We start from the raw sequence: 40,851 nt of genomic DNA, 5'->3' as shown, positions 1-40,851 counted from the left end.
CCCTGCAGGGCAACTTCTCTATCTTACATCTTCCCGGCTTGTTGTCAACTCGGCGTTTCAGCCGCTCTGCGAACAGAGTCATGCTGAGCACGAGTGACACCAGGAGGAAGTCATCCAACCGAGACTTGAAACGGTAACATCGAAATGTTCTCGCTTTTGGCTGGGGATTGTCCCCGCTTGAGGCCGAGAAGCTCTTCCGCTTCCCGCACCTTTGGGGTGACGAGTGATTACTCTACGTGTGTCTCGGGATCGTGGCAAATTCCGTTTGCATCCCGGGCGTGTCGCCCGGAAACACGCGGTTTTCGCCGAGGCGGCCGCGGACGGCGCGGCGCGGGGTCACTGCGCGACACCGGTGCCGGCACACCAGGACAGGTCGAAGCCGGCCTGCGTCCCGACCACCTTGCCGGTGCGGGCGTCGACCACCTCGATCTCGGGACCATTGGGCATCGGGGCGTTGGCGTACCCATCGAATCCGGCCTTCGCGAAGTCGGGGACGACGACGACCGCGACGTACTCCGCGTTCGGGCTCGCGCAGAGTGACCAGATGACGGCACCCGGGTCAGGTCGGTAGAGCTCGGCGGTCGCGCCGTCCTTGATCGCCAGTACCCGTTGCTCCGTGGTTCCGGCGGCGCGGTCGTAGTCGGCGTAGATCCTGGCCGACAGGGACTCGGACAGTGCGACGAGCTGTCCGGGGATCTCGGTTGGTGCCACCGAGGGCAGGACGAACGGCTCACTCTTCCCCGTCGCGAGGTCGAGCACGACCACACCATCGATCTGCTCGATGACGACCTTGGTGGTCCCCGGGATGTAGCTCGAGATGAGGGCGGCGCGGCCGAGCAGCACCGGATCGGTCGTCGCAGCAGGATCGAGCAGCTCGAGCGAGTTGTCCACCGTGCGGACGAGCATCGAGGACGTCCGGGGCACGAACGACCACTCCGCCGCCTGGACCGCAGCCCCGTCGATCCCGCCGACCCGGGCGGCCTCCGTCGGCTTCCCCTCCTGCAGCTCGAACGAGTACAGCGTGAGGTTGTCGCCGCCATCGCGACCGAACGACTGTTCCGTGAACAGGAACCCCACCCGACTCTGCGCCGGAGCGGTCTGCAAGGAGGTGATCATCCCGCCCATCGGGAGGGCCACCTCCTGGGTACTCCCATCGGTCGTGTCCACCACCACGATGCGACCGAGCCCGCTCGTCTCCTGCTCCACGACGATCAGGGAGTCGCCGATCGTCGCGAACTCCTGGATCTTCGCCGCTTCGTACGCGGTCTCGGGTTCACCGCCGGCGATCGAGAGGCGCACGATCCGGTCGTCCGGCTTCGTCGCCGCCGAGCCGCCGTCCTTGACCGGGCTCCTCACGAGCGAGAACCCCTCGACGGGTGGCGTCGAGAACGACGTCGTGAGCGTGGCAGCCGGGCCGCCACCCGGCGCGGTGACCCCGTCGACCGTGATCCGGTAGTCCGTCGCATAGGCGAGCGGCTCGGGGAACACCAGCGTGATGCCGCCGGCCCCGGTACTGACGTCGAAGTCGGCTGCCGGCTCGATCCGCACCCGGTCCGACCCGAGATCGGCGATCGGTTGATTCACCGCCAGGACCACACGCTGGCCCCAGGACTCCACGAGTCCGGTCGGGTCGACCACCGTGCGGACGAGCTTCGGCCCCTGGGTCAGACCGACGACGGCCGCGCCGCCGCCGATGACGACGAGCGCGATCAGCACGATCGCGACCAGTCGGCCGAAACCGCTCCGGTCGCCGGCGGCCTGCGTCGATCGGCCTCGTGCAGCATCCCGGCGATCAGTAGTCATACGGGTCCGCCGGCTCCTCGACCTTGTCGACCTTCGCCGCCCCGACCACCAACGGCAGATGCGAGGCGTCGCTCGCGGTGAGCGCGCCCGAGACCTCGACCCAGTCGCCGGGCTTGAGCTGTTGCTCCCAACCGTCGAGCTGCACGGGCACACCGACCGGCTGGGCGTCCACGGCGCAGCAGTTCACGACGAACCGCGAGACGTAGAAGACGTCGGCCGCGTCCGGATCGGCGATCACGAAGCCGACCCCGGAGAAAGCGCGCCCTTCGAGGTCGGCGGGCCGCGTCGTCTGGCGCAACAGTGTCGCCCAATCCTTGATGCCGAAGGTGCTGAAGTCCGGGTTCGAGGTCAGCACCGTCTGGGCGTCCTGCCCCTGGACCTCCCCCGCGAGTGTGCCGGAGTTCACCGCGCGCTGGTCGGCCGTCGCGACCGAGAGCGTCGACGGCGGGAGCACCACCATCGCCCCGACGACCGCGAGACTGCCCACGACCGAGGCGAGCTGCAGCACCGTCCGCCCGCGACGCTTCGGCACCTCATCGACGTCCACATGGACGAGGACGCTGACGATGCCGAGCGCGACCGCGATGAGCGCCATGATGACGGTGAACACGAAGTAGCGCGGGTGGATGTAGAGCCCGAGGCGATCGGTCAGCGCGAGCCAGAGGATGCACACGGCGGCGGTGACGAGCAGGAGGACGCCCCACCACCGCTGCCGGAGTCGTTCGAGCAGGGGCACGCGACGATCGCCGACCGTCGACGTCTCGGCGTGCGTGTGTCCGTGGGTGGCGTTCTGATCAGGCAAGGGCGTTCACTCCGAATCCGAGGGCCGCCGAGAACAGCACGGCGACCGCGGTGATGATCACGAGGGTCCTGGTCGTGTAGGTGGTTCGCATGAGCGCGAGCATCTTGACGTCGACGACGGGGCCGAGGACGAGGAAGGCGACGATCGAGCCGGGCATGAACGTCGATCCGAAGGACAGCACGAAGAAGGCGTCGACGTTCGAGCAGATCGAGACGATCACGGCGAGCGTCATCATCGCGAGCACCGACCAGACCGGGTTCGCGCCGAGGGTGACGAGCACCTCGCGTGGGACGAGGACCTGCACGGCGCCGGCCACGGCCGAACCGATGAGCAGCGCCGGCATGATCGCGCGCGCTTCTGCGACGAACTGCTGCAGGCTGCGCTCCACCTTCGTGTGCTCGTGCCCGTGCTGCTCGGTCACCTCGCAGCTGGCTTGGAAGGTCGGCGTGAGCAGCGAGCTGGGGTCGGGGTGCTTGCTGAAGAGCCACCCGATGAGGTTCGCGAGCAGGAACCCGCCGACGAGCCGGGCGACGAGGATCCCGCCGTCCCAGCCGAAGGCCTGATGCGTCGTGACGATGACGATGGGGTTGAGGATCGGCGCCGCGAGCAGGAAGGTGATCGACTCCGGCACCGTGAACCCGCGCACGATGAGGCCGCGGGCGAGCGGGACGTTGCCGCATTCGCAGACCGGCAGGAACATGCCGAGCAGCGAGATGCAGGCTCGGCGGAGGATCGGCTGCGTCGGCAACCACCGCTCGAGCCAGCCGTCGGGAAGCCAGATCTGCACGAGGATCGACAGCACGATGCCGAGCACCACGAACGGCAGCGACTCCACCACCACGCTGAGCGTCAGGGTCACGAAGTCGCGCACCGCGGTGGGCGGGGTGAGCACCTCACCGAGCGGCATGAGCGCCCGGAGTACGAAGAGCCCGACCACCACGAGCAGTGCGCCGCCGATCAGGAGCGGCGTCCGCAGGTTCCGTGGATCACGCCCTTCGGTGCGACCCCAGTGCTCCGCGCCGTCGTCGTCGGGCGCGGTCCAGTCGTCGTCGACCCCGAGGGTGCCGGTCGTCCTGCTCACTCCGGCCTCACGCGCGCTGGGCCGCCGCCGAGCAGTTCTCGCAGAGCCCGAAGACGTCGACGACGTGCTTCGCCTCGGTGAACCCGTGCTGCGACGCGACCGACCGCGCCCACGCTTCGACCTCGTCGGCCTCGATCTCGATGGTGAGACCACAGTTGCGGCAGATGAGGTGGTGATGGTGGGTGCCAGGCGTGCAGGCACGGTAGAGGTTCTCGCCCTCCGGCGACTGCAGGGAGTCCGCTTCGCCCTCGACCGCGAGGTCGGAGAGGGCTCGATACACGGTCGCGAGCCCGATCGGCGAACCGGTGTCGCGGAGTTCGGCATGCAATCCCTGGGCGCTGACGAATCCGTCGTTGCCGCCGAGGGCCTCGCGGACAGCTTCTCGCTGCCAGGTGTTGCGCTTCGCCACGGGTGCTCCTGCCTGTCGCTTCAAGGGTACCCGGGAACCGCTCGGAGGACGCTCCGAAGCAGCTCCACGCGGACGCGGCGCACGGTCCACGGTCATCGCGCGACCTGGGCGTGCCGCGTCTCGCCGACAGGTGCCCGACGACCCCGTCGCCCGGACGCGGTGCGCGGCCCGACGATGCGGCAGACGAGGTAGATGAGGAAGGAGATCGTCGTGATGTAGGGGCTGATCGGGAGCGATCCACCGATGGCGAGCAGGATGCCGCCGACCGCCGAGACGAAGCCGAAGAGCATGCTCAGCACCGGGACGAGGACGGGCGACGACGACACCCGGAGCGCCGCGGCCGCGGGCGTCACGAGCAGTGCGAGGACGAGCAGCGCGCCGATGATCTGCACCGACACCGCGACCGTGAGCCCGAGCAGCACCATGAAGGCGAGCGAGACGAACCGACTCGGCACCCCGCGCGCCGCGGCGACGTCCGGGTCGAGGCTGTCGAAACTGAGGGGGCGCCAGAGGAGGAGGAGCGCGATCAGCACCACGATGCTGATGACGATGAGCAGGCCGAGCTGCGGGTCGTCGACCGACACGATCTGCCCGGTGAGGAGCCCGAACTTGTTGGCGCTCCGGCCCGGATAGAGCGCGAGGAAGAGGATGCCGAGGCCGAGGCCGAACGGCATGAGCACCCCGATGATCGAGTTGCGGTCGCGGGCCTTCGAACCGAGCAGGCCGATGAGGATCGCGGCGACGAGTGAGCCTGCGAGGGACCCGACGACGACGTTGGCGCCGAACAGCAGCGCGCCGGCAGCGCCGGCGAAGGAGAGCTCGCTGATCCCGTGCACCGCGAACGCCATGTCGCGCTGCATGACGAACACGCCGATGAGGCCGCCGACGATGCCCAGGACCGCGCCGGCGATGATCGAGTTCTGCACGAGTTCGAGCAGTGCGCCGTAGTCCTGGAAGTTGAACAGGCGTCCCCAGAGGTCGTCGGTGCTCATACGCCGACCCCCACCGCACCGGTGTGCGGATCGTCGTGGTGATGGTGGTGGGTCTCGCTGTCGGGGATGCCGACCACGACGACCCGGCCATGGCTGCGGAGTACGTCGACGGGCGTGCCGTAGAGCTCAGACAGCACCTCGCTGCGGAGCACCTCGTCGGGGGTGCCCTCCCGGAATCGGCCGCCCGCGAGGTACAGGATGCGGTCGACCATGGGGAGCACCGGGTTCACGTCGTGGGTGACGAAGACCACCGCGGTGTCGTGCTCGCGCCGACGACGGTCGATGAGCTCGCTGACCCCGCGCTGATGCTGGAGGTCGAGGCTGAGCAGTGGTTCGTCGCAGAGGAGGAGGATCGGGTCGTCCGCGAGCGCCTGGGCGACGCGCAGCCGCTGCTGCTCACCGCCGGACAGGGTGCCCACGGCGCCGTCGGCGTAGGCGGTTGCGCCGACGGAGGCGATCAGCTCGTCGACCCGACGCTTCGTCGCCGCGGTGCGGATGGGGAGTCCGAAGCGGTGGCCGTCGACGCCGAGGGCGACGAGATCGCGACCGCGCATCGGCGTGCCGGCGGGGATGAGCTTCTGCTGCGGGATGTAGCCGATGCGGCGGTCACCCCGGTGCACCGGGCCTCCGGCGACCCTGATGGTCCCGCGGTCGAGCTGCTGCTGCCCGAGGATGGTGCGCAGCAGACTCGTCTTGCCGGAGCCGTTCGGGCCGAGCACGGCGAGGAACTCCCCCGGGCGCACCGAGAGGTCGAGGCCGTCCCAGAGCGTGCGTCCGCCGAAACCGAGCTCGGCCCCGGCGAGCGCGAGGACGTCGACGGGGCCTGAGTCGTCGGTCGGACCGCTGGTCATCGATCCAGGGCGTCCGCCACGGCGTCGACGTTCTCGGTCATCCACGAGAGGTAGTCCTTGCCGTCCGGGAGGGTCTCGGTGAATGACAGCACCGGTACGCCTGCGTTCTCCGCGGCGGTCTTGACCTGTTCGGTCTCGCCGCCACTCGTCTGCTCATTGTAGGCAAGCAGCGCGACCGTTCCGCCGCCGAAGAGGTCGAGCGTCTCCTTGAGGACGGTCGGTGACACGTCGGTGCCCTCCTCGATCGCCTCGCTGAACGCCTCCGGGGTGCGGTTCACGAGTCCGGCGCCCTCGAGCAGGTAGAGCGGCACGGGCTCGGTGATGGCGACGCCCTCGCCGTCGTGTGCCGTCTTGATCGCGGCCTGGGCCGTCTCGATCGTGCCGAGGGACTCGGTGAAGGCCTTCGCGTTCGCGGTGTACGTGGTCGCGTTCGCGCTGTCGAGTTCGCCGAGCTCCTTGGCCAGCTCGTCGGCGAGCTTCGCCATCGTCGGGAGGCTGTACCAGACGTGCTCGTTGAAGCCCTCGATGTGGTCGTGACCGTCGTCCTCGGCGTGCGCCTCATCCGTGTGCTGCTCGTCGGCGTGGTCGTCGTCCGGGGCGAGGCCCGACAGGTCGACGACGTTGACGACCTCGACGGACTCGTTCTTGGCCGCGTCGAGGAGTGTGTCGATGAACGGGTCGTAGCCGCCGCCGTTCTCGATGACGAGGTCGGCGTTCTTGATGGAGAGCTGGTCCTGCGTGCTCGCCTCGTAGGAGTGCGGGTCCTGGGCCGCCGACGAGATGAGCGAGGTCACCTCGACGTCCTTGCCGCCGATCTTCGAAGCGATGTCGCCGTACACGTTCGTCGAGGCGACGATGTTGATCTTGCCGTCGTCGGCCGCGCTCGACGCACTGCTGCCGGAGCAGCCCGCGAGGACGAGGGCGGCTGCCGGGAGGACGGCCAAGGCTGGGAGCAGGGTGCGAGCGCGCATTGATGAACCTTCTCGATCGGGGTGAGAAGGCTAACGCTACGCCTATTGATACTGATTCTCAAAATCGCCCTTCGACGGGCTCAGGAACCGAAGAGCAGGCTCAGGGACCCGGTGCTCAGTCGAGCAGCAGCGCCGGCTCCTCGATGATCGACGCGACGTCCGCCAGGAAGCGGCTCGCGACGTCGCCGTCCACCACGCGGTGGTCGAAGGAGGCGCCGAGCGTCGTCACGAAGCGGCTGCGCACCTCGCCGTCGACGACCCACGGCTTCTGCTTGATCGTGCCGAGCGCGACGATGCCGACCTCGCCCGGGTTGAGGATCGGGGTGCCGGTGTCCATGCCGAAGACACCGATGTTCGTCACCGTGATCGTGCCGTTCTGCTGGTCGGCCGGCGGCGTCTTGCCGTCGCGGGCCGTGAGCGTGAGGGTCTCGAGGGCGCGTGCCAGCTCGAGCAGGCTCATCGCCTGCGCCTCCTTGACGTTCGGGACGATCAGTCCGCGCGGTGTCGCGGCGGCGACCCCGAGGTTCACGTAATGGCGGACGATGATCTCCTGGTCCGTCCACTCGCTGTTGACCGTGGGGTTGCGGCGGACCGCCCAGATCATCGCCTTGGCCATGATGAGCAGCGGCGAGACCTTGACGCCGGCGAAGTCCGTCGAGTTCTTCAGGCGCTTGACGAACTCCATCGTGCGCGTCGCGTCGACGTCGACGAAGAGGGAGACGTGCGGCGCGGTGAAGGCACTTCGGGTCATGGCCGTCGCGATGGCCTTGCGGACGCCCTTGACCGGGATGCGCTCCTCGCGCTCGTCGGCCCACTCCGGCGTCTCGATGTTGCGGAACACGCTCGCCTGGCTGGCCTCACGGATGACGTCGTCGCGGGTGATCTCACCCGCGAGCCCGGTGCCCTCGATCGCCGTGAGGTCGACCTCGAGGTCCTTCGCGAGCTTCCGGATCGGCGGCTTGGCGATGACCGGCAGCGCGGACGCGGCGGGGATGCTCGACGGCGGCTGGCGGCGCACGGGCGGCTGCGGGGTGACGGCCGGGCTCGCCGGCTCGACGACCGGCGTCGCGCCACGGCCACGGCGACGACTCGAGGTGCTGCCGGCGCTGCCGTATCCGACGAGCACTGCGCCAGGGCGCGGCTCTTCGGCGGGAGAGACGCTCGCCGCGGTGTCGGCAGCCAGCGTGGCCTCCTCCGACTCGACGACCGCCGGTGCGGGCGCGGCCGGCTCGGCGCTCGGCGCTCCACCACCGGTGCTCACGCTGATGATGGGCGTCCCGACGTCGACGGTCTGGCCCTCCTGGACGAGCAGGGCGCCGACGGTGCCGGCGAACGGCGACGGGAGTTCGACGAGCGACTTCGCGGTCTCGATCTCGACCAGCACCTGGTTGACCGAGACGGCGTCGCCCGGCGCGACCTTCCATGCGACGATCTCGGCCTCGGTCAGGCCTTCGCCGACGTCCGGCAGTTCGAACTGGAGATCACTCATCGTGGTTCCTCGTCTTCCTTCGGTGTTCAGTACGCCAGCGAGCGGTCGACGGCCTCGAGGATGCGGTCGGCATCCGGGAGGTAGACGCCTTCGAGCTTCGCCGGCGGGAACGGGGTGTCGAACCCGGACACCCGCAGGACGGGTGCTTCGAGCGAGTAGAAGGCGCGCTCGGTGACGGTCGCCGCGATCTCCGAGCCGACGCTCGTGAACCCGGGCGCCTCCTGCACATAGACGAGGCGGCCGGTCCGTCGGACGGATTCCACGAGCGGGTCGTAGTCGATGGGCGACAGCGAGCGCATGTCGACGACCTCGACGCTCGTGCCCTCCGTGGCGGCCAGTTCAGCCGCCTGCAGCATGACGCTCACGATCGCGCCGTGTCCGGCGAGAGTGACCTCCGTGCCGGTGCGGACGACGCGGCTGCCGTGCAGTGGTGCGGCCGAGCCGTCGAGGTCGACCTCGCCCTTCGGCCAATAGCGGCTCTTCGGCTCGAGGAAGACGACCGGGTCGTTCGAGGCGATGGCCTCCTGGATCATCCAGTAGGCGTCGTTCGGGGTCGACGGACTGACCACGCGCAGGCCGGCCGTGTGGGCGAAGTACGCCTCGGGGCTCTCCTGGTGGTGCTCGACCGCGCCGATGTGTCCGCCGTAGGGGATCCGGATGACGACGGGCATCTGCAGCTTGCCCTCGTGCCGGTTGGTGAGCTTCGCGAGCTGCGTCGTGATCTGGTTGAAGGCCGGGAACACGAAGCCGTCGAACTGGATCTCGCACACCGGTCGGTAGCCGCGCATGGCGAGGCCGATCGCGGTGCCGACGATGCCGGACTCCGCCAGCGGGGTGTCGAGGACGCGGTCGCCGCCGAACTCGGCGTGCAAGCCCTCGGTGACGCGGAAGACGCCGCCGAGCGGGCCGATGTCCTCGCCCATGAGCAGGACCTTGTCGTCGTCGGTCATCGCCTTGCGCAGGCCGGCGTTCAGCGCCTTGGCCATCGGCATGGTGGTCGTCGTCATGCGTTGCCTCCTTCGAGCGAGGCCTCGTAGCGTTCGAGCCAGGCCTGCTGCTCCACCATGAGCGGGTGCGGTTCGGAGTAGACGCCCTCGAACATGAGCTCGGGGCCCGGGGCCTCGAGTGCGAGCGTGCGCACGCGGGTGTCCTCGGCGAGCGCTGCAGCCTCCTCGTCGACCTCGGCGAAGAACGCGTCCGAGGCGCCGAGCCCCTGGAGGTACGTCTTGAACCGGACGATCGGGTCGCGGGCGATCCAGGACTGGAGTTCGTCGTCGGTGCGGTACTTGGTCGGGTCGTCGCTCGTGGTGTGCGCGCCGACGCGGTAGGTCATCGCTTCGATGAGGCTCGGGCCGCGGCCGGCGCGGGCGTCGTCGAGGTGCTTCGCCGCCGTCGCGTAGCTCGCGAGGACGTCGTTGCCGTCGATGCGGACGCTGTCGAGGCCGAAGCCGGCCGCGCGCTGGTACAGCGGCTCGCGGGCCTGGCGGGAGACGGGGACGGAGATGGCCCACTGGTTGTTCTGGAGGAAGAACACCTGTGGCGTCTGGTAGCTGGCGGCGTAGATGTAGGCCTCGTTCGCGTCGCCCTCGGAACTCGAGCCGTCACCGAAGTAGACGAGCACGGCCGTGTCGCGCTCGGGGTCGCCGGTGCCGACGGCCTTGTCGAAGTTCAGGCCCATCGCGTAGCCGGTCGCGTGCAGGGTCTGCGCGGCGAGCACGAGCGTGTAGAGGTGCACGTTGCCGTTGGACGGATCTGCCGGGTCCCAACCGCCGTGCGTGTTGCCGCGCATGAGCCGCACGATGTCGATGGGGTCGACGCCGCGGATCATCGCGACGACGTGTTCGCGGTAGGAGGGGAAGATGTGGTCCTGGGCTCGCGCTGCGCGGGCCGAACCGACCTGTGCCGCCTCCTGCCCGTGGCTCGGTGGCCACAGCGCCATCTGGCCCTGGCGCTGCAGGTTCGTCGCCTCGATGTCGAAGGCACGGACGTTCGCCATGTCGCGGTAGAACTGCTGCAGGTCGGTCTCGGTCAGGCGATCGAGGAACGGCTGATAGCGCTCCGCGTGTTCGTTCGGCGCGAAGGTGCCGGCCGCGTCGATGAACTGGACGCTGGGCACGGTGGGGTCGTCTCCGGAACGGCTCATCGTGAGCGCACTCCCTCTCGTGTCGGGTGGTCGGCCGGCAGTCCGGCGAGGATCTCCGCAGCGGCGGCGAGGAGCGGTTCGATCGACTCGGCTTCACCGATCGAGATGCGGACGCCGTCGCCGGGGAAGGCGCGGCCGACGATGCCGTGCGCGAGGAAGGTGTCGTTCGCCGAGGCCGTCTGCTCGCCGAGGCCGAACCAGACGAAGTTGCCCTGCGCCGCGGGGATGAACCAGCCCTGCTCGCGGAGTGCGGCGGCGAGGTCGTCGCGTCGTGCGGTGATGACCGCGACGCGGGCTCGGATGTCCTCGGCGTTCGCGAGTCCGGCGATGGCCGCCTGCTGCGCCGGCGCAGTGCTGGAGAGCGGGATGGCCGCGTTGCGGGCGCCGTCGAGGACGAGCTCATGGCCGATGGCCCAGCCGACGCGGAGGCCGGCGAGTCCGTAGGCCTTCGAGAAGGTGCGGAGCACGACGAGGTTCGGGTGCTCGTCGAGGAGCGGGATGCCGTTGACGGCGTCGTCGTCGGTGACGAACTCGCGGTATGCCTCGTCGAGGAGGACGAGCACGTCGGAGGGCACGGACCGGAGGAAGGCGAGGAAGGCGTCACGCTCGACGACCGGGCCGGTCGGGTTGTTGGGCGTGCAGACGATGACGACGCGGGTGCGGTCGGTGACGGCGGCGGCCATCGCCTCGAGGTCGTGGGAGCCGTCGGGCCGGTTGGGAACCCGCACGGACGTCGCGCCGGCGACGGTCACGAGACCCGGGTAGGCCTCGAAGGAGCGCCAGGCGAAGACGACCTCGTCCCCCGGACCGGCGGTCGCGGTGATGAACTGGCTGAGGAGTGCGACCGAGCCCGCCCCGATGTGGATGCGTTCCGGCGTGACGCCGTTGGCTTCGGCGAGCGCCGTGCGCAGCGCGAGTGCGGCGCCGTCGGGATAGCGGTGGGAGTCCGCAGCCGTGTCGGTGATGGCCGAGAGGACGGCGTCGAGCGGCGGGAACGGGACCTCGTTGCTCGAGAGCTTGAAGGCGTCGGGTGCGGCCGGCTTGCCCTGGCGGTAGGGCGGCAGCTCTGCGATCTCCGGACGGAGACGGACCGGGCTCCGGCCCGGCTGAGCGGCCGGCTGGGCGGTGGTTGGCAGGTTGTCACTCACTCGACGAGTCTAGGCCGCGAAGGATACCTGCGTCGGAATGCAGTGCGCCGGTCCGAATCGGCCCTTTGCCCGCTGTGGCAAGGGTGGGAGGATTGCCGTCATGGGACGTTTTCTGCTGAACCTGATCGTCAACGGCTTCGCCATCTGGGTCACGACCCTCATCGTCGCCGGTGTGAATGTGACACCGTACGCGCCCGGCGGCACGCTGGAGACGATCCTGACCTTCGCGCTCGTCGCGCTCATCTTCGCCGTCGTGAACACCATCCTCGGCTCGGTCATCAAGGTGCTCGCGTTCCCCCTGTACATCCTCACGCTCGGGCTCATCGGGCTCCTCATCAACGGGCTCCTCCTCCTCATCACCGCAGGCATCAGCGGCTGGTTCGGCTTCGGCCTGACCGTCGACGGCTTCTGGTGGGGCGTCCTCGGTGCGATCGTCATCTCGATCGTGAACTGGCTGCTCGGCATCGTCATCCGCCCCAAGGCGCGCGACTGACCCGTCGGCTCGACCGCTTGGTCATGGAAGGACCTTGTCGGCGCGGTATCGCCAGACCTCCCCGGTGCCCGTGAGCCCGGCGAGGGGGTCGATCGCTGGTGCGAGCCGCTCCTCCGAGGACTGGTCGATGAGGCGTGCCGTCTCCCGGTAGCGGTCGAGATTGTGAGCCGGAAGGGGATCGTCACCGGCCGGCGGTGGTCCTCCGTCATACAACGAACGCTGGACGACGGTGCCTCCGTTGAGCGAGTCGCGTCGTTCACCGGAGAGCGCGGGGATGACGTCCTCGGTGTGTTCGACATGGGTGCGCGGGAGGTCGTCCGCGAAGTCGATGGATTCGACCGGCGATCCGAAGGTCACGACCGAGGAGTCGTAGGTACCGCTGGCGGCGATGCGTGACGCGATGATGCCGCCCTGGGAGTACCCGACGTGGAGCACGGAGGCACCGTCCGGAATGCCCGCGAGTCGCATGGCTTGGAGGGTCGCTTCCGCGCTCTCCGCCTCCATACCTGCGACGGCGTTGACATTGCTGCGGTTGTCGAAGGGCTCGGTCGACGCCTCAGGGAAGCCGGTCTCGATGGTTCCACCCGACCAGACGATCCACTGGTCGGCGCCGGAGGCGTCCTCGTACCGCTCGATCCTGATCTGCGGCGAGCCCGCTCCCCCGTGCGGCATCCGCTCGACGAGGTCCTCGTATCGGGTCGGCGGTTTCGGGGGCGCCGGAGCGCCCTGGGCCTTCACCTCGACCGTACGGACCGGCGCCGCGGGAGTGAGGAGGCCGGCACGGTCGACTGTGCCCAGTGCGACCAGGGCTGCGAACGCCACCCCGGTGATGCCCTCCTCGCTCAGACGGTTCGCGTCGAGCATCGCCGGCAGACCGAACGCGCTGATCAGGAACTCGTCGGAACCCGATACGACTCCGCGCACGAGGGCGACGAACGCGGGTGACGACATCAGCTCACGCGCAGTCTTCGCCGAGGCCTCATCGAAGCCGTCCTGCAGGTCCGAGGACAGCAACCCCAACACTCCGCGGAACACCGTCCTGACGAGCGTCACCTCTCCGACGGCGGCGAGGACACCGAGGGGGATCAACGGGGAGGCTCCCAGGACCCATCCCGCGGCGTCCCCGGTGAACGTGAACAACGATTGGACCATCCGCTCAAGCTCTCCGTACTGCTCCGCCCCGACGATGAGATGCCCACCCAACCGGCTCGCGTCGTCGCTCGCACGCCGCAAGCTGGTGGCGGCCCTCGCAGCCGCCCCGCTTCCCGCCCCCGCATCGGCTTGGGGGACGATCGTCGGGCCGACGGGCGCCAGGGACACGTCGTCGGTCGACACCGATTCCACGCGGTCGGCCCAGCTCGCGCAGGCCTCGCCGAGGTCGAGGAGCAACGCGCCGAGGAGCAGGTGATCGTCAGTGGCGACGGCTACGACACCACCGCCTCGGATGGTGAGGTCGTCACTCATGCTCCGCTCCAACAGCGATCGACGATGCCGCCCCACGAGCGCTCGTGAGTCCCTCATCGAGTGCAGAGGCCGCTCCACGGAGTACTGCGGTCAGTTCGTCCGCGGACCAGGAGAACTGCACGGCGGCGGGACCGACCCACTCGAGACCGCTGCGCGCCTGCACGAACCTGAGGATCTCCGGCTCCAGTTCGAGCAGGACGTCCTCGAGACATCGAGCGCGCCCCTCGAGGATCGAGACAGCTTCCTCTGCCGTCGGCTGCGACGGGAAGCCCATCGCCAACGGGTCGTACTCCAACGCCATGTCGCCTCGCTCTCCGCCCGCCCATCGCCGGCATCACGCTCGACTCTGCCCAACCGGCGGAGCGGTCACGCCGGCACACCGCGCTGATGTGGAGGAAGCTGACCGGCGGAGAGCTGTGGAGCGGAGTCAGTCGAGAACGGTTCGACGGCTCGGGCGCGGTCGGCCAGAATAGACGCATGAACACCCTCGGGGAGGCCGACCCCGGCACGACCCCGTTCCGCGTGTGCTTCGTCTGCGCGGGCAACATCTGTCGATCCCCGATGGCCGAGAGCGTCTTCACCGACCTCGTCGCGGCCGCCGGGCTGGAGCGGGTCGTGGAGGTCTCCTCCGCCGGCACCGGCGACTGGCACGTCGGCGAGCACGCCGACCACCGCACGGTCACCGCGCTGCGAGCGCACGGCCACGACGCAACCGCCCACCGGGCCAAGCAGTTCGACCCCGACCGCTTCGACAGCTACGACCTCGTCGTCGCCCTGGACCGCAGTCACGAACGCATCCTGCGGGCCTGGGCGGGCAACGACACCGACCGCTCCAAGGTGCACCTGCTCTTGAGCTTCGACAGCACCTCCGGGACCCGCGACGTCCCCGACCCCTACTACTCGGACGCCCAGATGTTCGAGACCGTCCTCGGCATGATCGACCATGCCTGCAGATCCCTCTTCCACCAGCTCGAACCAGCACTGACCCAGGGAGCCACCCCATGACCGAATTCCCCGCCCAGCCGCTCAGCCCGCTCGACGGTCGCTACCGCCCCGCCGTGACGGCGCTCGGAGAGTACCTCTCGGAGGCCGGCCTGAACCGCGCCCGCGTGCAGGTCGAGGTCGAGTGGCTCGTCTACCTCACCGAGCACTCGATGTTCGGATCCTCCCCGCTCACCCCGGCGGAGATCGAGCAGCTCCGCGCGCTCTACCTCGACTTCGGACAGGCCGACATCGACTGGCTCGCCGAGAAGGAGGCCGTCACGCGTCACGATGTGAAGGCCGTCGAATACCTCGTGCGCCACCGCCTGTCCGAGCTCGGTCTCGACCGCATCGCCGAACTCACCCACATCGCCTGCACGAGCGAGGACATCAACAACCTCTCCTACGCGCTCACCGTGTCGCAGGCCGTCCGCGCCATCTGGCTGCCGAAGCTGCGCCTCGTCCTCGACTCCCTGCGCTCCAAGGCCGTCGACTTCCGGGCCGTCCCGATGCTCGCCCGCACGCACGGCCAGCCGGCGACGCCCACCACGATGGGCCGCGAGCTCGCCGTCACCGTCTACCGACTCGAGCGCATCGCCCTGCAGATCGAGGCGAACGAGTACCTCGGCAAGTTCTCCGGCGCGACCGGGACCTTCGCCGCCCACGTCGTCGCCGACCCCGATGCCGACTGGCCCGCCATCTCGCGCGAGTTCGTCGAGGGACTCGGCCTCGACTGGAACCCGCTGACGACGCAGATCGAGTCGCACGACTGGCAGGCCGAGCTCTACGGCAAGATCTCCCACGCCAACCGCGTGCTGCACAACCTCGCCACGGACATGTGGACGTACATCTCGATCGGCTACTTCCGCCAGATCCCGGTCGCGGGCGCCACCGGCTCGTCGACTATGCCGCACAAGGTCAACCCGATCCGCTTCGAGAACGCCGAAGCCAACCTGGAGCTGTCGAGCGCGATCCTCGACTCCCTCGCCGCCACCCTCGTCACCTCACGACTCCAGCGCGACCTCACCGACTCGAGCGCCCAGCGCAACATCGGTGTCGGGTTCGGCCACTCGCTGCTCGCCCTCGACAACATCCTCGGCGGACTCGGGCAGATCGACCTCGCGGAGGACGTGCTGGCCGCGGACCTCGACCACAACTGGGAGGTGCTCGCGGAGGCGATCCAGACGGTCATCCGCGCCGAGGTGACCGCGGGTCGTTCGAGCATCGAGGACCCCTATGCGGTCCTCAAGGAGCTGACGCGCGGCAAGCGTCTCGGTCAGGCGGAGCTCGTCGAGTTCGTCTCCAAGCTCGACATCGGCGACGCCGCGAAGCAGCGCCTGCTCGAGCTCACCCCGGCGACGTACCTCGGGCTCTCCGACGACCTGGTGGACTACCTGCCGTAGGCGGTCCGTGCTCGTTCGCCCAGGAATGGGCGAACGAGCACTGGGTCGCCCAAGAATGGGCGAATGAAGCCGGAGATCAGTGGCCGGAGGGGCGCGGCGGACGCTTGTCGTCGCCGTCCTGCTCGTCGAGGTCGAGCTTCTCCTGGAAGTCGGGCTTCACGGCGAGCGCCAGCATCGCGAGGACGACGAGCGAGGCGATGAACGCGATGCCCAGGCCGATGAGCGCGAGGACGATCTCACGGGTCGACATCAGGACGACGACGCCGGTGAAGACCCCCATGACGCCCGAAAGCACGAGGAGCTCGATCGGCCGCAGGACGTCGTCGCGGTTGGGCTTGCTCATGATGCGGCTCCCGCCGTGCCGGTGGTGTCGTCGGTGACTGCGCCGGCGACCGGGCGCTTGCCCGCCCACCGCAGCGACAGTCCGCCGATGACGAGGTAGACGCCGATGATCGCGGCGTATGCCCCGACGAGGCCGACGACGACGATGTCCGCACGGAGGACACCCTCGACACCTCCCGGGGCGGCGAATCGCTGCTCGAGTCCCGGCGGGACGAGGAGCGTCGCGATGGCGAGCAGCACCGTGAAGGCACCGACCGCGGTCCAGTCCTTCGCCGCGGCGAGGCGTCCGCGCCAGCGGATCCCGCTGTACAGCTCAAGGAATCCGGTGAGGGCCGCCCACAGGGTGACGACGTAGAGGAAGATGCTCAGCCCGCCGCCGCTCACGAGCAGCGAGAAGACGCCGGTCACGACGCCGATGACGCCTTGGCCGAGGAAGAACGCGCGCGTCACGGTGTCGGAGAAGTTCGGGAAGGCGAAGGCCCCGACGATCGCGCCGGACAGCAGCGTGAAGACCCCGAAGACCACAAGGCCGAACTGCGAGGAGTGGCCCTGCGTGAAGGTGACGACCCCCGCCGTGGCGAGCGCGATCACCGCACGCAGGATCGGGACCATCCAGTACCGATCGTGCTTGGCGCCGTCGAACGGGATGCTGGGCACGGTGAACGTCTCATCTCTTGCAGGAAGTCCACTCCAGCTTACGCGGTCCTGCGGGCGACGCGGACCGGGGTCAGGGTGCCCTGGGTGGGACCGACAGGCCCGCGGCGAGTTCCGCGAAGACGGCCTCGGCATCCGCCCGATCGCGGGTCAGCAAGGACGCCTGCCCTGCCCAGTAGCCCTGGAGCTCTGCGACGCCCTGCTCCGAGGCGACGGTGCGGAACCGCCCGGTCAGCCAGTTCTGGACCGGGAACGGGGCGACGACCCCCGACGCCTCGATCTCGCGCAGCACCCGGTTCGGGACACCACGGCCGAGCCTGCCGCTCATCGCGCGCGTGAGGACGGTACCGTCGGCGGGCGTCGAGACGATGGCCGCTCGATGCTCGGCCGTCGCCGCGGAGACGCTCGTGCGGAGGAAGGCGGTCCCGACCTGCACGCCGGCGGCGCCGAGTGCCCGCGCGGCGGCGACACCACGTCGGTCGGCGATACCGCCGGCGGCGATCACCGGGACGTCCAGGGCGTCGACGAGCTGCGGGATCAAGGCGACCAGGCCGACGAGGGAGTCCTCGGCTGCTCGCAGGAACGAGACGCGGTGGCCGCCGGCCTCCATGCCCGTGCCGACGACGACGTCGACGCCGCCCTCCTGCAGGGCGAGCCCCTCGGCCACCGTGGTCGCCGTCCCGACCACGACGATGCCCCGCTCGCGCGCCGCGTCGACCACCGACCGCGGTGGAACCCCGAAGACGAAGCTGACCACTGCGGGCCGCGCCTCCAGGACCGCCTCGATCTGCTCGTCGAACGGCGGCACGTACCGGGCCGGGCGATCGGGCAGCTCGAGTGACAACTCGTCGAACACGGGTCGGAGCGCCTCGACCGCGGCTGCGAAGGACGCCTCGGAGTCGTCGGGCGACAGCTCGTCTCCACGCGGCAGCCACAGATTCAGTGCGAACGGCGCCGCGGTCCGTTCGCGGAGCGCCGTGACCGTCCGCTCGATGCGCTCGGCGTCGTAGCCGTACAGGCCGAAGGAACCGAGGCCGCCCAGCTCACTCACCGTCGCGGTGAGTTCGACGGAGGACAAGCCTCCGAAGGGGCCGAGCACGATCGGGACATCGACAGGAAGGGCGCGCACGCCACCAGTATGTCCCTCGCCTCTTGCGGGTGAAACCGGATCGAAACATGATGGACATCAAACAGCTCACTTTGAGTTGTTTACTGAGTGCATCGACGCACGCCTGCAGAGGAGCTCCACCGCCATGACCCTGACCATCGCCGGACTGCAACACCATGGCGTCCCCGGAGACGTCGAGGCGAACCTCGCGCTCGTCGCCGACGCCGCCAGGCAGGCATCGGATCGCGGCGCGGACCTGCTCGTCACCCCCGAGATGTTCATCACCGGCTACAACCTCGGGGACCGTCTCGCCCCGCTCGCCACGCCGGAGCTGGTCGACCGGGTCGCCGCCATCGCCGCCGGGACGGGGATCGCGATCCTCGCCGGCTTGCCCGAGCCGCTCCCGGGCGGAGCCGTCGCGAACGCCATCGTCCTCATCGGTCCTGACGGGTCCGAGCTGCTCCGCTACCGCAAGACGCACCTGTTCGGCGAGCTCGACCGCGAGCTGTTCGTGGCCGGTGACACCCTCGCGCCGACCGTCGACCTTGGCGGCGTCCGCGTCGCCGTCCTCATCTGTTACGACGTCGAGTTCCCCGAGACCGTCCGCGCGGCGGCCCTCGACGGCGCCGACGTCGTGATCGTCCCCACCGCGCAGATGGAGCCGTACGCGCACATCGCCGAACGGCTCATCCCGGTGCGCGCCTGGGAGAACCAGGTCCACCTCGTCTACGTCAACCGCGTCGGCTCCGAAGGGGACCTCACCTACGTCGGCCGCAGCAGCATCGTCGGTCCGGACGGCGTGGTCCTCGACGCGCTCGACGGGGACGCCGTCGGCCTCATGATCGCCACGATCGATCCCGAGGCCACCAAGCGCGCCAGGCAGGAGAACCCCTACCTCGCCGACCGCCGCGCCGAGCTGTATTGAGGGACGCCGTCCCTCCTCCCCTCCCCCTCCGAGTCCCCCGACTCCCCCGGAAAGTGACCTCATGACCGTGAACCCCATCGCCGAGCCGCGCCAGCGCCTCGACGGCCAACTCGGTACCGGCTCCATCGTCTTCATGGTGATCGCCGCCGCAGCACCACTCACCGTGATCGGCGGCAACGTCCCCATCGCGATCGGGACCGGCAACGGCGCCGGAGCGCCGATCGGCTTCGCCCTCGCCGCCGTGATCCTCCTCGTCTTCTCCGTCGGCTTCGTCACCATGACGCCGTTCGTCCGCGAAGCCGGCGCGTTCTTCTCCTACGTGACGGCGGGACTCGGCTCGCGTCTCGGCCTCGGTTCCGCCTTCACCGCGCTCGTCGCCTACACGGCGATCCAAGTCGGCGTGTACGGCTACATGGGGTGGGCGCTCGACGACCTCGTCACGTACTTCGGCGGCCCGAGCCTGCCCTGGTGGCTGTACTCCTTCGCGACGATGGCGATCGTCGCGGTGCTCGGATACCGGCACATCGACCTGAGCGCGAAGGTGCTGGGCATCGCGCTGACGCTCGAGATCCTCGTGGTCGTCGTGCTCGACGTCGTCATCTTCGCGACGGGCGGCGCGGACGGCATCGCGGTCGAGACCTTCGATCCGGCCAACATCCTTACCGGTGGGATCGGCGTCGCCGTGCTCTTCGCCCTCACCGGCTTCATCGGGTTCGAGGCGACCGCGGTCTTCCGGGACGAGGCGCGCAACCCGGAACGCACCATCCCGCGAGCCACGTACCTGGCCGTCGTCATCATCGGCGTGTTCTACGCCATCTCCTGCTGGGCGCTCGTGACGGGCGTCGGCGCTGGGAACGCCGTCGCTGTCGCCCAGCAGACGCTCGCCGGCGAGGGCAACCTCCTGCTCGACACGACGACGACCTACCTCGGCCCGATCATGCGTGATGTCGTCCAGGTGCTGCTCATCACGAGCCTGTTCGCGTGCGTGCTGTCCTTCCACAACGTCATCGCGCGTTACCAGTTCACGCTGGCGCAGAAGTCGGTGCTGCCCGCCCGCCTCGGCAGGCGTCACCCCGCACACCACTCCCCGTCGACCTCCTCCATCGTGCAGACGGTGACGGCGGCCATCGTCCTCGCCGCGCTCGCCCTCGCCGGCCTCGACCCGCTCGTCGGGGTCTTCGGATCCATGGCCGGGGTGGCGACCGTCGGGATGGTCCTGCTCATGCTGACGACCTCGATCGCCGTCCTCGTGTTCTTCGCGCGCCGACCCGAGCTCGTCGCCGGCCGCACCTGGGGTGCGCGGGTGTTCCCGATGCTCGCGGTGGTGGGACTCGCTTTCGCGCTGTGGCTGGTGCTGTCGAACTTCACGCTCGTCACCGGCGGAAGCGTCACCGTGAGTGTCGTGCTCGCCCTCATCCCCGTGGTCGCCATGCTGATCGGTATCGTGGCGGGGAAGCGGTTCCCGCTGGACGCCGAGCCGGACGGCGCGGTGAGCGAGGCGACCGCCGACCAGCCGACGGCCGGCTGAGCCAGGGTCGCGGAGTCGATCAGCGACGAGACGGGGGTGCCATGGATCTGGGTTCGCCCTCGCTCGGAGCCATTCGACGCACGACGGCCGTCGACACCGTCCGCGCGCGCATCTCGCTGGCGCTGGAGCTCGGGATGCTGGTGCCCGGCCAACGGCTCCCGGCACCAGAGGAAGCGGCCCGTGCGTTCGGGGTCAGCGAGATGTCGGTGCGGCGTGCCTATCGGGCGCTGAGCGACGAGGGCGTCGTCGTGCGGCGGCAGGGCAACACGGGTGGCACGTTCATCTCGGATGCACCCGCGGTGGGCACCGTTCCCGAGATCGCCGCCTACCGCGAGGACGCCGTCCACGTGCACGCGCTCATCGACCAGCGCGCGACGCTCGAAGCCGGGCTGGCGGCGCGGGCTGCCTCTGCACCGGTGGCGTCCTCCCTGCGTCGACTCGACGACCTCGTGGCGACCATGCGGACCGAGCCGGACTGGAGCCGGTTCCGCGAGGCGGATGCGGCGTTCCACGCCGAGCTGGCGATGTCGGCGGGCGTGCCGGGCGCGGCCGACCTCCATGACCGCGTGTCCCGTGAGCTGTACTCCTACTTCATCCCCTATCGGATCGAGTACCTGCGCGCGTCGAACGAGGAGCACGCTCAGCTCGTCGAGGCGCTCCGCGTCGGCGATGCGGCAGCCGCGAGCCGCCTGGCCTTCGACCACGTCGCAGAGCTCCACCGCTCGATGTACGTCGGCCTCGCGGGCCACGGATCCACCGAGAGTGCGCAATCCGCTCCCTAAACCGATCTCAGACAACTGAACGCGCACTCTCGGTGAGCACTCTGTGGAGAGCGACAGCGAGCGTCGGCGCGCGATCGGGAGGATGGGTCGATGTCCCGCCATCGCCCACTCCCGCCACGGCTCCGCGGCACGGCGTTCGCGGTCGGCGACCGCGCGCTGCACGGTGAGACGAACGGGAGACTGCGCGGCAGTGATCTCGAGGCACCGTTCTGGGGCGTGCGCTCGGTCGACGTCGACCTGGAGAGTGTCTTCGGGCGCTGCGCGGCGTTCGCCCCTCGGCTCCGACCAGGGTGGGTCTTCAGCCATCTCACTGCGGCGGCGCTCCTCGGCGCCCCGCTCCCGAACTCCTGCACGCACGCCACGGACCTCCACATCGGCGCGCTCCACGGAGTGCAACCTGCGCGTGGCCGAGGCGTCGTCGGTCACCGGCTTGCCGAGGCGACCCGCACGACACAGGTCCGAGGCTTCACCCTCACCGCCCCGGCCGACACGTTCGCGCTCCTGGCGACGATGCTCGAGCTGCCCGACCTCGTCGCTGTCGGCGACTTCCTCGTATCGGGGTCGCGATCTCGAGGCGGCTCGCGTGTCGACATACACACGACGATCGACGAGCTCACTGCTGCTGTAACCGCCTACGGCTCCCGTCGGTCGGCTCGGCTTCTCCGCGCTGCCCTGCCACTCGTCCGTATCGGCGTCGACTCCCGTCCCGAGACACACTTACGACTCGCGCTCATCGACGCGGGCATCCCCGAGCCGAGCGTCAATCCACCCGTGCAGGTGGACGGAGGCACTGCGGTACTCCATCCGGATCTCGCCGAACCGCGCCTCCGCATCGCGTATGAATACGAAGGCGACCTGCACCGAACCGACCAGCAGCGATTTCGAACCGACATCGTTCGCAGGGAGCGGTTCGAGGCGGCCGGGTGGCGGGTCGTCCGCGTCACTGCGCACGACCTCTTCGTCGACCGCGCATCATTCATCGCTCGGGTCCAGCGGCTTCGGGGGCTCGTCGAAAGTGCTCATTCCGCTCGCTGAGGCCGCCTGAGAGCGCAGAACGAGCACCCTCGGCGAGGCGTCAAGGCCGGGCCCGGAAATCCGACATGCGCCGTACTAAGGCATAGTGGGGACGGGTTCACCCCCGCCGCGAAGGAGTGAGAGCATGATCGACAAGGCCTCGATACAGGACTTCCCGCCGATGACGGCATCGCTGCTGGCGGACAATTCCGGCGTGTTCCGCGTCGGCACCGCCGAGCAGTACCTGACCGCCACCGACGCGGGAACGGCCCGCCGCCAGCTCGTCGAACTGATGCAGGCGGAGGCCCGGAAGGCGGGTCGACCGATCCGTGTGACGGTGACCGACCCGACGAGCGTCACCGTGCTCCTCATCGGTGTCGACGGCGAACTGCAGGAGGAACCGCAGTCAGCAGCGCCCGCGCGCACCGCGCAGCGGGCCACGCCACCGCCCGCAGCCGCGCAACGAGTGCCGCTCATCCAGGCGCCACCGCCCACGCCCTCCCAGCCGACACCCGCACGCCCGACCCCTGTTCAACCGCAGACACCGCCCCGCGCCGCACCCGCCCAGCCGTCGACACCTGCGCCGGTTTCGGCGCAGCCCGCGCCGCCGGTCTCCGGCAACCCGCAGTCGACCACGACGCCGCAGCCCGTCCCGCCACAGCGCCCGACCGTGCAGCAACCCGCGTTCGACCCACCGCCGTTCCAGCCGATCTCGAACCAGCCGAACGCGCAGCAGGCGCCCGTACCCGCGCAGCGCGCGGTCCCGGCACAGCAGTCGGTGCAGGCGCCGCCGTCCGCGCCCGCGCAGCAGCAGCCCCCGGTTCCGCAGCAGCAGGCTCCCGGCCAGCCGGCCGCCCCGGCTCGCCGCGATCTGCGCGATGCACCCTCGTTCCTCGCGCCGCCCACGATCGGCCCGGCGCAGCACGGGCTCGCCGGCCTGCTCAACAAGCTCGGCTTCTCGGTGCCGCCGTCGGCGACCGAGCGGGCCGAGCGTGACGACGTCCACGCCGTGTCACGCCACTTCCCGAGGCGTCGCACCATCTCCGTCGCGAATCAGAAGGGCGGCGCCAACAAGACGCCGACCGTCGTCAACCTGTCTTCCGTCTTCGCCCGGTACGGCGGTGGCGGTGTCGCAGCCTGGGACAACAACGAGACCATGGGCACGCTCGGCTGGCGGACCGAGCAGGGCGGCCACGATTCGACCGTCCTCGACCTGCTCGCCGCGGCGGGCGACCTCCTCTCCCCCGGCGCCGAGCGAGCCGACCTGTCGCGGTTCGTCCACCACCAGCCCGGCGACAAGTACGAGGTCCTGCGATCCGCGGCCGAGGGCGAGCACGTGGTGACCGCCGACGAGGTCGACCTCGTCCATCGCGTCCTCGCGAAGTACTACCGCCTGATCGTCATGGACTCCGGTAACTCGGCCGGAGCACCCAACTGGCGGCGCATGGTGGAGCTGACCGATCAGCTCGTCATCCCGACCACGACCGTCGAGGACAAGAAGGAGGGCGCGCGACTCACCCTCACCGCCGTCAGCCGGGTGAGCGAGCGCGGTGCCGAACTCGCTCGCAACGCCGTCGTCATCGTCTCCGAGGCCGAGGCCAAGGACACCTCGATCGCAAACGCCTACGCCGAGGACTTCCGCCCCTACGTGCGCGACGTCGTCGTCGTGCCCTTCGATCCCGCGTTGAAGAACGGCGTCATCCGACACGACGCCCTCAGGTCGAGCACGCAGCGGGCGTGGCTCGCAGCGGCTGCCGCGGTGTCGCGCGGACTCTGACCGGCACGGGCGCTGGTCGTCGACCGTCCAGGTCAATCACCCTCGGGCGTGCTGCACGATCGCGGTCAGGGCGTCGAGGTAGGCCTCGAAGGCAGCTCGCCCTTGCGCCGTGAGGGCGATGCGGCGGCCACGGCGGTCCGTGTCACTCTTCCCGATCTCGATCACCCCGGAGTCTGCGAGCGCCGAGAGGTGCTTCGAGAGGGCCGACTTGCTGACACCGGTGATGCGCAGGAGCGAGGCGAAGTCGGCGTACTCGGCGGGAGCGAGCGCGGACAGTAGCGCGAGGCGTGCGGGCTCGTGGAAGAGCGGGTTCAGCGCGGGACGGGTGACGGCGGCCTCGGTCGCCGCATCGTCATCACGCATCGCCGGTCCGCGGCCGCCCGCCGACGGATGGACCGCCGGACGCGAGGCGAATGAGCGCCGGCAAGCAGGCTGCGAAGACCAACACGGCTGCGGCGAGCGCCGAGACGGTGTTCGGGGCCACGAGGTCTGCGGACCGCGCGGCCCACTGGACGAGGACGTACACGGCCGCGACGGCGACACCACTCATCGTGAGGAGCAGGGTGCCGACGCGATCCGACCAGTCGAGGCGCAGCTTGAGCGGTCGACTGACGGACAACGCCACGAATCCCATGGCGACCAGGCCGAGGAGCCACAGCATGTCGAGGTCGACGACCACCCCGAGAGCGATGATGAGCACCGCGGTGATGACCGCCGTGCCGAGGGCTCCCTGCCGGGCAGCGCTGCGGGAGGCGTCTCGTGCGGCGTTCAAACGATCCTGCGCGTCGTCGTGGTTCATGATGGACCTCCAGTCGTTGCGTCTGAAGAAACTATCAGATCGTTGCCTGAAGCGAAACTATTTGGTCGACGTCCCTCAGTTCCTCCGGCGTCCAGCTCGCCGCGCAGGTCTAGACGGCGAGCGACACCTGCCGACCGAGCGCTTCGATCGCAGCCTCGTCGCGCTGGTAGTGCGACCACTGGCCGATCCGGGTGCACGTCACGAGGCCGGCGCGCTGGAGCGTGGCCATGAACTGCGAGGCGGTCGACTGCGACACCTCGGCCCTCGCCTGGATGTGCTTGAGGCACACGCCTACCTCGGCCGCCGGCTGATCCTGCGGCGGGAACGACTCCGGATCCTTCAACCACCCCAGGATCGCGAGGCGAGTCGGATGGCCGAGCGCCTTGAAGATCGCCACCAGGTCCAACTCGTCAGCGTTCGTCATACGTCGACCATATCGCAATATCGCGATTCCACGATGTTGTGCAACACTGTGGATCGGTAAATCGCGATCTAACGATGGAGATGTCATGACGCAGCACACAGCACTGGTGGTCGGCGCCCGCGGGGTGATCGGCGGGAACCTGATCACCCACCTCGAGGGGCTCGGCTGGGACGTGGTCGGGTTGTCCCGCCGCGGCGGCACCGACCGGGGATCCGTCAGGCACCTCGCGGTGGACCTGCTCGACCGCGACGCGACCATCCACCGGTTGCGCGGACTGTCGGAGGTGACGCACCTGTTCTACGCCGCGTACCAGGATCGCCCCAACTGGGCCGAGCTCGTCGCGCCGAACCTCGCGATGCTCACCAACGTCGTCGACGCCGTCGAACCCGTCGCGCCGGGCCTCGAACACATCAGTCTGATGCAGGGCTACAAGGTCTACGGCGCACATCTGGGGCCCTTCGCGACACCCGCGAAGGAGTCCGACCCGCCGCACATGCCGCCGGAGTTCAACGTCGATCAGCAGCAGTTCCTCGAGCGCCGCCGGGTCGGGGCCAGCTGGTCATGGTCGGCGTTGCGGCCGTCGGTCGTCGCCGGGATCGGCCTGGGCAACCCGATGAACCTGGCGATGGTCATCGCCGTCTACGCGTCCATGAGCAAGGAGCTCGGCATCCCGCTGCGGTTCCCCGGCAAGCCCGGCGCGTACACGAGCCTCATCGAGATGACGGACGCCGACCTCCTCGCGAAGGCCACGGTGTGGGCGGCGACCACGGAGCACGCCCGCAACGAGGCGTTCAACATCACGAACGGCGACCTGTTCCGGTGGTCGTCGATGTGGCCGAAGATCGCCGCCTTCTTCGACCTCGACGTCGCGCCGCCACTCGAGATGAGCCTCTCCGAGGTGATGGCCGACAAGGAAGCCCTGTGGAACGCGATGGTCGAGCGGCACGGCCTCGCGCCCACCAGCTACGCCGAGGTGTCGTCGTGGGCGTTCGGTGACTTCGTCTTCGCGTGGGACTACGACGTCATCGCCGACACGTCGAAGTCGCGCCGGGCCGGGTTCCACGAGTACGTCGAGACCGAGGCGATGTTCCTCCGCATCTTCCAGGACCTGCGGGAGCAGCGGCTGATCCCCTAGCGGCAGGCCTCGGCTACTGCTCGAAGGCGGTGAGCGCGACGCTCGCCGCCTCCGCGACCAACGCGTCGTCGTAATCGAAGTCCGGATCGAGGTCGGGGAGCTCGGCGATGTCGAGAGGAGGAGACGCCCCCTCAAGCCCGAACACCGGCCCACCGGTGAGCTGGACGGCGACGCCCTGCTTCATCGACGAATGCCGGCGGTAGCGCCGTGTTCCCGCTCGAACGCCTGCTGCGTCCGACGCGAAGCCACTACCCGCCGGATGCCGAAGCACGCCCAGACGGTCCAGATCACCGCCATCGCCCAGCTGAGCGGGGCGCCTGCGGCTGCGAACCAGACGGAGCCGACCACGAAGAGCAGACCGACCGTGATCATCACCCAGCCGACGGTGCGCTCACGTTCGAAGGCGAGCCGTTGCTGCACGAGCGAGTCCATGGGAGGACGCTATCGCGAGATCCGGAGCGACGGCGCACCAACCGACGAGACCGCGGCCAGGTCAAACGGGTGCCGATCACTCATGCCCGGTGAGCCGACGATCGAGGCGCTCGAGGTCCGCCGCAACCATCGCGACGTCACGCGCGAACGCGTCGTCGTCCAGCTCGATCTGTCGGACCGTGAAGACCACCTCGGCACCCTCCGGATGGGCCAACACGCGGACCGGGTTGGTCACGACGGTCCCCGACGGCAGGGTGACGTCGTGGTCGAGGACGCCGAAGCGGTTGCGCTCGACGAACCGGACCTCCACCCGACCCATCGGCGACTCGACGAACAGCGAGTCACCCTCACGGACCACCTCGGCCTGCGCGAGACCGGCCGCCCACCGCGGGAGGTTGTCGACGTCCGACGCGTACTCGTAGACGGCTTCCGGCGAAGCGCCGATGACCCGGCTCACGTGGTGACTTCTCATGACCGCATCCTGCCACCTCGGTGCGGAATCCATCGGCCACGTCCCGTCCGCTGATGATGCTCCGCGGGTGGGATCGTCCTGCGGGCTGACGACTCGACCGTTGACGATCCGTAGCCTGGAGTCATGCCCGGCAACACCCGCAGTCGCTCGTCATCTCCATCACCGTCCCCCATGGACCGGCGACGTCGTCGGCGTCGCCGTGGCCTCATCGCGACCGTCGTCACGGCATCATTCCTCGCCCTGGTGGTCGGCGCCGTCGTCGCCGCGCCGCTCCTGCGGTCGTACGGGATCTACCTCGTCCCGCCGTCGCCCCAGACGTACGCCGAGGTCGCACTGGATGCGATGCGGCAGGGGATCGACGCGACACCGGACCGCTACACGCAGGTGCGGGAGCGGGCTCTGGCCTCCGTCGCGGACGCGTCCGACTACGCCGACACCTACGGGCCGCTCACCAAGGCGGCGGCCGAGCTGGGCGGCCCCCACACCACCTTCGACGATCCTGCGAGCGCGGCCGAACTGTTCGGCCCGTCGTCGGGATCGAAGGCGGAGAACGAACTGCCCACCGTCACGAGCGCTGACGGCGTGACGACCATCCGCCTCCCGACGCTCATCGGTGGCGGCTCCGGAACGGACTCCTTCGGCCAGCGGTACATCGATACGGCCGTCGAGGCGATCACCGCCGCCGCACCCGACACGTCGGCGTGGGTGGTCGACCTGCGGGACAACCACGGCGGCAACGTGTGGCCCATGCTGGCCGCCGTGGCACCGCTGCTCGATGACGGGACCGTCGAGACCTTCGAGTCCGTCGACGGGTCCACGGTGGTATCCGTGGACGGCGGGACCGTCTCCTCCGACGGCACACGACAGGGTGCGGCGACGACACCGCAGCCGAAGGTGCACGGGCCGATCGCCGTGGTCATCAACGGGATGACCGGTAGCTCCGCGGAGGCGGTCGCGATCGCCTTCATCGGGCAGTCGAACGTGCACGTGTTCGGACAGCCGAGCTACGGCTTCAGTACGGCGAATCAGCCGGTCCGCCTCTACGACGGCGCGGTCGTCAATCTGACCGTGGCCGTCGACGCAGACCGTACCGGCAAGCGCTACGGCGTTCCGATCGTGCCCGACACCGCCGTCGAGGACGCCACGCAGCTCCCCGCGGCGATCAGCACGTGGCTCGCCGATCGCGGGTGAACGACCCGTCCACCGAGAGTGCCCGTTCTGCTCGTCCGAGCACCACCAGCGAGCAGAACGAGCACTCTCGGCAGCCCGGACCTGGACGTCTGCGGCAACCGGTTTGGACAGGTGTCGGGACTTTCGACAGACCAGCGAAACCGCCGTCGCGTCGCGTTACCGTGGTCGCGCTCCCACATTCCGTGGAAGCGGAATTCGCGAGAGTCGTTCCGAGCACGGCTTGGCTCGACATGAGCTTGGAGGTCAGTCATGCCATTCGTGACAACGGACGACGGCACGGAAATCTACTACAAGGATCTGGGCGACCCGGCGGCGCAGCCCATCATGTTCCACCACGGTTGGCCGCTATCGTCGGACGACTGGGACGCGCAGGTGCTCTTCTTCCTGTCGAAGGGGTACCGCGTCGTGGCCAGCGATCGACGTGGACACGGGCGGTCCTCGGAGATCGGCTCAGGCCACGACATGGACCACTACGCCAGCGACGTGTCGGCGGTCGTCGAACACCTCGACCTGCGCAAAGTCGTCCACATCGGGCACTCGACGGGTGGCGGTCAGGTCGCGCGGTACGTCGCCAAGTACGGCGAGCCGCAGGGCCGTGTGGCCAAGGCAGTCCTGGTCTCGTCCGTGCCTCCGCTGATGGTGCAGACCGACGCCAACCCCGAAGGGACACCCATCTCGGTCTTCGACGGCTTCCGGAGCGCGCTCGCTGCGAACCGGGCGGAGTTCTTCCAGGCCGTGGCTTCGGGTCCGTTCTACGGATTCAACCGCGATGGTGTCACCGTGTCGCAGCCCGTGATCGACAACTGGTGGCGTCAGGGCATGACCGGCAGCGCCGTGGCGCACTACGAGGGCATCAAGGCGTTCTCCGAGACCGACCAGACCGAGGACCTCAAGGCGATCTCCGTGCCGGTCCTCTGCATGCAGGGCGACGACGACCAGGTCGTGCCGTACAAGGACGCGGTCATCAAGCAGGCCGAGCTCCTCAGCAACGCGACCCTCAAGGTCTACGAGGGCTTCCCGCACGGCATGCTGACCACCCACGCCGACATCATCAACCCCGACCTCCTCGCCTTCATCGAGCAGTAAGGGAACCACCGTCGGAGACGTGCGGCGCACCCAGGTCATCTCGGGTGCGCCGTTCGTGTGATGGCCGAGTCCGGCCGTCGCAACGCCCGGCGATCGACCGATCAGCGGCTGGGCCGTCGCTCGAACGCGACACGCCCCGACTCCGCCCAGTTGGCGAGGAGTTGCATGCGGTCGGCGGAAGCGGATCCGGGCTCGGCGGAGAAGACGAGCATCTGCAGGCCACGATCTGAGGCCAGGTCCATGCTCTGGTAGTTGAGAGCGAGATCGCCGACGATCGGATGGTGGACGTTCTTGGACCCACCGCGGTGCTCCCGGACGTCGTGGGCACCCCAGAGCTTGCGGAACAGGTCGCTTCGCGTGGACAGCTCGCCGACGAGGTCGCTGAGTTCCCGGTCGTAGGGTGAACGGCCGGCTTCGGCGCGGAGGATCGCGACGATCTGATGAGCGTTGCCCTCCCAGTCTTGGTAGAAGGTCTGGGAGCGCTGGTCGAGGAACACGAACCGCGCCGCGTTCACCGGTGGGCTCACGTCGTCGAACATCTCAGAGAACAGCGCCCGACCGAGCGTGTTGGTGGCGATGGCGTCGAGCCGCCCGTTCTGCACGAAGACGGGAACCGTGGACATCGCATCGATGGTCTGTTGCATACCGGCCGTCAATGTCGTCATACGGGTCTGCCGCCGCTGCGGACGGATTCCGGCGTTCGCAGTGCGGATGAGCCCGGCGAGGTGCGAGTGCTCCGCCTCGGTGAGCTGCAGGGCGCGGCTGACCCCGTCGACGACGGCTTCCGAGACCCCGGTGGCGTTTCCTCGCTCGAGCCGCTTGTAGTACTCGGCGCTCATTCCTGCGAGCAGGGCGACCTCCTCCCGGCGAAGCCCGGGCACTCGGCGCCGACCGCCGTAGTCGGGCAGCCCGGCCTGCGACGGCGTCAGCTTCGCCCGGCGCGAGGTCAAGAACTCGCTCAGGTCGTCGTGGATGTCCATGCATCGACGGTACGCCGATTCACCGCCGTGAGAGGGGCCCTCCTGGTGCACCTGTAGACCGGGCCACGCTCACCCGAGCGCCGAGCGGTTGACTCGGAGCATCACCCCCTCGACAGAAGGAGCAGCATGCAGCACGCACGTCTCGGAACCCTCGAGGTCTCCCGCATCGGCCTCGGCGCCATGACGATGGCCGGCACCTACACCACCGGCGGCGGGCTCGACGACGACGAATCCGTCCGCACCATCCACCGCGCCCTCGAACTCGGCGTGACGCACATCGACACCGCTGAGGTCTACGGGCCGTTCCACAGCGAGGAGGTCGTCGGACGAGCCATCGCGGGGCGTCGCGATCAGGTCCAGCTCGCCACGAAGTTCGGGCTCGTGTCCCATTCCGGCAAGCAGGGTCGTGTCGCCGACAGCTCGGCAGCGAACGTGCGAGCGGCCGTCGAAGGGTCGCTTCAAAGACTCGGCACCGACCACATCGACCTCTACTACCAGCACCGCGTCGACCAGCACACGCCCATCGAGGAGACGGCGGGCGCCGTCGCCGAGCTGATCGCCGAAGGCAAGGTGCTGCACTTCGGGCTCAGCGAGGCTTCTGCTGAAACGATCCGCCGTGCGCACGCCGTTCAGCCGGTGTCGGCGCTGCAGACCGAGTACTCCCTGTGGACTCGAGAGGTCGAGACCGACATCCTGCCTCTCCTCCGCGAGCTCGGGATCGGGTTCGTGCCGTACTCCCCGCTCGGCCACGGCCTCCTCACCGGGCAGCTGCGTTCGTCCGACGACATCCCCGAGGGCGACTGGCGCAAGACGAACCCGCGGTTCACCCCCGAGAACTTCGGTCGCAACCTGGCGATCGTGGATGAGGTCCGGGCCATCGGCGCTGAGATCGGTGCCACGCCGGCACAGACCGCGCTGGCCTGGATCCTGACCCGCGGCGACGACATCGCGCCCATCCCCGGAACACGACGGGTCTCACGGGTCGAGGAGAACACGGCCGCCGATGCCGTGCAGCTCAGCCCCGAGCAGGTCGAGCGGTTGAGCACGCTCAGCCCTGCGGCCGGTGCTCGCCACGATGACGCCAACATGGCCTCGATCGACCGCTGAGCACACCGGTGCGGCCGAGTCCGGGTCGGGCCGTGCTGTGCCGTCTTCGGTCGACCTCGCCGATCACGACGAGAGCCGTCCCCACATCGAGCACTATCGGCGCGAGGGCGAGGTCGACTGCCTCGTTCCGGTCAGGTCGCCGCGCTGAGCGGTCGGACGTGCTCGATCGCCGAACCGAGCTCGCTGAACCCGTCGGCGAGGACCTCGGCCAGCAGCCGGGCGTAGCGACCGTCGGGGTCGAGGTCTGGATCGAAGACGGTCACTGATGCTCCGACCGTGCCAGGAGCGAGTTTGGCCAACAGCGCACGCAACTGCGGCGCGTCCAAGCCTCCGGGATCGGGGCTGTCCACCGCGGGCATGATGCTCGCGTCGAGGATGTCGACGTCGAGCTGCAGCCAGTACCCGCGGCCCACCACCTCGTGCACCGTGGCACGCACGTCGCCGGGCGGCTGTTCGATGAGCTGCCGCGCCGGGATGACGAGTCCGAGCGTCTCGCGCGCCTCTGCTGCTTCCGCGTCGTCATCGCGATGCCCGATGTGCACGACGCGTCGCGGTTCGAAGTACGGGCCGAGACCGTCGATGTCCGCGATCGCCGGCCAGTGCAGGCCGACGGCGGCGGCCAGGTCCTCCCCTGCGACGCTCGCACACGCGTCGCTGTTGCCGGGATGTCTGAAGTCCGTGTGGCCGTCGACGTGCACCAGCCCCGTCCGCCCTCGACGCGACAACGCCAGACCGATCCCGATCAGGACACTGCAGTCGCCTCCGATGACGAGCGGTGCATCGCCGGCGTCGAGGACCTCCGTCAGCCGCGTGGCGAGGCGTCGCGCATGATCGACCATCCCCGCTTCGTTGCGGACGTGGCCGCTCGGGCGGGTGTCGTCGTCGTCGAGGTACCGCCCGGCCAGGACAACGCCCGCATCACGGGCTCCGGCCGCTTCGAGCCGACGGAACAGTCCGGCCTCCCGCAGAGCCGACGGAGCTTTGTCCGCGCCGGGCACGCTCCCCCGCTCCGGTGGGCGGAGCCCGAGGTTCGTCGGAGCGGAGATGAGAGCGATCATCCCGTCAGCCTGACCGAGCGCACCGACAGTCGGCGGTGCAGGATCCCGGCCTGATCATCCGCCGACGAGCTGTTCCGCCAGGGTGACCCCGGCGGAGCAGAACGCTGCGGCAGTTGCGTCGTGCGCATCAGCCCACCAATGGGTACCAGTGTCGGTCGCGCAGCTGATGCTCGTCATCGTCGAGCCGCACCCACGTGCCGTCAATCATCGGAGTCGCGTCCGAAGCCCACACGCCGAAGTGGGCGACTGGCGCCGGCCAGTCGTATCCGTCGGCCGGTGCCTCAACCACGTTGCGCACGGCGCCGATGAACTGCATGCTCGTGTGCTCACCAGTGACGCGTTGCGACAGTTCACGAACGGCCGCCCTGCCGTCGACATCATCGGATGCAGCCTCGAGCATCGGCAGATCGAGCCGCCCTGTGCCCTGCCGCGGCACGCAGAACACCCGGGAGGAGTCGCGGAGGAGCAAACGTACGACCGACATGGGCCGGGGTGGCGTCGTCCGGCGGACCACCTCGGCTCTGCCTCCCGGAGGAAGCCACGGCGCGTCGTGCGTCACATGGACGAGCGTCTCGTCTTCGTTCACGCCGCGAGCGTACCCGAATCGAGGGAGCGTGACCGGTGGCGCCTGCTGAAGCTCTCAGTCAGACGCGCTCAGCGAGATCGCTCCTCGCTGGCCGCTCCGAGCGGCGGGAGGATGCCCTGGGCCGCCGCCATGGCTCGGGCGACGATGAGCGGCGGGTCGACGATCGTTCCGGAGGCGATCAGCGCGTCGAGCTCGGGCACCGGGATCCGCACGGGCCGCACCTGCTCCGCGGGATCCGACAGGTCCACCAGGCCGGAACGGATGCCTCGAGTCGAGATGAACAGGTGTGTCGGCCAGGACGCCCGCCCCGGGTTCATGAAGAAGGTGTGCAGCGGTCGGAGGTCGTCCGGAACGATGCCGAGCTCCTCTTCGAGCTCGCGTCGGGCGGCCTCGAGCGGGGCTTCGTCCGTTCGACCGGCACCACCCGGCAGGTCGTGGATCCAGCGGTCGAGCGGGTATCGGTACTGCCGGGCGAGGAGCACGTCGTCGCCGTCGATGATCAGCGAGGCGACGGAGAAGGGAACGCTCTCGTCGACGAGATACCTGGATCGCAACCCGTCCGGCAATCGGACCTCGTGATCGACCAAGGTGACCCGGCCTCGGTGGACCGTCGTCCTTCCGAGGGTGGTCCAATGCGATTCATCCGCAATAGGCATCCGCCCACCCTACGGTCGAGCGGCGGCCGGCGGTCAGGTCGTCAGCGGAAGTCGCCCAGCTGGCGCTCGACGGGCACCGTGCCCTCGACGATCACGTCGCCGGTGTGCGCAGTCGTGACGGTCTCGATCAGGACGATCTCGACCTCCTCGTCGGCGATGGGATTGTGCTGCACGCCTCGCGGCACGACGAAGAACTGGCCCGGCGTGAGCACGACCTCCTCATCGTCGGGGAGCTGGATACGCAGCGTGCCCGAGACGACGAGGAACATCTCGTCCTCGTTCGCGTGGTCGTGCCAGACCAACTGGCCGAGGAGTTTCGCGACCTTCACGTATTGATCGTTGACCCTCCCGACCACTCGAGGCGTCCAATGGGCCTCGACCTGTCGGAGTTCGGCGGCGATATCGATTCCGGAGAGAGCGGTCATGTGTCCATCCTCTCCCGGCTGTCGTGCGTCGTGGCGCGGTATAGCCCCTCGGTCTCGGTACGCGCCGCTCGCTCAGCCGTCCAGCCGGTCCGCCTTCGACGGCTCCTCCGCGCTGCGGTTCGCGATCGCACGGACGATCGCAAGGACGTCCTCGACGGCCAGCCCGGCCGCATCGCTGGCCTCGACGAGCGCACGAGCCCGTTCGATGACCGCTTGCGGCGCCCGCGAGGCTCCGGGGGCCACGCGGGTGCCGGCCGCGGTCCGGGTCACGACGAGACCCTCCTGTTCGAGCGCCCGATAGGCCTTCGCCGCCGTGGCTTGGGCGACCGCGAAGTCCCGAGCGGTCTGCCGTACGGTCGGGAGGCGTTCGCCGTCTCCCAGCAGCCCCGACCGGATAGCGCCGCGGAAGAGTTCGGTGATCTCGTCGGCCGACAGGTGGTTCATCGAGCCGACCCGGCAAACTCGACGTCCACGTCGGAGCGCGTTCGTGTGGCGAGCGCCGCGCGTACGGTGTCGACCGCGATTCGGAGCGCCAGAGCGACACCGGCTCCTTGGAGGGCGTAGCCGGCGAGGTTCATCGGTCGAGCGATCGCGCTGTATCCGCCGTCGATGAACATGCGCGTGTTCGAGACGTTCTCCGACACCCAGTACTCGTCGATTCCGACGAGCGACGTCCCCGCCGACCCCACGTGCATCCAGACGGCTCCGAGTGTGGCGGTGAGGCCGGCGAGCGTGAGGAGCGTGAACACCCGGGCGGTCGACTCGCGGTCCGGTCGGACACTCGGCACGGTGGGCCGGGCGAGGATCGGCCGGTTGGCGTCGGTGCGGAGCACGAGGACGAGCGTCAGTGCAGCCAGCAGGATGACGATGACCGTGGCGAGGTGGTTCGGCCACCCCGACCCGGACACGTAACCGAACCCGTTGTTGAAAATCGCGTAGATCGGCAGGGGCGAATAGTCGGGGACATGTCCGAAGAACTGGCCGTTCTCGGGCGCCGTCGTCGCACTGGCGATCTGCCAGGTGGCGGTCAGGAGGGCCAGCGACGCCGCGATGCCCGCGATCCACAGCGACACGCGCGATGCGAAGGTGTTCCACGCCCGCAGCGGCGTGATCGCTCGCTCACCCGGCGCGGGCACGGGCCCACGACGCAGAGCGAGCGCAGCGATCACGATCACGAGGGTCGCGACGACGAGCGGTGCCGGTCGCCGCCACCAACCGTCGTATCCGGACGCGTCGTACACGCCGACGTTCAGAGCGCTCGCGAGGGTCGCGGTGACCACGATCGTGACGGCACCCGCAGTCCCTGCCCAGCGGAGCACGGTGTGACGGAAGCCTCGCTCGGGCAACGAGACGATGCGACGCGGGCGCACCCAGGACAGCGCGAAGATCGCCAGCCCGAAGGTCAGTGCGTTCTCGAGGGGCAGGATCTGCTTGACCTCGAACAGCAGCGTGAGGAGTGTCGTGAGCATCGGTACCTCTCAGAGCGTCGGACGGGGCGCAGCGCGCCTTGTGCTGACAAGGTAGCACAAACTTGTACTAGGAATGCAGCTCAAGTTCGGATCGGGGCTCGAAAGTGCGCGTTCTGCTCACTGCGAGGGGCGGATGGAGCAGAACGGGCTCTCTGGGCCGCGGTGTCACGCCGGCCGATACCGCATGGCGACCGCGCCCGAGCGGAACTCCCGGCGGTCCACGAGTTCGAGCTCGATGCGCTCGCGCAGCCCGGCGAGCAGGGTCGGGCCGCGTCCGGCAAGCACCGGCTGCACGAGGAACTCGTACTCGTCGATGAGTCCTAGGTCCGCCAGCGCGAGCGGCAGCGTCACCCCACCCACCCACAGGCCCTCGCCCGGATCCTGCTTCAGCCGCCGAACCTCCTCCTCGAGGTCGCCACGGACCAGCTCCGCCTTCCAGCCGGGATCACTCAACGTGCTCGAGACCACGTGCTTCTCCGCCCGGTCGATGGCCTCCGCGAAGGGGACCTGCCACGGCTCGACCCAGTCCGGCCAGGTGCCGGAGGCCGGTCTCCGCCAGGCCGACTCCATCATCTCGTAGGTCACCCTGCCGAACAGGAGGGCGTCCGCCCGCGCCAGCTGCGCGGTCCAGTACTGCATCGACTCCTCGTCGGGCGGGAGTCCCGCCTCGTGATGGCAGCACCCGTCGAGCGTCACGTTGATCGAGTATCGGAGTGGTCTCATCGCACTGCGCTCCCTCACGGATCGACAGCCTCCCGACGCTGGGAACCCGTCTTGCCAGCGAACCACGTCGCTGATCGGATGTCGATCACAGGTGTCTCGTCGCCCGCCGAACCACCGCCAGCTGCTTCGAGGTGAGCTGCCTGCTCACGTGGTCGTCGAGGGAGTCGGCGGCCCCGCGGCTGAGCCGGGGTGTGTCGGAGGTGCGCTGGAAGCGGCCGAACACCGCCGCCAGACCGTCCGCCACGGCGTCGACCACCTCCTCGGGGGCGTCGTCAGCGAGACCGAAGAGGGCCGCGGTGAGGTCGGTGAGCTGCACGAGTGTGGGCGCGTCGATCTTGTCGAGCTCGGCCAGCGTCTTCCGGTCGAGGAACAGCTCGACCAGGACGGAGGCGTCCCGCTCGGTTTGGACGGATCGCGGCGAGAGGTCCTGCCGTCGGCCGAGGGCGTCGAGGTAGCGCTGCGCGTACGCAGGGGTGTCCACGTGCGTCCCGTGTTCGCGCAGCGCGGCGATCATGTCCCGCCGCGCCTGGAGCTCCTCGATCTGCTGCGCGTACTGCTCGTCCAGCCGTGTGAGTTCGTCCTCGACGTCGGCCGTCGGATCGATGCGGGCGAGCGGCACGCCGAGATCCGCGAGTCGTCTCACGCGCAGCACTCGGACGAGGTCGGAGGCTGCGTAGTCCCGGTAGCCGTTCGCGGAGCGCTCAGGTTCGGGTAGCAGACCGATCTGGTGGTAGTGACGGAGCGTGCGCACCGAGACGCCGGCCAAACGGGCGAGGTCACTGCTCCTCACACTGCCACCTCCTCTCGCCGCCGCGCGGGTGCCGTCAGCCACGGCGCCAGCTTCCACAGTACGCAGGTCACCGTCGCCACGAGCAGCATCGGCACCAGCACGATCGGGCCGGTCGGCGTCGACACCGTCGCCAACTCCCCGGCGAGGACGACCGGCACGAGCAGCAGTGTGTTGTTCGCCGCGTGGATGAGGATCGGGACCTCGAGACCACCGGTGCGTTCGGCGAGGACCGCGAAGCCGATCCCCATCACGACGTAGTACGCGACACCCCACGGATCGGTCGCCCCGTGGATCAGCCCGAACTGCAGCGCGGTCACGGCGGTGGCGACCGCCAACGACACGACCGGGCGAGCGAATCGCGCCCCGATCGCCCGGAAGATCAGGCCCCGGAACAGGTACTCCTCGCCGGCCGACTGCAGCGGGATGGTCACGAGCGCGACCACGCAGAGCACGAGATTGACCGTCGTCCACTTCGGAAGTCCGGTGCCGAGGAACGGCTGCATGATCACCGCGTAGGCGACCCACACCGGCAGCACGACGACTGAGGCTCGCGCGAGAAGCATCCACCGGAAGCGGCCTGTCACCGAGGTCAACGCTCCGGGCGAGGCGCCGTACACGAGTTTGTGGAGCACCATGCTGACGGGGATGAGCAGCGCGACGAGGACGTTGCCCGCCGCCCAGAAGCCGACCGTGAAGGACGGGTTCGCCGGGTCGAACGGGGTGATGCCGATCAGTCGGTCCGCTGCTTGGCCGACCGGGATCGCGGCGACACCGAGCACCACCACGAGCGTGAGAATGCCACTCACGGCGGCCACGAGTGTGCGCCAGAGCTGTGGGCGATGCCGCAAGCCCTGCACGTAGCCGGAGAGGTGAGACGGAGTGTTCGACGATGAGTCGGTCATGGGAGTTCCTTCGCTGAGGGGACGGACACCCCTAGCGAAAACCATGACGTCACGTCGGAGTCAAGCGCCGTCCACATCAGAGCCGGGAGCCTTACCCGTTACGAGCACCCGGATACAGTGACGGTATGAAGAGCACCGGAGCCGCACCGTGGGTCCGACTCGGCTTCCTCGCCATCCTCGCGCTGATCTTGGGTTTCAACCCATCGATGCCACTGCCGCTGAAACTCGTCGCGCTGTCGCTGGTGGTCCTCAATCTCGTGTTGACGCTCCTCAAGTGGCGCGCCGCCCGGCAGCGTCGATCGCTGCCCGAGGACGGCGATCCCTCGTAGGCTGCAGGCCCTCCACCGATTCCACGGGAACCACCGCACCTGCGCACGGTGCGATCATCGTCGCGAGCCCCTGCCAGACTGGCGTCGATGATCATCCGCACCGAACGAACCACCCTCGAATCGATCTCACCGGCGCTCGCGCGACGCATCGTCGAACGCGACGAGCGTGACGGTGACGCCTGGCACCCGGAGTACCCCTTCGCCGATGAGCTCGGCCCGCTCCGCGGTCTCGCGGAATCGACCGTCAGCGACCCGATCTTCACGATGTACCTCATCCGTGATGCCGACGGTTCGGCCGTCGGTGGACTCGGCTTCTTCGGGCCGCCCGACATCGACGGTCGCGTCGAGTTCGGCTACGGTCTCGTTCCCGCCGCTCGCGGGGTCGGACTCGCGACGGAAGCGGTCGTCGGCGCGCTGTCGTGCGCCGCAGCGCACGGCGCCGAACGGGCGGCCGCTGAGACCGACGTCACGAACGTCGCATCCCAGCGGGTCCTCCTGAAGGCGGGGCTCGCAGAGACCGGACGCACGACCACGACGGTGTCGTTCGCGCGCGAGCTCTGACAGGAGATGCAGACCATGTTCGAGGCCTGATGGCTCCGCTCGCCCGAGCGGAACGTGAGGAGACCGTCGGGGTTCCGGGGATCGACGTATGGATCCCGTGAGGACCGGGGCTCGCGCGGGTGGCGAGGCGTAGACCGGAGGGCATGACCCTCACGACGATCCTGCCTTCACTCCGCCGCAGCATCCCGGACCCGTTCGCCCCCGACCGCTGGCCGGCACACACCCACCTCAGCACCACGGACGTGATCGTCGACGACGTTCCGATGCTGCGCCTGGCCGAACAGTGCGGAACCCCTTGCGTCCATTCGGCGGCAGCGGTGATCCCCGGCACGGGCGGGTGCCCGTCCCCCGTCGCACTCACCTCCGTGGTCGTCGTCCGCGTGAACACGGCGATCTTCGACGAGGACGGCCATAACCTCACCCTCGAGGCCTGCCTCTCAGACGTCGAACCGTGCTGGTCGGAACTCCGGCTCATCGGGCGAGCGTCGACGACGCACACGGTGCCGTTCCGCATCGGCAGCGAGGCCGGAATCGAGCAGCGCGTGCCACTCCCCCGCGACCTCGCGCCCGGCGACCTGCTCGCCGTGCCGTGTCGCGGCGAGGTCGCTCAGTCGGTCGGCTCGGCGTCGGGCTTCATCCAGAACGGCGAGTAGTGGTACCCGTCGGGGTCGTCGAATTGGCGCTGGTACATGAAGGGGTAGTCGTCGGTGTCGCCGATCCGTCCACCTGCGGCGCCGGCCCGCTCCACGAGCTCGTCGACCGCCTCGCGGCTCCCGAGGTCGAAGGAGACCGTGACCTTCGAGGGCGTGTCGGGTCCACCGATCAGCTCCTCAGTGCCGCCGACACTCGCGTACATCTCCCGGCTGCCGAGCATGACGTACTGCTCGGGCGCGATCTCGAAGCAGGACACCTGGTCGGTGGACATCGCGGCGTTGCGGGTCCAGCCGAGGGCGTCGTAGAAGGCGGTCGCGCGGTCGACGCTCTCGACCGGACACGTGATGAAGAGGCTCATGCGGTCAAGCTACGCCCGGCGTGAGCGGGTCCACAAGGATGTTCTTCCGAGGTTCACTCGGACGGCGCCCATGGCACGGTCGGGTCGATCGCCGTCGCGATCTTCGCGCTGATCTCGGCCAGTTGCCGCACCTGCGCCTGGGTGAGCGAGCCGAAGACGAGCTCCTCGACCAGGGCGTGGTGCGCGGGCGTGGACCGCGCGACGTGGGCGTGGCCGTCGTCCGTGAGGACGGCGAGGGTGAACCGGCCGTCGGTCGGATCGACCTCGCGACGCACCCAGCCCTGCTTCTCCAGCCGCGAGACCGCGCGGGAGAGCCGTGACAGCGTGCTGCTCGCGTACCCGGCGAGTGTGCTCATCCGGAGCGTGCGGTCCGGGGCGGTGTCGAGCGCGAAGAGCAGCCCGTGCTCGTAGTGACTCAGTCCGCTGTCGCGCTGCAGCTGGGCGTCGAGCGCGGCAGGAAGCCGCTCCAGCAGGGTGGCGACGGAGGCCCAGGCCACGAGCCGGTCGCCGCTGAGACCGGGACGTTCGGCGGATTCTGTCATGGGGCAAGCCTA

49 protein-coding genes are annotated in these 40,851 nt (G+C 69.2%); 15 read left to right on the top strand and 34 right to left on the bottom strand.

Going from position 1 to position 40,851, the window contains the following annotated elements; genetic code table 11:
* Positions 1–336: 336 nt before the first annotated feature.
* The 11 genes from BIU99_RS15920 to BIU99_RS15870 form a co-directional block, all read right to left on the bottom strand.
* Positions 337–1,803 (bottom strand): hypothetical protein, encoded by a 1,467-nt coding sequence (locus BIU99_RS15920; protein ID WP_071262146.1) that lies wholly within the window; start codon positions 1,801–1,803, stop codon positions 337–339.
* Complete coding sequence (locus BIU99_RS15915; protein ID WP_254773635.1) at positions 1,793–2,605, bottom strand: TIGR03943 family protein; 813 nt, start codon at positions 2,603–2,605, stop codon at positions 1,793–1,795. The genes BIU99_RS15920 and BIU99_RS15915 overlap by 11 nt, the downstream gene beginning before the upstream one ends.
* Positions 2,598–3,686 carry a permease gene (locus BIU99_RS15910; protein WP_369808461.1) on the bottom strand — a complete coding sequence of 363 codons (1,089 nt, stop codon included), beginning with the start codon at positions 3,684–3,686 and terminating at the stop codon, positions 2,598–2,600. Before BIU99_RS15910 ends, BIU99_RS15915 begins: the two co-directional genes overlap by 8 nt.
* A 7-nt stretch (positions 3,687–3,693) precedes the next feature.
* Positions 3,694–4,095: a Fur family transcriptional regulator gene (locus tag BIU99_RS15905; RefSeq protein ID WP_064296039.1), complete on the bottom strand. Its 402-nt coding sequence runs from the start codon at positions 4,093–4,095 to the stop codon at positions 3,694–3,696.
* A gap of 92 nt (positions 4,096–4,187) precedes the next feature.
* Complete coding sequence (locus BIU99_RS15900; RefSeq protein WP_079003646.1) at positions 4,188–5,087, bottom strand: metal ABC transporter permease; 900 nt, start codon at positions 5,085–5,087, stop codon at positions 4,188–4,190.
* On the bottom strand, positions 5,084–5,938 hold the full coding sequence (locus tag BIU99_RS15895; protein WP_071262145.1) for a metal ABC transporter ATP-binding protein: 855 nt from the start codon (positions 5,936–5,938) through the stop codon (positions 5,084–5,086). Before BIU99_RS15895 ends, BIU99_RS15900 begins: the two co-directional genes overlap by 4 nt.
* Entirely contained in the window at positions 5,935–6,909 is a 975-nt protein-coding gene (locus tag BIU99_RS15890) for a metal ABC transporter solute-binding protein, Zn/Mn family (protein WP_071262143.1), read from the bottom strand. Before BIU99_RS15890 ends, BIU99_RS15895 begins: the two co-directional genes overlap by 4 nt.
* Before the next feature lie 115 nt (positions 6,910–7,024).
* The gene (locus BIU99_RS15885; RefSeq protein WP_071262142.1) at positions 7,025–8,398 is read right to left on the bottom strand and encodes a dihydrolipoamide acetyltransferase family protein; all 1,374 of its coding nucleotides are present in this window, start codon (positions 8,396–8,398) and stop codon (positions 7,025–7,027) included.
* 26 nt (positions 8,399–8,424) lie between these two features.
* Positions 8,425–9,405, bottom strand: a complete 981-nt coding sequence (locus tag BIU99_RS15880) for an alpha-ketoacid dehydrogenase subunit beta (protein WP_071262140.1) — start codon at positions 9,403–9,405, stop codon at positions 8,425–8,427.
* Positions 9,402–10,541 (bottom strand): thiamine pyrophosphate-dependent enzyme, encoded by a 1,140-nt coding sequence (locus BIU99_RS15875; protein WP_071262139.1) that lies wholly within the window; start codon positions 10,539–10,541, stop codon positions 9,402–9,404. Before BIU99_RS15875 ends, BIU99_RS15880 begins: the two co-directional genes overlap by 4 nt.
* Entirely contained in the window at positions 10,538–11,689 is a 1,152-nt protein-coding gene (locus BIU99_RS15870) for a histidinol-phosphate transaminase (RefSeq protein ID WP_254773634.1), read from the bottom strand. The genes BIU99_RS15875 and BIU99_RS15870 overlap by 4 nt, the downstream gene beginning before the upstream one ends.
* A gap of 100 nt (positions 11,690–11,789) precedes the next feature.
* Between BIU99_RS15870 and BIU99_RS15865 the strand changes: the two genes are divergently transcribed.
* Complete coding sequence (locus BIU99_RS15865) at positions 11,790–12,182, top strand: phage holin family protein (RefSeq protein ID WP_071262137.1); 393 nt, start codon at positions 11,790–11,792, stop codon at positions 12,180–12,182.
* A gap of 21 nt (positions 12,183–12,203) precedes the next feature.
* Here the strand turns inward: BIU99_RS15865 and BIU99_RS15860 are convergent, their stop codons facing one another.
* Positions 12,204–13,646, bottom strand: a complete 1,443-nt coding sequence (locus tag BIU99_RS15860; protein WP_071262136.1) for a hypothetical protein — start codon at positions 13,644–13,646, stop codon at positions 12,204–12,206.
* Positions 13,639–13,947 (bottom strand): hypothetical protein, encoded by a 309-nt coding sequence (locus BIU99_RS15855; protein WP_071262135.1) that lies wholly within the window; start codon positions 13,945–13,947, stop codon positions 13,639–13,641. Before BIU99_RS15855 ends, BIU99_RS15860 begins: the two co-directional genes overlap by 8 nt.
* Positions 13,948–14,123: 176 nt before the next feature.
* On the opposite strand from BIU99_RS15855, the gene BIU99_RS15850 reads away from it, so the two are divergent.
* Positions 14,124–14,651, top strand: coding sequence for a low molecular weight protein-tyrosine-phosphatase (locus BIU99_RS15850; protein WP_064296030.1), 528 nt, complete (start codon positions 14,124–14,126; stop codon positions 14,649–14,651).
* Positions 14,648–16,030: an adenylosuccinate lyase gene (gene purB, locus BIU99_RS15845; protein ID WP_071262133.1), complete on the top strand. Its 1,383-nt coding sequence runs from the start codon at positions 14,648–14,650 to the stop codon at positions 16,028–16,030. Before BIU99_RS15850 ends, purB begins: the two co-directional genes overlap by 4 nt.
* Positions 16,031–16,106: 76 nt before the next feature.
* On the opposite strand, the gene BIU99_RS15840 is transcribed toward purB, so the two are convergent.
* The 3 genes from BIU99_RS15840 to BIU99_RS15830 form a co-directional block, all read right to left on the bottom strand.
* Complete coding sequence (locus BIU99_RS15840) at positions 16,107–16,373, bottom strand: hypothetical protein (protein WP_064296028.1); 267 nt, start codon at positions 16,371–16,373, stop codon at positions 16,107–16,109.
* Positions 16,370–17,029 (bottom strand): hypothetical protein, encoded by a 660-nt coding sequence (locus tag BIU99_RS15835; RefSeq protein WP_175116538.1) that lies wholly within the window; start codon positions 17,027–17,029, stop codon positions 16,370–16,372. Before BIU99_RS15835 ends, BIU99_RS15840 begins: the two co-directional genes overlap by 4 nt.
* A gap of 70 nt (positions 17,030–17,099) precedes the next feature.
* Positions 17,100–18,155, bottom strand: a complete 1,056-nt coding sequence (locus BIU99_RS15830; protein WP_071262132.1) for a nitronate monooxygenase family protein — start codon at positions 18,153–18,155, stop codon at positions 17,100–17,102.
* A 124-nt stretch (positions 18,156–18,279) separates the two neighbouring features.
* Between BIU99_RS15830 and BIU99_RS15825 the strand changes: the two genes are divergently transcribed.
* The 5 genes from BIU99_RS15825 (at position 18,280) to BIU99_RS15805 (ending at position 24,160) form a co-directional block, all read left to right on the top strand.
* Positions 18,280–19,059: a carbon-nitrogen hydrolase family protein gene (locus tag BIU99_RS15825; RefSeq protein WP_175484421.1), complete on the top strand. Its 780-nt coding sequence runs from the start codon at positions 18,280–18,282 to the stop codon at positions 19,057–19,059.
* Between the two features lie 61 nt (positions 19,060–19,120).
* Positions 19,121–20,587 (top strand): APC family permease, encoded by a 1,467-nt coding sequence (locus BIU99_RS15820; RefSeq protein ID WP_071262131.1) that lies wholly within the window; start codon positions 19,121–19,123, stop codon positions 20,585–20,587.
* A 41-nt stretch (positions 20,588–20,628) separates the two neighbouring features.
* A complete protein-coding gene (locus BIU99_RS15815) occupies positions 20,629–21,369 on the top strand; it encodes a FadR/GntR family transcriptional regulator (protein WP_071262129.1) in 741 nt (246 codons plus the stop codon).
* A gap of 90 nt (positions 21,370–21,459) precedes the next feature.
* Positions 21,460–22,404 (top strand): hypothetical protein, encoded by a 945-nt coding sequence (locus tag BIU99_RS15810; protein WP_071262128.1) that lies wholly within the window; start codon positions 21,460–21,462, stop codon positions 22,402–22,404.
* Positions 22,405–22,528: 124 nt separating this feature from the next.
* On the top strand, positions 22,529–24,160 hold the full coding sequence (locus BIU99_RS15805; protein WP_071262126.1) for a hypothetical protein: 1,632 nt from the start codon (positions 22,529–22,531) through the stop codon (positions 24,158–24,160).
* Positions 24,161–24,196: 36 nt separating this feature from the next.
* On the opposite strand, the gene BIU99_RS15800 is transcribed toward BIU99_RS15805, so the two are convergent.
* The 3 genes from BIU99_RS15800 to BIU99_RS15790 all read right to left on the bottom strand — a co-directional run bounded on the left by BIU99_RS15800 (position 24,197) and on the right by BIU99_RS15790 (position 25,383).
* Positions 24,197–24,523, bottom strand: coding sequence for a transcriptional regulator (locus BIU99_RS15800; RefSeq protein ID WP_071262124.1), 327 nt, complete (start codon positions 24,521–24,523; stop codon positions 24,197–24,199).
* Positions 24,516–24,959: a hypothetical protein gene (locus tag BIU99_RS15795; protein ID WP_071262123.1), complete on the bottom strand. Its 444-nt coding sequence runs from the start codon at positions 24,957–24,959 to the stop codon at positions 24,516–24,518. The genes BIU99_RS15800 and BIU99_RS15795 overlap by 8 nt, the downstream gene beginning before the upstream one ends.
* A gap of 109 nt (positions 24,960–25,068) precedes the next feature.
* Positions 25,069–25,383 carry a helix-turn-helix transcriptional regulator gene (locus BIU99_RS15790; RefSeq protein ID WP_071262121.1) on the bottom strand — a complete coding sequence of 105 codons (315 nt, stop codon included), beginning with the start codon at positions 25,381–25,383 and terminating at the stop codon, positions 25,069–25,071.
* An 85-nt stretch (positions 25,384–25,468) separates the two neighbouring features.
* On the opposite strand from BIU99_RS15790, the gene BIU99_RS15785 reads away from it, so the two are divergent.
* Positions 25,469–26,518: an SDR family oxidoreductase gene (locus tag BIU99_RS15785; protein ID WP_071262120.1), complete on the top strand. Its 1,050-nt coding sequence runs from the start codon at positions 25,469–25,471 to the stop codon at positions 26,516–26,518.
* A gap of 13 nt (positions 26,519–26,531) precedes the next feature.
* Here the strand turns inward: BIU99_RS15785 and BIU99_RS20050 are convergent, their stop codons facing one another.
* The 3 genes from BIU99_RS20050 to BIU99_RS15775 form a co-directional block, all read right to left on the bottom strand.
* Entirely contained in the window at positions 26,532–26,702 is a 171-nt protein-coding gene (locus tag BIU99_RS20050) for a hypothetical protein (protein ID WP_175484420.1), read from the bottom strand.
* Entirely contained in the window at positions 26,699–26,950 is a 252-nt protein-coding gene (locus BIU99_RS15780) for a hypothetical protein (RefSeq protein ID WP_071262118.1), read from the bottom strand. Before BIU99_RS15780 ends, BIU99_RS20050 begins: the two co-directional genes overlap by 4 nt.
* A 76-nt stretch (positions 26,951–27,026) precedes the next feature.
* Positions 27,027–27,422 carry an SRPBCC family protein gene (locus BIU99_RS15775; protein ID WP_175484419.1) on the bottom strand — a complete coding sequence of 132 codons (396 nt, stop codon included), beginning with the start codon at positions 27,420–27,422 and terminating at the stop codon, positions 27,027–27,029.
* Between the two features lie 123 nt (positions 27,423–27,545).
* Here BIU99_RS15775 and BIU99_RS15770 point away from each other — a divergent pair, with 123 nt between their 5' ends.
* Both BIU99_RS15770 and BIU99_RS15765 read left to right on the top strand, forming a co-directional pair.
* Entirely contained in the window at positions 27,546–28,613 is a 1,068-nt protein-coding gene (locus tag BIU99_RS15770; protein WP_083397414.1) for a S41 family peptidase, read from the top strand.
* 249 nt (positions 28,614–28,862) lie between these two features.
* Positions 28,863–29,699 carry an alpha/beta fold hydrolase gene (locus tag BIU99_RS15765; protein WP_071262113.1) on the top strand — a complete coding sequence of 279 codons (837 nt, stop codon included), beginning with the start codon at positions 28,863–28,865 and terminating at the stop codon, positions 29,697–29,699.
* A gap of 101 nt (positions 29,700–29,800) precedes the next feature.
* On the opposite strand, the gene BIU99_RS15760 is transcribed toward BIU99_RS15765, so the two are convergent.
* Positions 29,801–30,679, bottom strand: coding sequence for a helix-turn-helix transcriptional regulator (locus tag BIU99_RS15760; RefSeq protein WP_071262111.1), 879 nt, complete (start codon positions 30,677–30,679; stop codon positions 29,801–29,803).
* Between the two features lie 126 nt (positions 30,680–30,805).
* On the opposite strand from BIU99_RS15760, the gene BIU99_RS15755 reads away from it, so the two are divergent.
* Positions 30,806–31,786 (top strand): aldo/keto reductase, encoded by a 981-nt coding sequence (locus BIU99_RS15755; protein WP_071262109.1) that lies wholly within the window; start codon positions 30,806–30,808, stop codon positions 31,784–31,786.
* A 131-nt stretch (positions 31,787–31,917) separates the two neighbouring features.
* On the opposite strand, the gene BIU99_RS15750 is transcribed toward BIU99_RS15755, so the two are convergent.
* From BIU99_RS15750 to BIU99_RS15710, 9 genes are all read right to left on the bottom strand, one after another.
* Entirely contained in the window at positions 31,918–32,844 is a 927-nt protein-coding gene (locus BIU99_RS15750; protein ID WP_083397413.1) for an arginase family protein, read from the bottom strand.
* 127 nt (positions 32,845–32,971) lie between these two features.
* The gene (locus BIU99_RS15745; protein ID WP_071262108.1) at positions 32,972–33,430 is read right to left on the bottom strand and encodes a hypothetical protein; all 459 of its coding nucleotides are present in this window, start codon (positions 33,428–33,430) and stop codon (positions 32,972–32,974) included.
* A 68-nt stretch (positions 33,431–33,498) separates the two neighbouring features.
* Complete coding sequence (locus BIU99_RS15740; RefSeq protein ID WP_071262106.1) at positions 33,499–34,086, bottom strand: NUDIX domain-containing protein; 588 nt, start codon at positions 34,084–34,086, stop codon at positions 33,499–33,501.
* A 41-nt stretch (positions 34,087–34,127) separates the two neighbouring features.
* The gene (locus BIU99_RS15735; protein ID WP_071262105.1) at positions 34,128–34,511 is read right to left on the bottom strand and encodes a cupin domain-containing protein; all 384 of its coding nucleotides are present in this window, start codon (positions 34,509–34,511) and stop codon (positions 34,128–34,130) included.
* Between the two features lie 72 nt (positions 34,512–34,583).
* Positions 34,584–34,955 (bottom strand): GntR family transcriptional regulator, encoded by a 372-nt coding sequence (locus BIU99_RS15730; protein WP_071262104.1) that lies wholly within the window; start codon positions 34,953–34,955, stop codon positions 34,584–34,586.
* Positions 34,952–35,980, bottom strand: a complete 1,029-nt coding sequence (locus BIU99_RS15725) for a hypothetical protein (RefSeq protein ID WP_071262103.1) — start codon at positions 35,978–35,980, stop codon at positions 34,952–34,954. The genes BIU99_RS15730 and BIU99_RS15725 overlap by 4 nt, the downstream gene beginning before the upstream one ends.
* A gap of 165 nt (positions 35,981–36,145) precedes the next feature.
* Entirely contained in the window at positions 36,146–36,703 is a 558-nt protein-coding gene (locus tag BIU99_RS15720) for a dihydrofolate reductase family protein (protein WP_071262102.1), read from the bottom strand.
* An 85-nt stretch (positions 36,704–36,788) separates the two neighbouring features.
* Positions 36,789–37,493 (bottom strand): MerR family transcriptional regulator, encoded by a 705-nt coding sequence (locus BIU99_RS15715; RefSeq protein ID WP_082916092.1) that lies wholly within the window; start codon positions 37,491–37,493, stop codon positions 36,789–36,791.
* Positions 37,490–38,395 (bottom strand): CPBP family intramembrane glutamic endopeptidase, encoded by a 906-nt coding sequence (locus BIU99_RS15710; protein WP_071262100.1) that lies wholly within the window; start codon positions 38,393–38,395, stop codon positions 37,490–37,492. The genes BIU99_RS15715 and BIU99_RS15710 overlap by 4 nt, the downstream gene beginning before the upstream one ends.
* Before the next feature lie 125 nt (positions 38,396–38,520).
* Here BIU99_RS15710 and BIU99_RS15705 point away from each other — a divergent pair, with 125 nt between their 5' ends.
* The 3 genes from BIU99_RS15705 to BIU99_RS15695 all read left to right on the top strand — a co-directional run bounded on the left by BIU99_RS15705 (position 38,521) and on the right by BIU99_RS15695 (position 39,938).
* Positions 38,521–38,724 carry a hypothetical protein gene (locus BIU99_RS15705; protein WP_064295631.1) on the top strand — a complete coding sequence of 68 codons (204 nt, stop codon included), beginning with the start codon at positions 38,521–38,523 and terminating at the stop codon, positions 38,722–38,724.
* Between the two features lie 87 nt (positions 38,725–38,811).
* A complete protein-coding gene (locus tag BIU99_RS15700) occupies positions 38,812–39,285 on the top strand; it encodes a GNAT family N-acetyltransferase (protein WP_071262099.1) in 474 nt (157 codons plus the stop codon).
* Between the two features lie 143 nt (positions 39,286–39,428).
* Positions 39,429–39,938 (top strand): hypothetical protein, encoded by a 510-nt coding sequence (locus BIU99_RS15695; protein WP_071262097.1) that lies wholly within the window; start codon positions 39,429–39,431, stop codon positions 39,936–39,938.
* Here the strand turns inward: BIU99_RS15695 and BIU99_RS15690 are convergent.
* Together BIU99_RS15690 and BIU99_RS15685 are read right to left on the bottom strand one after the other, a co-directional pair.
* Complete coding sequence (locus BIU99_RS15690; protein WP_071262095.1) at positions 39,893–40,297, bottom strand: VOC family protein; 405 nt, start codon at positions 40,295–40,297, stop codon at positions 39,893–39,895. The genes BIU99_RS15695 and BIU99_RS15690 overlap by 46 nt on opposite strands.
* Before the next feature lie 53 nt (positions 40,298–40,350).
* Positions 40,351–40,839: a MarR family winged helix-turn-helix transcriptional regulator gene (locus BIU99_RS15685; protein WP_071262094.1), complete on the bottom strand. Its 489-nt coding sequence runs from the start codon at positions 40,837–40,839 to the stop codon at positions 40,351–40,353.
* Positions 40,840–40,851 lie beyond the last annotated feature (12 nt).

The organism is Plantibacter sp. MMLR14_011, from assembly GCF_001865025.1.
GTDB lineage: Bacteria > Actinomycetota > Actinomycetes > Actinomycetales > Microbacteriaceae > Plantibacter > Plantibacter flavus_A.
This window is presented reverse-complemented; position numbering and strand designations above follow the sequence as displayed.

Coding starts and splice junctions, on each gene's coding strand:
- BIU99_RS15920 (WP_071262146.1), bottom strand. CDS start 1,803: ATGACTACTGATCGCCGGGATGCTGCACGAGGCCGATCGACGCAGGCC.
- BIU99_RS15900 (WP_079003646.1), bottom strand. CDS start 5,087: ATGAGCACCGACGACCTCTGGGGACGCCTGTTCAACTTCCAGGACTAC.
- BIU99_RS15895 (WP_071262145.1), bottom strand. CDS start 5,938: ATGACCAGCGGTCCGACCGACGACTCAGGCCCCGTCGACGTCCTCGCG.
- BIU99_RS15890 (WP_071262143.1), bottom strand. CDS start 6,909: ATGCGCGCTCGCACCCTGCTCCCAGCCTTGGCCGTCCTCCCGGCAGCC.
- BIU99_RS15885 (WP_071262142.1), bottom strand. CDS start 8,398: ATGAGTGATCTCCAGTTCGAACTGCCGGACGTCGGCGAAGGCCTGACC.
- BIU99_RS15880 (WP_071262140.1), bottom strand. CDS start 9,405: ATGACGACGACCACCATGCCGATGGCCAAGGCGCTGAACGCCGGCCTG.
- BIU99_RS15875 (WP_071262139.1), bottom strand. CDS start 10,541: ATGAGCCGTTCCGGAGACGACCCCACCGTGCCCAGCGTCCAGTTCATC.
- BIU99_RS15865 (WP_071262137.1), top strand. CDS start 11,790: ATGGGACGTTTTCTGCTGAACCTGATCGTCAACGGCTTCGCCATCTGG.
- BIU99_RS15860 (WP_071262136.1), bottom strand. CDS start 13,646: ATGAGTGACGACCTCACCATCCGAGGCGGTGGTGTCGTAGCCGTCGCC.
- BIU99_RS15855 (WP_071262135.1), bottom strand. CDS start 13,947: ATGGCGTTGGAGTACGACCCGTTGGCGATGGGCTTCCCGTCGCAGCCG.
- BIU99_RS15850 (WP_064296030.1), top strand. CDS start 14,124: ATGAACACCCTCGGGGAGGCCGACCCCGGCACGACCCCGTTCCGCGTG.
- purB (WP_071262133.1), top strand. CDS start 14,648: ATGACCGAATTCCCCGCCCAGCCGCTCAGCCCGCTCGACGGTCGCTAC.
- BIU99_RS15840 (WP_064296028.1), bottom strand. CDS start 16,373: ATGAGCAAGCCCAACCGCGACGACGTCCTGCGGCCGATCGAGCTCCTC.
- BIU99_RS15825 (WP_175484421.1), top strand. CDS start 18,280: ATGACCCTGACCATCGCCGGACTGCAACACCATGGCGTCCCCGGAGAC.
- BIU99_RS15820 (WP_071262131.1), top strand. CDS start 19,121: ATGACCGTGAACCCCATCGCCGAGCCGCGCCAGCGCCTCGACGGCCAA.
- BIU99_RS15815 (WP_071262129.1), top strand. CDS start 20,629: ATGGATCTGGGTTCGCCCTCGCTCGGAGCCATTCGACGCACGACGGCC.
- BIU99_RS15810 (WP_071262128.1), top strand. CDS start 21,460: ATGTCCCGCCATCGCCCACTCCCGCCACGGCTCCGCGGCACGGCGTTC.
- BIU99_RS15805 (WP_071262126.1), top strand. CDS start 22,529: ATGATCGACAAGGCCTCGATACAGGACTTCCCGCCGATGACGGCATCG.
- BIU99_RS15800 (WP_071262124.1), bottom strand. CDS start 24,523: ATGCGTGATGACGATGCGGCGACCGAGGCCGCCGTCACCCGTCCCGCG.
- BIU99_RS15795 (WP_071262123.1), bottom strand. CDS start 24,959: ATGAACCACGACGACGCGCAGGATCGTTTGAACGCCGCACGAGACGCC.
- BIU99_RS15790 (WP_071262121.1), bottom strand. CDS start 25,383: ATGACGAACGCTGACGAGTTGGACCTGGTGGCGATCTTCAAGGCGCTC.
- BIU99_RS15785 (WP_071262120.1), top strand. CDS start 25,469: ATGACGCAGCACACAGCACTGGTGGTCGGCGCCCGCGGGGTGATCGGC.
- BIU99_RS20050 (WP_175484420.1), bottom strand. CDS start 26,702: ATGAAGCAGGGCGTCGCCGTCCAGCTCACCGGTGGGCCGGTGTTCGGG.
- BIU99_RS15780 (WP_071262118.1), bottom strand. CDS start 26,950: ATGGACTCGCTCGTGCAGCAACGGCTCGCCTTCGAACGTGAGCGCACC.
- BIU99_RS15775 (WP_175484419.1), bottom strand. CDS start 27,422: ATGAGAAGTCACCACGTGAGCCGGGTCATCGGCGCTTCGCCGGAAGCC.
- BIU99_RS15770 (WP_083397414.1), top strand. CDS start 27,546: ATGCCCGGCAACACCCGCAGTCGCTCGTCATCTCCATCACCGTCCCCC.
- BIU99_RS15765 (WP_071262113.1), top strand. CDS start 28,863: ATGCCATTCGTGACAACGGACGACGGCACGGAAATCTACTACAAGGAT.
- BIU99_RS15760 (WP_071262111.1), bottom strand. CDS start 30,679: ATGGACATCCACGACGACCTGAGCGAGTTCTTGACCTCGCGCCGGGCG.
- BIU99_RS15755 (WP_071262109.1), top strand. CDS start 30,806: ATGCAGCACGCACGTCTCGGAACCCTCGAGGTCTCCCGCATCGGCCTC.
- BIU99_RS15750 (WP_083397413.1), bottom strand. CDS start 32,844: ATGATCGCTCTCATCTCCGCTCCGACGAACCTCGGGCTCCGCCCACCG.
- BIU99_RS15740 (WP_071262106.1), bottom strand. CDS start 34,086: ATGCCTATTGCGGATGAATCGCATTGGACCACCCTCGGAAGGACGACG.
- BIU99_RS15735 (WP_071262105.1), bottom strand. CDS start 34,511: ATGACCGCTCTCTCCGGAATCGATATCGCCGCCGAACTCCGACAGGTC.
- BIU99_RS15730 (WP_071262104.1), bottom strand. CDS start 34,955: ATGAACCACCTGTCGGCCGACGAGATCACCGAACTCTTCCGCGGCGCT.
- BIU99_RS15725 (WP_071262103.1), bottom strand. CDS start 35,980: ATGCTCACGACACTCCTCACGCTGCTGTTCGAGGTCAAGCAGATCCTG.
- BIU99_RS15720 (WP_071262102.1), bottom strand. CDS start 36,703: ATGAGACCACTCCGATACTCGATCAACGTGACGCTCGACGGGTGCTGC.
- BIU99_RS15710 (WP_071262100.1), bottom strand. CDS start 38,395: ATGACCGACTCATCGTCGAACACTCCGTCTCACCTCTCCGGCTACGTG.
- BIU99_RS15705 (WP_064295631.1), top strand. CDS start 38,521: ATGAAGAGCACCGGAGCCGCACCGTGGGTCCGACTCGGCTTCCTCGCC.
- BIU99_RS15700 (WP_071262099.1), top strand. CDS start 38,812: ATGATCATCCGCACCGAACGAACCACCCTCGAATCGATCTCACCGGCG.
- BIU99_RS15695 (WP_071262097.1), top strand. CDS start 39,429: ATGACCCTCACGACGATCCTGCCTTCACTCCGCCGCAGCATCCCGGAC.
- BIU99_RS15690 (WP_071262095.1), bottom strand. CDS start 40,297: ATGAGCCTCTTCATCACGTGTCCGGTCGAGAGCGTCGACCGCGCGACC.
- BIU99_RS15685 (WP_071262094.1), bottom strand. CDS start 40,839: ATGACAGAATCCGCCGAACGTCCCGGTCTCAGCGGCGACCGGCTCGTG.